Raw genomic sequence first — 57671 nt, 5'->3', positions numbered from 1 at the left:
TCGCCACCAGCGGCCGCGCGGTGGAAGCCGCCGGCGACGTGGACGTGCTGCTGCTGGATAAAACCGGCACCATCACGCTGGGCAACCGCCAGGCTTCGGAGTTCCTGCCGGCGCCGGGCGTGAAAGAGCAAGAGCTGGCGGACGCCGCGCAGCTGGCCTCGCTGGCGGACGAAACGCCGGAAGGCCGCAGCATCGTGGTGCTGGCCAAACAGCGCTTCAACCTGCGCGAACGCGATCTGCAGGCGCTGAACGCCACCTTCGTGCCCTTCTCCGCCCAGACCCGCATGAGCGGCGTCAACGTGCAGGAGCGCATGATCCGCAAAGGCGCGGTGGACGCCATTCGCCGCCACGTCGAAACCAATCAGGGCCACTTCCCGCGGGCGGTGGACGATCTGGTGGAAAGCGTGGCGCGCACCGGCGGCACGCCGCTGGTGGTGGCGGAAGGCGCCCGGGTGCTGGGCGTGGTGGCGCTGAAGGATATCGTCAAGGGCGGCATCAAGGAACGCTTCAATGAGCTGCGCAAGATGGGCATCAAAACGGTGATGATCACCGGCGATAACCCGCTGACCGCGGCGGCGATCGCCGCCGAAGCCGGGGTGGACGATTTCCTGTCGGAAGCCACGCCGGAAGCCAAGCTGGCGCTGATCCGCCAGTATCAGGGAGAAGGCCGTTTGGTGGCGATGACCGGCGACGGCACCAACGACGCCCCGGCGCTGGCGCAGGCCGATGTGGCGGTGGCGATGAACTCCGGCACCCAGGCTGCCAAAGAGGCGGGCAACATGGTCGATCTGGATTCCAACCCGACCAAGCTGATCGAAGTGGTGCATATCGGCAAACAGATGCTGATGACGCGCGGCTCGCTGACCACCTTCAGCATCGCCAACGACGTGGCCAAATACTTCGCCATCATTCCGGCGGCGTTCGCGGCCACCTACCCGCAGCTGAACGCGCTGAACGTGATGCACCTGCACTCCCCCGCCTCCGCCATCATGTCGGCGGTGATCTTCAACGCCCTGGTGATCGTGTTCCTGATCCCGCTGGCGCTGAAAGGGGTGAGCTATAAACCGATGAGCGCCGCGGCCCTGCTGCGCCGCAACCTGTGGCTGTACGGGGTCGGCGGTCTGCTGGTGCCGTTCGTCGGCATCAAATTGATCGACCTGATCCTGGTCGCGCTGCACGTCGCCGGTTAACCATTGAGGGAAATGAACATGACTTATTTACGACCTGCGCTGGTGATGCTGATTTTGCTGACGCTGATCACCGGCATCGCCTATCCGCTGCTGACCACCGGGCTGGCGCAGCTGCTGTTTCCGGCCGCGGCCAACGGCTCGCTGCTGTACCAAGGCGACAAGGCGGTGGGCTCAGCACTGATCGGCCAGAACTTTATGCGCGCCGACTATTTCTGGGGCCGCCCGTCGGCCACCGGCGATTCGGCCTATAATCCACAGGCCTCCGCCGGCAGCAACCTGGCGGCCACCAACCCGGCGCTGGATAAGGCTATCGCCGAACGCGCAGCGCAGCTGCGCCAGGCCAACCCGGCAATGAGCGGCCCGATCCCGGTCGATCTGCTGACCGCCTCCGGCAGCGGGTTGGATCCGCAGATCTCGATCGCCGCCGCGCAATATCAGCTGGCGCGGGTAGCGGCGGCGCGTCATCTGCCGCCGGAACAGATCGCCAAACTGATCGAAGACAATACCGATCGGGCCACGCCCAACTTCATGGGGGAATCGGTGGTCAACGTGCTGAAGCTGAACCTGGCGCTGGATGCGTTGAAGTAACGCGCCGTATTCAGCATAGTGATAGGGTTCGGCATGCCGAACCCCTTTTTGCTTGGTAACACAAGGAATTGTCATGGTCGAAGAAGAGCAGCAGCGCCCCGATCCCGATAGCCTGCTGGCGCTGGCCAATGAAAAGCCGCGCGGCCGGTTGAAGGTATTCTTCGGCGCCTGCGCCGGCGTGGGCAAAACCTACGCCATGCTGCAGGAGGCCCAGCGTTTGCGCGCTCAGGGGCTGGACGTGCTGGTCGGCGTGGTGGAAACCCACGGCCGCAGCGAGACCGCCGCCCTGCTCGACGGCCTGTCGCTGCTGCCGCAAAAACGCATCCAGCATCGCGGCCGGCTGGTGCATGAATTCGATCTCGACGCCGCGCTGGCGCGCCACCCGGCGCTGGTGCTGATGGACGAACTGGCGCACAGCAACGCCCAGGGTTCGCGCCACCCCAAACGCTGGCAGGATGTGGAAGAGCTGCTGGACGCCGGCATCGACGTGCTGACTACCGTCAACGTGCAGCATCTGGAAAGCCTGAACGACGTTGTGGGCGGCGTGACCGGCGTGCGGGTGCGCGAAACGGTGCCCGACCACGTGTTTGACGAAGCCGCCGAAGTGGTGCTGGTCGATCTGCCGCCGGACGATCTGCGCCGGCGGCTGCACGAAGGCAAAGTGTATATTCCCGGTCAGGCCGAGCGCGCCATCGAGCACTTCTTTCGCAAAGGCAACCTGATCGCCCTGCGCGAGCTGGCGCTGCGCCGCACCGCCGATCGGGTCGATGATCAGATGCGCGAGTTTCGCGATACCCAGGGGCGCGAGAAAGTGTGGCATACCCGCGACAGCATTCTGCTGTGCGTCGGCCACAACAGCGGCAACGAAAAGCTGGTGCGCATCGCCGCCCGGCTGGCGGCGCGGCTTGGCTGCCACTGGCATGCGGTCTATGTGGAAACCCCCAAGCTGCACCGGCTGCCGGAAAACCAGCGCCGCGCCATTCTGCGCGCGCTGCGGCTGGCGCAGGAGCTGGGGGCAGAAACCGCCACCCTGGCCGATCCGTCCGAAGAGCGCGCGGTGCTGCGCTACGCCCGCGAGCATAACCTCGGCAAAATCATCATCGGCCGCCGCAGCGAACAGCGCTGGAAGCTGCGCGGCAGCTTCGCCGATCGCCTCGGCCGGCTGGGCCCGGATCTCGATCTGGTGATCGTGGCGCTGGAGAACGACGCCGCGCAGCCGCCGCCGGGTAAGGAGCACGACGGCCGCAGCTTCAATGAGAAATGGCGCATGCAGCTGCGCGGCTGCGCGGTGGCGGTGGCGCTGTGCGCGCTGATCACCCTGCTCTCGCAGTGGCTGCTGCCGGGCTTCGATCAGGCCAACCTGGTGATGATCTATCTGCTCGGCGTGGCGATCGTCGCGCTGTTCTTCGGCCGCTGGCCGTCGGTGCTGGCGGCGGTGATCAACGTCGCCAGCTTCGATCTGTTCTTCGTCCAGCCCGAATGGTCGTTCGCCGTCAGCGATATGCAGTATCTGCTGACCTTCGGCGTAATGCTCGCCGTCGGCATCATCATCGGCAACCTGACCGCCGGGGTGCGTTATCAGGCCCGGGTGGCGCGCTACCGCGAGCAGCGGGCGCGTCACCTGTACGAAATGTCGCGCGGGCTGAGCCGCGCGCTGACCGTGGCCGACATCGCCAACACCAGCCGCCACTTCCTCTCCAGCAGTTTCCAGGCGAAAACCGTGCTGCTGCTGCCGCAGGAGGACGGCCGCCTGCAACAGATGGTCGGCGAGGAAGGCGGGCTGCTGTCGGTAGATGAAGCCATCGCGCGCTGGAGCTTCGACAAAGGCCTGCCGGCCGGCGCCGGCACCGACACCCTGCCCGGCGTGCCTTACCAGCTGCTGCCGCTCAATACCCCCAAGCAGACCTTCGGCCTGCTGGCGATCGAGCCCAACAACCTGCGCCAGCTGATGGTGCCGGAACAGCAGCGGCTGCTGCAGACCTTCGCGGTGCTTATCGCCAGCGCACTGGAGCGGCTGCACCTGGCGCGCAGCGCCGAAGAAGCCAAGCTGGACGCCGAGCGCGAACAGCTGCGCAACTCGCTGCTGGCGGCGCTGTCGCACGATCTGCGCACGCCGCTGACCGTGCTGTTCGGCCAGGCGGAAATCCTCACGCTGGACCTGGCGGCCGAAGGCTCCAATCACGCCACCCAGGCCAGCCAGATCCGCCAGCAGGTGCTGAGCACCACCCGGCTGGTGAACAACCTGCTGGATATGGCGCGCATCCAGTCCGGCGGTTTCAGCCTGCGCAAAGAGTGGCAGTCGCTGGAAGAGATCGTCGGCGCCTCGCTGCACATGCTGGAGCCGCTGCTCAGCCAGCATCCGATCGTGGTCGAGCTGCCGCCGGAACAGATCCTGGTCAACTGCGACGGCAGCCTGCTGGAACGGGTGTTCACCAACCTGTTGGAAAACGCCAATAAATACGCCGGCGCCGAGGCCACCATCGGCATTCGCGCCCGCACGCTGCCCGAGTGGCTGGAAGTCGAGGTCTGGGATAACGGCCCCGGCATCCCCGCCGATCAGCTGCAGCTGATTTTCGACAAGTTTTCACGCGGCAATAAAGAGTCGGCGATCCCCGGCGTCGGCTTGGGGTTAGCGATTTGCCGTGCCATTATTGAAGTGCATGATGGCCGCATCTGGGCGGAAAACGGCGCCAACGGCGGCGCCAGCTTCCGCTTCGTGCTGCCGCTGGAAAAACCGCCCGAGATCGACGGTGACGCCTTCGATCTGTAATCAACGCAGGGGAAACGTGAGCATAACGCCAACCAACATTCTGATTGTTGAAGATGAAAAAGAGATCCGCCGCTTCGTGCGCACCGCGCTGGAGAGCGAAGGCCTGCGGGTGTTTGAAAGTGAAACGCTGCAGCGCGGGCTGATTGAAGCCGGCACGCGCAAACCGGATCTGATCATCCTTGATTTGGGGTTGCCGGATGGCGACGGGCTGAGCTACATCCGCGATCTGCGGCAGTGGAGCGCCATTCCGGTGATCGTGCTGTCGGCACGCAACGCCGAGGAGGACAAGATCGCCGCGCTGGACGCCGGCGCCGACGACTACCTCAGCAAGCCATTCGGCATCGGCGAGCTGCTGGCGCGGGTGCGGGTCGCGCTGCGCCGCCACTCCGCCAGCCAGCAGGAAAGCCCGCTGGTGAGTTTTTCAGCGATCACCGTCGATCTGGTGAATCGCCGGGTGCTGCGCAACGACGAAGACCTGCACCTGACGCCGATCGAGTTTCGCCTGCTGGCGGAACTGCTGGCCAACGCCGGCAAGGTGATCACCCAACGTCAGCTGTTGAGCCACGTCTGGGGGCCGAACTACGTGGAGCACAGCCACTACCTGCGCATCTACATGGGCCATCTGCGGCAGAAGCTGGAAGCCGATCCGGCCCGGCCCAAACACCTGCTGACCGAAACCGGCGTCGGCTACCGCTTCATGCCTTAACCCCGGCGGGCGCGGTGTGCCGCGCCTTTACGCCGCCGGGCCTTTCTTCAATCCGACCATAAATTCCTTAAACGCATCGCGCAGCGGAGCGAACACCGGGTGTTTGCGGTTTTCGATCATCACTTCGGAGAACAGCTTCAAGCCTACGGCGAAGGCCGCGCTCTGCTCGGGGCCGAAGTTCAGATCGTCACGCGCCCGGATGCGCTCGACGATCTCGAGAATATCGTCGTGGTTGGTCACTTCAAAACTCAGCGGCGCTTTCTCGACGGGATTGCCCTGGCGATCGCTCAGGGCTTCAACGGTAATAGTAAAACGGTGGCCGGGCATCAGTTCTTCTCCTGCTGCGTGGGTTGAATATGCATTTCGCTTTCGATCGCCGCCACGGCGGTCAGCAACGCGGCGTTGATGCGCTCCACCTGCTGCGGCGTAAGATCGGCGCGCATCACGTTGCCGCGCAGCAGGCTGCGCAGGCGGTTCATGGCGTCGTAGATGCCTTCCGCCAGGTTGCCGTGCCGATGATGCTCGCGGCCGGCGCCCGCCAGGCGCGCCAGAATGACGTCAACCGCCTGTTGATGCTTTTGCAGCTCGCCCTCGCCCGCCGCGGTGATGCGGTAGCTTTTGCGGCCGTTGCCGGTGGTGAGCGGCTCAAGGAAATCCTGCTCTTCCAGCAGCGTCAGCGTGGGGTAAATCACCCCCGGGCTCGGCACGTACAGGCCGGAAGAGGCTTCCTCAATCGCCTTGATCAGCTCATAGCCGTGGCTGGGCTTGCGCGCCACCAGCGCCAGCAGCACCAGGCGCAGATCGCCGTGTTCGAACAGACGATGACGCCCGCCCCGGCCGCCGCGCCCACCCCGGCCGTGCTCTTCGCCGTCGCCGCCGAAATGATGGCGCCCGCCGCGATGACGGCGGCCCTCTTCACATTCATGATGGTGATGCCGGTGTAAACCTAATCGATGAAACATAGGGTGATACCTCGCTTTAACAGTGAACATCAATACGAGGTTGTTTAGATATATCTAAACAGCGTCGATAACGCTAATCTAGATCGATATATCTAAATGCGCAAGCGCGCACCGATAAAAAGATATATCTAAATTGCAGGCATAAAAAAAGCGCTGTAAAAACAGCGCTTTTTATCAATCAGGGAAAGTGATTACTTGGCGGAAGCCAGCACTTCGCTGACGATTTCGACCGCTTCATGCTCAATCTTCTCGCGGTGTTCCGCGCCGAGGAAGCTCTCGCAATAGATCTTGTAAGCCTCTTCGGTACCGGAAGGACGGGCCGCGAACCAGCCGTTGTCGGTCATCACTTTCAGCCCGCCGATCGAGGCGCCGTTACCCGGCGCCGCGGTCAAACGTGCGGTGATCGGATCCCCGCCCAGCGTACTGGCCTTGACCATCTCCGGCGACAGCTTGGACAGCGCCGCTTTCTGCGCATGGGTTGCCGGCGCCTGGATGCGGTTATAGCTCGGCGCACCGAAACGCTTGGCCAGATCGTCATAGTGATGCTGCGGGTTCTCACCGGTTACCGCGGTGATTTCAGCCGCCAGCAGGCACATGATGATGCCGTCTTTGTCCGTCGACCACGGCTGGCCGTTGAAGCGCAGGAACGAAGCCCCGGCGCTCTCTTCGCCGCCGAAGCCCAGGCTGCCGTCGAACAGGCCGTCCACAAACCATTTGAAACCGACCGGCACTTCCACCAGCTTGCGGCCCAGGTCGGCCACCACGCGGTCGATCATCGCGCTGGACACCAGCGTTTTACCGACTGCGACATCGGCGCCCCACTGCGGGCGATGTTGGAACAGGTAGTTGATGGCTACCGCCAGATAGTGGTTCGGGTTCATCAGGCCTTTCGGCGTGACAATGCCGTGGCGGTCGTAATCCGGATCGTTGGCGAACGCCAGATCGAATTTGTCGCGCAGCGCCAGCAGGCCGGCCATCGCCGACTCGGACGAGCAGTCCATGCGGATGATGCCGTCGTGATCCAGGTGCATGAAGCGGAAGGTCTGATCGATGGAATCGTTCACCAGCGTCAGATCCAGCTTGTAGTGTTCCGCCACGCGCTGCCAATAGGCGATGCCGGAGCCGCCGAGCGGATCCACGCCCAGCTTCAGGCCGGCGCGTTGAATGGCCGGCATGTCGACCACCTCAACCAGGCCTTCGACATAAGGCTGCACCAGGTCTTTGGCGTGCAGGTGGCCACTGTTCCAGGCCTTGTCCAGCGACTGGCGCTGAACGCCTTTCAGCTGCTGCGCCAGCAGTTCGTTGGCGCGCTTCTCGATCACCGACGTCAGGTTGGTGTCAGCCGGGCCGCCGTTCGGCGGATTGTATTTGATGCCGCCGTCTTCCGGCGGGTTGTGGGACGGCGTAATGACGATGCCGTCGGCCTGCGCGCCGCCGCGGCGGTTGTGGCACAGAATGGCGTGCGATACCGCCGGCGTTGGCGTGAAACCGTTATTTTCCTGCACGATCACATCGACGCCGTTGGCGGTCAGCACTTCCAGCACGGAAATGAAGGCCGGCTCAGACAGCGCATGGGTGTCTTTGCCCACGTAGCACGGGCCGGTGGTGCCCTGCTGATGACGAACTTCGGCGATCGCCTGAGCGATGGCGAGGATGTGCGCTTCGTTGAAGCTGTGGCGCTGCGCGCTGCCGCGGTGGCCGGAGGTGCCAAACTTCACCGCGTGTGCGGCATTGCCGGCTTCAGGTTGCAGCACATAGTACTGCGACGTCAGCTGGGCTACGTTGATCAGATCGCTTTGGCGGGCGGGCTGCCCGGCACGTGGATTATTCGCCATCGACATATCTCCCTCATCCCTGTCGGTGACCGGGCAATACGTCGCGCACGGCCAGCATGACGGGCTGTTCGCTAAATTAGACGGTACCGCAAACTTTCTCGATCAGTTCCGCCGGGAACTGCATCGCCTGCATGATGTGTTCGATCATGCTGCGTTTGCGGCCGGTATTGGTATTGGTGATCACCCAGTAAGGGGTGCCCGGTACATGCTTCGGCTTGGTATGCGTGCCGTTGGCCAGCAGGGTCTGCTGATCGCCGGCGAAATAGGTGCGGGTACGGCCGGTCAACGCCTCTGTGGCGGCGGCGAAACCGGCGGCATCGAGGGTGTACAGCGTGGACAGCACCAGCATGAAACGGTTGACCGCTTTGTTCTGCTCGGCGTATTCATCCGATAACAGCAGCTCACGCATGGCGCGCACGCGATCGCGCGGACGCTGCGCCGGCGCCGCTTTTTCCAGCTCGACGGACTGCGGGGCACTGGCGGCAGGCAACGCGCGCACCGGCTGCCCGGCGGTGAATTTCAACATGCGGCGTAAAATATCGGACGCGCTTTCACCGATGTGTTGCGTGTGGCTGGCAATATAACGGTAAAGCTCTTCGTCGACTTCAATAGTTTTCATCTTTATCCAATACTGTTTTTTCTACTTAGAACCTGAAGCCAGATCCTGCATTCAAGCCATGGGATTATAAGGTTAAAAGCGCTGGGGCGAACACAACAATGTGCCTCCGGACGGCAAATGCAGACTAATACCTATAGCCGGCACTGCCAAGCCCGCGCCGCGAAAATTCCGCATGATTCATCGTGCGATTCAATCATGATACCCTAATCTGAATCTCTCTCAGTATGAACTTCGCCATGAAATTACATTATCAACTGCTGGCCGCCGAGTCAGACGCGCTGCCTGTGCTGCTGATCCACGGGCTGTTCGGCAATCTGGACAACCTGGGCGTGCTGGCGCGCGATCTGCATAAACAGCACACGGTGATCAAGGTCGATCTGCGCAATCACGGCCTCTCCCCGCGCGCCGACGACATGAACTATCCCGCCATGGCACAGGATCTGCTGGCGCTGCTCGACGAACTGCAGCTGGAGAAAGCGATCGTCATCGGCCATTCGATGGGCGGCAAAGCGGCGATGGCGCTGACCGCCATCGCGCCCGAGCGCGTCGCCAAGCTGATCGTTATCGACGTCGCGCCGGTGGATTACCAGACCCGCCGCCACGACGAGATTTTCGCCGCGCTGAAGGCCGTCAGCGCCGCCGGCATCACCCAGCGCCAGGCGGCCGCCGAGCTGATGCGCGACTACCTGCAGGAAGAAGGCGTGATCCAGTTCCTGCTGAAGTCATTCCACAACGGCGAATGGCGCTTCAACCTGCCGGTGCTGATCGCACGCTACGAAGACATCACCGGCTGGCAGGAAGTCCCGGCCTGGCCGCACCCGACCCTGTTCATTCGCGGCGGCCTGTCGCCGTACGTGCAGGACAGTTACCGTGCGGACATCGCCCGCCAGTTCCCGCAGGCCCGCGCGCACGTCGTCGCCGGCACCGGCCATTGGGTGCACGCCGAAAAACCGGAAGCGGTGCTGCGCGCCATCCACCGTTTCCTCGACGAAGCCTGAAAAACACGCTTTTCTGGCGAAAAAACGCGCTAAAGATAACGGCTTAGCGCGTTTAGCCCGCAGTTAGGCATTGTCGCCGCTCCATCTGCTGGGGTAATATGGCGCGCTATAATTTTGCCGCCGCGCCAGCGCGTTCGCGAACGCCGGTTCGGGGGTGAATTTGGGTTAGGGTTTATTGGCCCGAAGTGTGTTAACCGATGCCTCCGGAAGCGTGCGAGCGCTTTTTGATGCAAACTCCCTTGCAGTACCGCTACCTATGGCAAAAGAACAAACGGATCGCACGACGCTGGATCTGTTCGCAGATGAACGCCGTCCGGGGCGCCCGAAAACCAACCCGCTCTCCCGCGATGAACAGCTTAGAATCAATAAGCGCAATCAGTTACGGCGCGATAAAGTGCGTGGATTGCGGCGCGTAGAGCTGAAAATCAACGCGGATGCGGTGGACGCCCTGAACAAACTGGCGGAACAGCGCAACATCAGCCGCAGCGAACTCATCGAGCAGATGCTGTTGGCGCAACTGGCGGAAGAACAGCCGGAACATTGATCTCTTCGGCCGCACGCGCGGCGCGGCGTTAAGGACAACGCCGGATCGACCACGCTTTTCTTCATTCTCCGGCATCGCATAAATGCGATAAAACCCCGGCGCCACTTTCTGGCATGATACGCATTTACCGGCTAGAGACTGCGCCTGTCGGCGCCCGCCCCGGAGGCGAAAGGCTCTTGCCATGGCATCATTTTAATCGGCGTCAGCGGCGGCAGTGCCGGCGTCGAGTAATGCAATTACTTGAATTTAAAGGTTATACGCGATATGGCTACTGTAGGCATTTTCTTTGGCAGCGACACTGGCAATACCGAAAACATTGCCAAAATGATCCAGAAAATTCTCCAGAAACAGTTTGGCGACGACGTCTCTGAAGTGCATGACATCGCTAAAAGCAGCAAAGAAGACCTGGAAGGGTTCGATATCCTGCTGCTGGGTATCCCGACCTGGTACTACGGTGAAGCACAGTGTGACTGGGATGATTTCTTCCCGACGCTGGAAGAAGTCGACTTCAACGGCAAACTGGTGGCGCTGTTCGGCTGCGGCGACCAGGAAGACTACGCGGAATACTTCTGTGACGCGATGGGCACCATCCGCGACATCATCGAACCGCGCGGCGCGGCCATCGTGGGCCACTGGCCGACCAAAGGCTACCACTTCGAGGCCTCCAAAGGCCTGGCGGACGACGATCACTTCATCGGTTTGGCGATCGACGAAGACCGCCAGCCGGAGCTGACCAACGAGCGCGTGGACGCCTGGGTCAAACAGATCGTCGAAGAGCTGAGCCTGGCCGATATCGTCGGCTAAGCCCCGGCACTGGCGAAAGGTTGAACAAAGGCCCTGTAAAGTGCATAGTGTGCCCACAGGGCCGTCATCGGCAGCAGGGATTGCTGCGATAGAAGCTACAGATTTGTAACTTCCCACCCCGTCACGGTAGACTGAGATATCGGTTTATCCCATCCATCAAGGCGTTGCATGCAAAACATGCAATAGTGCAATTATATCTTTGTTAACAACCGGCGGTTTCTATTTAGTACAACCGGTTCTATAATGAGACGCATTAACTCTTTGTGCCGACCGATGCCACAGGCGAGTACGCCTCAACTTGATTAGCATAGTAACAGGACTGAATTCGCATGACCGACAACAACATCGCACTGAAGAAGGCCGGCTTAAAAGTCACGCTTCCGCGACTCAAAATCCTGGAAGTACTGCAAAATCCGGAATGCCATCACGTCAGTGCGGAAGATTTGTACAAAAAACTGATTGATATGGGCGAAGAGATCGGGCTGGCAACGGTTTATCGCGTACTGAACCAGTTTGACGATGCGGGCATTGTGACACGTCACAATTTCGAAGGCGGCAAGTCCGTGTTCGAGCTGACCCAACAGCATCACCACGATCACCTGATTTGCCTGGACTGCGGCAAAGTGATTGAATTCAGCGACGAATCCATCGAAGTTCGCCAGCGTGATATCGCCAAGCAGCACGGCATCAAGCTCACCAACCACAGCCTGTACCTGTACGGCCACTGCGAAACCGGTGACTGTCGTGAAGACGAAACGCTGCACGACAAGAAATAAGCCTGACCGGCTATGAAAAACCGCCTCACACCGAGGCGGTTTTTTTATGCCCGCCGTGCAACGGGCAAAAAAATCCCCGGACAAGCCGGGGAAAATCATGTCATGAAATATCACAATTGCAGCGGCACTGCGACTCCACGTACTACTCTCACTTCAACGTCCGCCCCGCGCCGACACGCGCGAAGGCAGACGCATTCCCCCTTCGTTATACGGCCTGCCGCCGGGCAGCAGGCCGTTGCACCGGGCTTAAACCTTCTCGGCGCGGCTGTAGCGTTTACCGTCCGGGCTGACCGAACGCACCTGAACGTCACCGGAAACCGCCGGTTTGGCCTTGGCGTCATAGCGCTGCCACTGCTTGCCGCCGTCGGTGGAATACTCGATGCCCAATCCCGGCAGCGCGATATTCGCCTCCAGCTTGCCGCCCGCTACGCGCGCGCCCGGCACCGGCAGACGGTAAGCGACGCCGCCTTTGTCCAGCTTGGCCAGTTCACGCTGGCCCAGAATATTGGCGAAGCGCAGCCAGTCTTTCTCCAGCGCCTTGGTATCGACAAAGTGGGTTTCCCCGCCTTTGTATTCGCGGCCGGCGCGATAGTCCTGCTCCCAACCGGCGCGGTGCCAGGCGCGTTCCGCCACCGACAGCGCGCGTGGGAAGATCATGTATTCCATCTGCGGATCGGTGCGCTGAGTTTCGCTCCACAGCTGAGCGGACAGCCCGTAGGCACCCGGCCACGGCTTGTCGCTCTTGGCGCTGAAGGGGTTGCCGTCGCGGTCGACCGAGGTTTCCGCGTTCTGCGGCATGTTGTCCGGCGCAAAGCTGAACACCTTGCGCTCGTCGCTGAAGCGGGTGCCCCAGTAGTAACCGCGCTCGTCCGGGTTCACCTCGTAAGGGAAGTCCATATAGACATAGTCCGGGTTGGAAACCACCACTTCATACCCTTTGTTGGCCCAGTCGTTGACGCTATCGAAACCGCCCCAGTACAGGGTATCCCAGAAGTTGACGCCCACGCGCGAGGTGGCGAACGCCTTCGCGCTCTCGGCGTCTTTCAGGCCGTCCTGCCAGGCCTGCATTCTGTCGATGCCGTGCGCCTTCACCAGCTTGCTGACCTCTTGGCCGAAGTAGCTCGGCAGGTGCTCCATGTCGGCCACCTTGCCTTCTTTGATCATCGTCTGGCACACCTGCGACTTGGCCCACGGCTTGTCTTCGTTGCTCTGATCGATGATGCCTTTGCCCGGCTCCGGTTTCGCCTTGTCGGTATAGCCGGCGCCCAGGCGAATGTTTTTCGCTTCGTCGCCGCCGAAGTGCCAGGTCTTGATCGGCTGGCCGGCTTCTTTATGCATCTGGGCGATTTCGCCGATCACCTTGTCGACAAAGCGCTGGGAAGAGTCCAGGCACGGGTTCAGGTAGCTCTGGCGGTTAAAGAACTGCACGGAGGTGGTGTTGGAGGTATCGGTCGGATCCACCAGGCGGAATTCGTTGGCCTCCTGCTCTTTCCCGGCGGCATGCAGCTTTTTATAGCGCGCTTCCATCGAGACCACCGCGGCGCGGGCGTGCGCCGGCATGTCGATCTCCGGGATCACTTCAATCTGGCGCGCCTGGGCGTATTTGATGATGTCGATATAGTCCTGACGGCTGAAGAAGCCGCCGTAGACGTCCGGCCCCTGGCCGTACTGCGGCAGCAGGCAGGTGGTTTCGCTCAGATCGTGGCAGCGCTGGCCGCCGACTTCCGTCAGCTCAGGCAAACCGGGGATCTCGATGCGCCAGCCTTCGTCATCGCTCAGGTGGAAGTGGAATTTGTTGAGCTTGTAGGCCGCCATCTGATCCAGCAGGCGCAGCACCGCGTCCTTCTTATGGAAGTTGCGCGCCACGTCGAGGAAAATGCCGCGATACTCGAAGCGCGGTGCATCGCTGGCGTCCAGCGTGGCGATCTTGCCGCTGCCGTCGCTCGGCACTAACGACAGGATCGACTGCAGCCCGTAGAACACCCCGGCCTGATCGAAACCGATCACTCGCGCCTCTTTCTTGCCGATTTTCAACTCATAGGCGCCTGACACCGCCATCGCGCCTTTAAACTTGCCCGGCTGAATGTCGGTCTTGATCGGATAGCCGTTGGCCTGAACCGGCACGCCCAGCAGCGCAAAGCGCTGGTTGACGGCGTCCGCCGCCGGCTTGACCAGCGTGCTCAGATCCGGTGCCACGCCGTTACGCAGATCGGCATCCTGCGCGTGCACTTTCACCTGCATCGGCGTCGGCACGATCTGGCCGCGCAGCGCGCCGGCAGGCAGCGTCTGCAGATCGGCATTGCTGACAAAGCGCGAAGCCGGCGTCATCAGAATATTTTTGTCGTCCTTGGTGCGCTTCCACTGGTCGCCGGTGAACGGCGCCACGAACTGATCCAGGTTTTCGGTGTCGGTATTCGCCAGCATTTTCGGCTTGGCGTCGCCGGACGTGGCATACCAGCGCGGCAGGAAGTCGTTTCTGAACAGCTGCCAGTATTCGGCCACCACCGGGATTTCCACCGCCTTACCGGCCGGGAAACCGCTGAATTTGACGGTCGGCTCCAGCTTGTACAGATCGCCGGTGAGGTGAGCTATCTTGAACTGGTCGTTGTCCACCCGCAGGGTCTGGCGCGGGCTGTGGAAATAGATGATCCAGTCTTTGCCGTCGATCGCCTGGCCGTCGTTGCTGAGGGTGAACAACACCCGGTTGCAAGAGGCCCAGTCGGCGCCCAGCGCCGCGCAATCCACGCCGTTTTCGCCGGCGCGGTTATCCAGCATTTTCACGTTCAGCTTCAGCTGACTCAGTTGATCCACCAGCTGTTGATCGGCCATGGCGTTTCCCATGCCGCCCAGGAATCCCATCGTTGCCGTCAAAGCGGCTAATGCGCTCAGTTTGAATGCGTTCATATTCTTGTCCTTCTTAATTATTGTTATCGCGAATTTCTTGCCACAGCTTGCCGCACTTGGCGTCGTAAGCCTGACCGTTGCCGCTGTGAACCGCCATAATGCAGTTCTGATAATCCATCACCCGCACCGTTTCCTGCGCGGCGAACTGCTGGTGCTGCTTCTCTTGCTTCAGCACGTTCAGCACCGCCTTGCAGGGCTGCAGACGCTCCGGCGAACCTTCGGCGGTGTTGATGCAGGCGCTGTAAGCCTGCTTCAATTTGGCGTCTTCCGGCGGCGCGGCGGGTTGCGCGCAGGCGCTCAAGGCCGCGGCGGCCGCCAACATCAGCATGATTTTTTTCATCGTTGAATTCCCTTAACTGCCCCCGGCGGCGAGGCCGGGGAACGCATCAGAAGATGGTGAATGGCGCGATGACCATGAACTTGACGTCTTTCTCGTCCTGGAAGATGTTGCCGTAACCGCCGCCCCAGCTCGGGATGTTGGTGTGGTTGTCATACTGGGTGTAGTGCAGCTTGATCAGCGTGCCCTTGGCGCGCCCTTCCTGGATGGTGTACATCGCGTCCAGGCTCCAGGCGCTCTCTTTCAGGCGCTGGCTCTGATCGTAGATCGGGTTGGTGCTCGGCTTGGCGTCCCAGGCGTAAACGTAGGAGCCGCCGACCGCCATGCCCGGCAGGTTCCAGTTGCTGAGGTCATACATCACGCCGGCGTACACCGCTTTCTCGCCGTTGGCGTTAAAGTCGGAGCGGTTGTCCCACCACACGTCCAGGCGGCCGTTGGATGAGGCGTAGGTTGGGGTCATGCGCTGCAGGAAGAAGCCCTGGTTGCCTTCCGCCTTGACCATGGTGCCTTCCAGACGCCAGTTGAACTGCCCGGTGGTGTAACCGAAGGTCAGCGCCTGCAGCCAGGCCAGGCCGTCGTAGATGCTGTTTGGATCGTTCTTGTCGCTGATGCGGTCTTCCGCACCGTAGAACTGGTAACTGGTGGTCAGCGGGTTGCCCAGCAGATCGAATTTGTAAGACGCTTTAGTGAAGTATTGATTCACGTATCCCTGCGCCTGGCCGAAGGCGGCTTCCAGCACCAGATCGTTTTTGAAATCGTATTTGGCGCCCAGCGAGTGCAGGTAGGAGACGCGGGTTTTCCTGTCGTTCTGGCGGAAGTCGTCCACCTCGATATGCCACGGCGCCTTGTATTTGTCAGCCCACATGTAGGAGAAGCTCAACGCGCCGGCATCGCCGTAGTCGAACTTGGCGCCGGCTTCGGCCCCCTGATAGGTGCCCGGCATAAAGCTCCAGTGCGGCGCCAGCAGGGTTTGGCCGCTCGGCTGAATATAGCCGGCGCGCGCCCAGACCGGGCCGTATTTGAATTTGGCGGCGGCTTTGTACAGGCTGATGCCGCCCTTGTCACCGGAATAGTCTTCGTCGTAGGTCCGGTTTTTCGAGGAAAACGCGATCTCGTTCGGGTGGCCGCTGGCGCTGGATTCCGCCAGCTCGATGGCGGTGAAGGCACCGACGTCCAGACCGAACATATCCCAGGCGTAGCCCGAAGCGAAATCCAGGCTCAGGTTGGCGGTGGAGTGCGACAGGTTGGTGGTATATTGGTTGTAATCCTTGCTGTCCGGATTGAGATCTTTACGGTCGCGCTCACGTTGCCAGTAATAGATGCCGCCGGTCAGCGTGGAATCATCGATAAACCCTGCGGCTTTCGCCTCAGGCGCCATGGCAAACCCTGTTCCCAACAGCGCGCCCGCGACTGCGAGCGCCAGCGTTTTACGCTGAGCACCGTGCGTACCCATATTGAAATTCCTCTTTGACTTAACTTAAAAGTTGCAGCCGCCTGTGTTCACCACTGCCCTGCACGACTGCCAATAAAAAACCCGAACGGGTAAAAAATATTGCCGACGAGATGTTATTCCCACAGCACTAATTGCTACAGACAGACTATTTTTCGCGACGCGAATTATCAAATGAAAAATGCGGGAGATTTGTCAAAGTATGACAAGGAGCACATATCAGTGAGATTTTGTTACGTCGGTGATCATGGAAGGTGTCGAATAAAAAATTCAATTAAATCAGAATAAATTGAGATACCAGGTCAACCAGAGACGATTAATGGTTTCAGCCTGACTAAATCCGTCAGTCAGGCGATAAAAATTGAAAGCGCTCTCTAAATGAAATTAATTCGCATCACGAATATATAAGCAAATATTAAGACTAACAAGGCCAATATCAGAAAGCTTATGGGTTAATGCGCCGTGATTAATTAAACGCGCTCCGGTTAAAATCAGAGAGGAATAGATCGCAGGTGAAACCACAGGCAAAAAAAAGCGCGGCCTAAGCCGCGCTGATTCATTAATTTTCGAGGCGAATAAGATTAGCCCTCGATTTTCGCCCAGGTGTCGCGCAGGCCGACGGTGCGGTTAAACACCAGATGCTCGGCCGACGAATAGCGACTGTCGGCGCAGAAGTAACCTTCACGCTCGAACTGATAGGCTTTCTCCGGCTGTGCGGCCGCCAGGCTCGGCTCGACGAAGCCGTGCTTGATCACCAGCGATTCCGGGTTGATGGTGGAGAGGAAATCTTCCGCCGCGCCCGGGTTAGGCACGCTGAACAGGCGATCGTACAGGCGAATTTCCGCCGGCAGCGCGTGCGCCGCGGACACCCAATGGATCACGCCCTTCACCTTGCGGCCGTCGGCAGGATCTTTGCTCAACGTTTCCGCATCGTAGCTGCAGAAGATGGTGACGATCTCGCCCGCTTCGTCCTTCTCGACGCGCTCGGCCTTGATCACGTACGCATTGCGCAGACGCACTTCCTTGCCCAGCACCAAGCGCTTGTACTGCTTGTTGGCTTCTTCGCGGAAGTCGGCGCGATCGATATAGATCTCGCGGCTGAACGGCACATCGCGGCTGCCCATTTCCGGCTTGTTCGGATGGTTAGGCATGGTGACCATTTCCACCGCATCGCCCATGTTCTCGATGACGATTTTCACCGGATCCAGCACCGCCATGGCGCGCGGGGCGTTCTCGTTCAGATCGTCGCGGATGCAGGATTCCAGCGCCACCATCTCGACGTTGTTGTCTTGCTTGGTCACGCCGATGCGCAGGCAGAACTCGCGAATCGAGGCGGCGGTATAACCGCGGCGGCGCAGACCGGAGACGGTTGGCATCCGCGGGTCGTCCCAGCCTTCGACGATCTTCTCGGTCACCAACTGGTTCAGCTTGCGCTTCGACATGATGGCGTATTCGAGGTTGAGGCGCGAAAACTCGTACTGACGCGGGTGGCAAGGAATGGTGATGTTATCCAACACCCAGTCATACAGACGGCGGTTATCCTGGAATTCCAGGGTACACAGCGAATGGGTGATCCCTTCCAGCGCATCGGAAATGCAGTGGGTGAAATCGTACATCGGGTAGATGCACCATTTATTGCCGGTCTGGTGGTGTTCGGCGAACTTGATGCGGTACAGCACCGGATCGCGCATCACGATAAACGGCGAAGCCATATCGATCTTGGCGCGCAGGCAGGCGGCGCCTTCGGCGAACTCGCCGTTGCGCATCTTCTCGAACAGCGCCAAGTTCTCTTCCACGCTGCGGTCGCGGTACGGGCTGTCTTTGCCCGGCGCGGTCAGGGTGCCGCGATATTCACGGATCTGCTCCGGCGACAGCTCATCGACGTAGGCCAGCCCCTTGGTGATCAGCTCGACCGCATACTGGTGCAGCTGATCGAAATAGTCTGAGGAGTAACGAACGTTGCCGCTCCACTCAAAGCCCAGCCACTCCACGTCGTGCTTGATTGACTCCACGAACTCGATGTCTTCTTTCACCGGGTTGGTGTCATCGAAACGCAGGTTGCACTGGCCCTGATAGTCCTTGGCGATGCCGAAGTTCAGGCAGATGGACTTGGCGTGGCCGATATGCAGATAGCCGTTAGGCTCCGGCGGGAAGCGGGTATGTACCGACGTGTGTTTCCCCGACGCCAGATCTTCATCGACGATCTGACGGATAAAATTGGTTGGGCGGGCTTCAGCCTCACTCATTTCACTGTTCCTCAATGCAAAGCGCTACACATAACCGCCTATGATCCAACAAGCCACGTCTGGAAACAACCGTTTGTTGCACGAAAAATGCGGCGCGTTGCCCCCTCGGCGCGCAGCGCACCGCCGTGGGGCGAAACGGGATAAAAAAAGCGGGAAGAGATCGCTCTCTTCCCGCCAAATCGGGGCAAACTCCGCCATGATGCGTGGCCGGCCCCCGGTACTACTCAGGTAAAAACGGCCTTACTTTTGGATCTCGTACAGCTTGGTCTGACCGGCGACCACCGAGCCGCTGGCCAGCGCCGCCAGGCCGGCGTAGTCGTCAGAGTTGCTGACCACCACCGGGCTTATCATCGAACGCGCGTTGGCGTTGAGATAATCCAGATCCAGTTCCAGGATCGGTTGGCCGGCTTTCACTTCCGCGCCCTCTTCCACCAGGCGTTTGAAGCCCTGGCCTTCCAGCGCGACGGTGTCGATCCCCATGTGCACCACGATCTCGGCGCCCTTGTCGGTTTCCAGGCAGAACGCGTGGTTGGTATTGAAGATTTTCACCACGGTGCCGTCCGCCGGCGCCACGACGATGTTGTCGGTCGGGCGAATCGCCAGGCCGTCGCCTACCGCCTTGCTGGCGAAAGCTTCGTCCGGCACCTGATCGAGCGCCACGACTTCACCGGTCACCGGCGCTACCAGCGTTTCAAACGCGGCTTTCGGCGCGTTCGGCACCGCCTGCGGTTTGGCTTCCGCGGCAGGGGCCGCCGCCGGGGCCGCCGCTGCCGCTACCGGGCCGGCTGCAATCACGTTGCGCATTGCGCTGGCGATAAGTTCAGCACGGGTGCCGACGATCACTTGCACGCTCTGCTTGTTCAGGCGGATAACGCCGGATGCGCCGAGGCGTTTCGCCAAGGCGTCGTTCACCAGCGCGGAGTCTTTCACGTTCAGACGCAGGCGGGTGATGCAGGCATCGATGCCGGTCAGGTTGTCGGAACCGCCGATCGCGCCGACGTAGCGACGGGCCAGCGTGGTAGTTTCGTTCTCGTCTTTACCGCCGTTGCTGTTGACGTTGACGTCGTAACCGTCGGTTTCGTCACCGGCAACCGCCAGCTCGCGGCCCGGGGTCATCAGGTTGAACTTGTTGATGGTGAAGCGGAACACCACGTAGTAGATAACGAAGAACACCAGGCCCTGCGGGATCAGCATGTACCAGTGGGTCGCCAGCGGGTTGCGCACCCACAGCATCATATCCACCAGGCCGGCGCTGAAGCCGAAGCCTGAAATCCAATGCATGTTAGCGGCGATGAACACCGAGATACCGGTCAACACGGCGTGGATCACGTACAGCACCGGTGCCACGAACATGAAGGAGAATTCCAGCGGTTCAGTGATACCGGTAAAGAAGGCGGCGAATGCCCCCGCCATCATGATCCCCAGCACTTTCGCCTTATTCTCAGGGCGTGCGCAGTGATAGATAGCCAGCGCCGCGCCCGGCAGACCGAACATCATGATCGGGAAGAAGCCCGCCTGATAACGGCCGGTGATGCCGACGACCGCTTTACCCGCGTCGATCGACTGCTGGCCGCCGAGGAAGTTAGGGATATCGTTGATGCCGGCCACGTCGAACCAGAACACCGAGTTCAACGCGTGGTGCAGGCCGACCGGGATCAGCAGGCGGTTGAAGAAGGCATAGATGCCCGCGCCGACCGAGCCCAATTTCTGGATGTGTTCGCCGAAGCTCACCAGAGCGCCGAACACCACTGGCCAGACGAACATCAGGATGTAAGCGACCAGGATCATCAGGAAGGAAATGAGGATCGGCACCAGGCGGCGGCCGCTGAAGAACGACAGCGCCTTAGGCAGCTCGACGCCGCTGAAGCGGTTGTACACTTCGGCGGAGATGATACCCACCAGAATACCGACGAACTGGTTTTCAATCTTGCCGAACGCGGCAGGCACCTGATCGAGAGGGATCTTCTGAATCATCGACACGGCGGCCGGTGAACAGAGGGTGGTCAACACCAGAAAACCGACGAAGCCGGTCAGTGCGGCAGAGCCGTCCTTGTCTTTGGACATGCCGTAGGCGACACCTACGGCGAACAACACGGCCATATGATCGATAATCGCAGAGCCGGATTTAATCAATAAAGCGGCGAAAGCGTTGTCGCCGCCCCAACCAACAGGGTCAATCCAGTACCCGACGCCCATCAAGATGGCGGCGGCGGGCAGCGTGGCGACCGGCACCATCAGCGCCCGTCCCACCTTTTGCAAATAACTAAGAATGTTCACCTTTTCCCCCTATGTTGTCCGCGGACGGACCCTATTAGTAGTTTATTTGGAGCTCTCACTACCTTTTTAGAAACAACGCATGGCACGTATCACTCATGCCGAGTGTAAAAAATTTATTTTGTATCGCAAATTAAAACCTCCCTTTTTGTGATAAATATCACCAAAAAGTAGTCTTTCCCTCCCGGATTGCTGGCCATCACACAAAACTTATTTTATCATTCAAAAAATCAACCGGACGGACGATTCACGCGAGAATCATAAAGCTGGGTTACGCTTAGGACTCCCGCAGGCCCGTACAGTATAGCTTTAGTTTACTTATCCCAAGAGGTGTTAGATGAGACTTATCCCACTGAAAGATACCGCACAAGTCGGCAAATGGGCCGCGCGTCATATCGTTCAACGCATCAACGCATTCAAGCCAACCGCAGAGCGCCCGTTTGTCCTCGGCCTGCCTACCGGCGGCACGCCGCTGGAAGCCTACAAACATCTGATTGCGATGCACAAAGCAGGTGAAGTAAGCTTTAAGCATGTTGTGACTTTCAACATGGACGAGTACGTTGGCCTGCCGCAGGAACACCCGGAAAGCTACCACACCTTCATGTACCGCAACTTCTTTGATCACGTTGATATCCCTAGTGAAAATATCAACCTGCTGAACGGCAACGCCGCGGATGTCGACGCCGAGTGCCGCCAGTACGAAGAGAAGATCAAGTCTTACGGCAAAATTAACCTGTTCATGGGCGGCGTGGGCATCGACGGCCATATCGCGTTCAATGAGCCGGCTTCGTCCCTGGCTTCGCGCACCCGCATCAAAACGCTGACCGAAGACACCCGCATCGCCAACTCGCGCTTCTTCGGCGGCGACGTCAGCCTGGTGCCGAAATATGCGCTGACCGTCGGCGTGGGTACGCTGCTGGACGCGGAAGAAGTAATGATCCTGGTGACCGGCCACGCCAAGGCGCAGGCGCTGGAGGCCGCGGTGGAAGGCAACATCAACCACATGTGGACCATCAGCTGCCTGCAGCTACACGCCAAAGCGGTGGTGGTGTGCGACGAGCCGGCCACCATGGAACTGAAAGTCAAAACCGTCAAATATTTCCGCGAGTTAGAAGCGGAAAGCGTGAAAAGTCTTTAATCTTTGCAGGGGGCTACGATGTTCGCTTTAACCCACGGCCGAATCTATACCGGCCACGACGTACTTGATGACCATGCAGTCATTATCGCTGATGGGCTGATCGAGAGAGTCTGCCCGGCGGCTGAATTGCCCGCCGGCATCGAAACGCGCGACCTGGGTGGCGCCATCCTGGCCCCCGGGCTTATCGACGTGCAGCTGAACGGCTGCGGCGGCGTACAGTTCAACGATTCGCTGGAAGCGATTTCGGAAGAAACGCTGGAGATCATGCAGCGCGCCAACGAGAAATCCGGCTGCACCAGCTATCTGCCGACGCTGATCACCAGCAGCGACGAATTCATGAAGCACAGCGTCGAGGTGATGCGCGCCTATCTGACAAAGCACCAAAACCAGGCGCTGGGCCTGCACCTGGAAGGGCCGTACCTCAGCCCGGTGAAAAAAGGCACCCATAACCCGGCGTTCATTCGCAAGCCAACGCAGGACATGATCGATTACCTGTGCGCCAACGCCGACGTGATCACCAAGGTGACGCTGGCGCCGGAGATGGTTGAGCCGCACGTTATCAAGCAGCTGACCGAGGCCGGCATCGTGGTCTCCGCCGGCCACTCGAACGCCACCTACGATCAGGCTCGCACCGGCTTCGCCGCCGGCATCAGCTTCGCCACCCACCTGTACAACGCCATGCCGTATATCACCGGCCGCGAACCGGGGCTGATGGGAGCGATCTTCGACACGCCGGAGGTCTATACCGGCATCATCGCCGACGGCCATCACGTGGCCTGGTCGAGTATCCGTAACGCCAAACGCCTGAAAGGTGATAAATTGGTATTGGTCACCGACGCGACCGCACCGGCAGGTGCAGATATTGACCAATTTATTTTCGCCGGTAAAACAATATACTATCGGGATGGGCTGTGCGTGGATGAGAACGGCACCCTGAGCGGTTCCGCGCTGACCATGATCGAAGCGGTGCAAAACAGCGTCGAGCATATCGGCATCGCGCTGGACGAAGCGCTGCGCATGGCGACGCTGTACCCGGCGCGCGCCATCGGCGTCGAGCACCGTCTGGGCACCATCGAAGCCGGCAAGGTGGCTAACCTGACCGCCTTCACCCGTGATTTTAAAATCACCAAAACGCTCGTTAACGGTAACGAGGTTTAATTCAATGAACAGCGAGTAACATTATTGATGAGCACCGGCGGACAAGCACAAATAGGGAACGTTGACTTAGTCAAACAACTTAACGGCGCGGCAGTTTACCGCCTGATCGACCAGCAGGGCCCGATCTCGCGCATTCAAATTGCCGAACTCAGCCAGCTTGCCCCCGCCAGCGTCACCAAAATTACTCGCCAGCTGCTGGAGCGCGGGCTGATCAAAGAAGTCGATCAGCAAGCCTCCACCGGCGGCCGCCGCGCGATCTCCATCGTGTCGGAAACCCGTCATTTCCATACCGTCGCGGTGCGTCTCGGCCGCCACGACGCCACCATCACCCTGTATGACATGAGCGGCAAATCGCTCGGCGAAGAACACTATCCGCTGCCGGAACGCACCCAGGAAACGCTGGAGAATGCGCTGTTCGCCGCCATCGCCCAATTCATCGAAGCGAATCAGCGCCGCCTGCGCGAGCTGATCGCCATCGCGGTGATCTTGCCCGGCCTGGTGGATCCGGCGCTGGGCGTGGTGCGCTACATGCCGCACATCAGCGTCAGCAACTGGGCGCTGGTGGACAACCTGCAGCAACGTTTCAACGTCACCAGCTTCGTCGGCCACGACATCCGCAGCCTGGCGCTGGCGGAGCACTACTTCGGTGCCACCCGCGACTGCGAAGACTCGATTCTGGTGCGCCTGCACCGCGGCACCGGCGCCGGCATCATCGTCAACGGGCAGATTTTTCTCGGCAACAACGGCAACGTCGGTGAGATCGGCCATATCCAGATCGATCCGCTCGGCGAACGCTGCCACTGCGGCAACTTCGGCTGCCTGGAAACGGTGGCCGCCAACGCGGCGATCGAACAGCGCGTGCGCCAGCTGCTGAGCCAGGGCTACCCGAGCAAACTGACGCTGGAAGACTGCGGCATCAACGCCATCTGCAAGGCCGCCAACCGCGGCGATCTGCTGGCCAGCGAAGTGATCGAACACGTCGGCCGCTATCTGGGCAAGGCGGTGGCCATCGCCATCAACCTGTTCAATCCGCAGAAGGTGGTGATCGCCGGTGAGATCACCGAAGCGGACAAAGTGCTGCTGCCGGCGATCCAGAGCTGCATCAATACCCAGGTGCTGAAGGACTTCCGCAAGAATCTGCCGGTGGTGACCTCCGAACTCAATCATCGCTCGGCGATCGGCGCTTTCGCCCTGGCCAAACGCGCGATGCTCAACGGCGTGCTCTTGCAGCGATTGCTGGAAAGCTGATCCGCCGCTTCTGGCAGGTGTGTTATCGTCACCCCTTGCCTGCCGTAATCATGAGAAACAGCGACAAATGAAAATCAAAAACGTTATATGCGATATCGACGGCGTGCTGCTGCATGACAATACGCCGGTGCCCGGCGCCGATCTGTTCCTGGCGCGCATCCAGGAACAAGGCATGCCGCTGGTGGTGCTGACCAACTACCCGTCACAGACCGCGCAGGATCTGGCGAACCGCTTCGCCGCCGCCGGGCTGGAAGTGCCGGAGAGCGCGTTCTATACCTCGGCGATGGCCACCGCCGATTTCCTGCGCCGCCAGGAAGGCAAAAAAGCCTACGTGGTCGGCGAAGGCGCGCTGATCCATGAGCTGTACAAAGCCGGTTTCACCATCACCGACATCAACCCGGATTTCGTGATCGTCGGGGAAACCCGCTCTTACAACTGGGACATGATGCACAAGGCCGCCTACTTCGTCAGTAACGGCGCGCGCTTTATCGCCACCAACCCGGATAGCCACGGCCACGGCTTCTCGCCGGCCTGCGGCGCGCTGTGCGCCCCCATCGAGAAGATCACCGGCCGCAAGCCGTTTTACGTTGGCAAGCCCAGCCCGTGGATCATTCGCGCCGCATTGAACAAAATGCAGGCGCACTCGGAAGAGACGGTGATCGTCGGCGACAACCTGCGCACCGACATTCTGGCGGGCTTCCAGGCCGGCCTGGAAACCGTGCTGGTGCTGTCCGGCGTCTCCACGCTGAGCGACATCGAAACCATGCCGTTCCGCCCGAGCTACGTCTACCCTTCCGTTGCCGATATCACTATTTTCTGATGCATTTATGGCGGCTGCCCGGCCGCCATTATTTCCCTCTTCCTGACCCCAGTTTGAATTTAATTCGTTCATGGCCGCAAAAGGTTTCAGCCTGCCCGCGCTAAAAACCCTCATTATAACCTTACGCCCCGCCAATAGCTGATATTGCCGGCAGGCGAAAATCCCTTACCCTAATTAATGAGGCTACCATGAGCACAAATAACATTATTAATGCCGCCGATGACGCAGCCATTATGCCGACTATCGCCAATAAAAAAATCCTGATGGGGTTCTGGCACAACTGGGCCGCCGGCGCCAGTGACGGTTATCAACAAGGCCAGTTCGCCAATATGAACCTGACCGACATTCCCGCCGAATATAACGTGGTGGCCGTCGCCTTTATGAAAGGCCAGGGCATCCCGACCTTCAAGCCTTACAACCTGTCCGACGCCGAGTTCCGCCGCCAGGTGGGCGTGCTGAACAGCCAGGGCCGCGCGGTGCTGATCTCCCTCGGCGGCGCAGACGCGCACATCGAACTGAAAACCGGCGACGAAGACCGGCTGAAAGATGAGATTATTCGCCTGGTGGAAGTCTACGGCTTCGACGGCCTGGATATCGATCTGGAACAGGCGGCGATCGGCGCCGCCAATAATAAAACCGTCTTGCCTGCGGCGCTGAAAAAAGTAAAAGACCATTACGCCGCGCAGGGGAAAAACTTTATTATCAGCATGGCGCCGGAATTCCCTTATCTGCAGGCTAACGGCAGCTATGGCGATTATATTAATGCGTTAGATGGCTATTATGACTTTATCGCGCCGCAATATTATAACCAGGGTGGCGACGGCATCTGGGTTCCCGAGGCCAATAACGGTGCCGGTGCCTGGATTGCCCAAAACAACGACGCCATGAAAGAAGACTTCCTCTATTACCTGACGGAAAGTCTGGTCACCGGCACCCGCGGATTTATCCGAATTCCAGCCAGTAAATTCGTTATCGGCCTGCCGAGCAACAACGATGCCGCCGCCACCGGCTACGTGATCGACAAACAGGCGGTGTATAACGCCTTCTCGCGTCTCGACGCCAAAAACCTGTCGATCAAGGGCCTGATGACCTGGTCAATCAACTGGGACAACGGCAAGAGCAAAGCCGGCGTGGCCTACAGCTGGGAGTTCAAAACCCGCTACGCGCCGCTGATTCAGGGCGGAGTCACCCCGCCGCCGGGAAAGCCTAATGCGCCGACGGCGCTGACGGTCTCCGAGTTGGGCGCCACCTCGCTGAAGCTGAGCTGGGCCGCCGCCACCGGCGCCTTACCGATCGCCAGTTACACCGTTTACCGCAACGGCAACCCGATCGGCCAGACTGCCGGCCTGTCGTTGGCCGACAACGGCCTGGCTCCGGCCACTCAGTACAGCTACTTCGTTACCGCAACCGACAGCCAGGGCAATACCTCGCTGCCGAGCAGCGCGCTGGCGGTCAAAACCGCCAACGACGGCACGCCGCCCGATCCGAGCGCGCCCGAGTGGCAGAACAACCACAGCTACCAAGCCGGCGACGTGGTGAGTTATAAAGGCAAGAAATACACCTGTATTCAGGCGCACACCTCCAACGCCGCCTGGACGCCGGACGCCGCCTTCACCCTGTGGCAGCTCATCGCCTAATCGCTAATCGATTGCCGGTCAAACCGGCCGGCAATCCCGTCATTACGCTAAAAATTGCATAATCGCTAATTTTCCCCGCCGATAACTGAAAATCCGTCAAAAATCGCGCCCAGGCAAACAACTATTTCTCAGCGTATGGCTAAAACGCTTGCATCTCATGCAGCTTTAGGCGCATTTTCATAACCACAGCGCAGCAAAACCGCGTTATCGCTGATGAATCGGCAATGCTGCCCATAACAGTAAAAAACAACATCACAGTCATAAAAGCCCGTTAGGAGAGTTGTATGTGTTCTATTTTCGGTGTGCTCGATCTGAAGTCCGATCCCGTTGAACTGCGTAAGAAAGCGCTGGAGCTGTCGCGCCTGATGCGCCATCGCGGCCCGGATTGGTCCGGCGTTTACGCCAGCGACAAAGCCATTTTGGCCCACGAACGCCTGTCGATCGTCGACGTCAACAACGGCGCTCAACCGCTGTACAACGCTGCGCACACCCACGTTTTGGCGGTCAACGGCGAAATTTACAACCATCAGGCGCTGCGCCAACAGCTGAGCGACCGCTACGCGTTCCAGACCGGTTCCGACTGTGAAGTGATCCTGGCGCTGTATCAGGAGAAAGGCCCGGACTTCCTCGACGATCTGCAAGGCATGTTCGCCTTCGCCCTGTACGACACCGAAAAAGACGCCTACCTGATCGGCCGCGATCATCTGGGCATCATCCCGCTGTACATGGGCCACGACGAGCACGGCAACCTGTACGTCGCCTCGGAAATGAAAGCGCTGGTGCCGGTGTGCCGCACCATCAAGGAATTCCCGGCCGGCAGTTACCTGTGGAGCCAGGACGGCGAGATCCGCGAATACTATCGCCGCGACTGGTTCGATTACGACAGCGTCAAAGACAACGTGACCGACGCCACCGCCCTGCGCACCGCGCTGGAAGAGTCGGTGAAAAGCCACCTGATGTCCGACGTGCCTTACGGCGTGCTGCTGTCGGGCGGGCTGGATTCCTCGGTCATCTCGGCGATCACCAAGAAGTACGCCGCGCGCCGCGTGGAAGATCAGGAACGCAGCGAAGCCTGGTGGCCGCAGCTGCACTCCTTCGCCGTCGGCCTGGAAGGCTCGCCGGATCTGCGCGCCGCGCAGGAGGTGGCCAACCATCTGGGCACCGTACACCATGAAATCCACTTCACCGTGCAGGAAGGCCTGGACGCCATCCGCGACGTGATTTACCACATCGAAACCTACGACGTCACCACCATCCGCGCCTCGACGCCGATGTACCTGATGTCGCGCAAAATCAAGGCGATGGGCATCAAGATGGTGCTCTCCGGTGAAGGCGCGGACGAAGTGTTCGGCGGCTACCTCTACTTCCATAAGGCGCCGGACGCCCGCGAATTCCACGAAGAGACCGTGCGCAAGCTGCTGGCGCTGCATATGTTCGACTGCGCGCGCGCCAACAAGGCGATGTCCGCCTGGGGCGTCGAAGCCCGCGTGCCGTTCCTGGACAAGAAATTCCTCGACGTGGCGATGCGCATCAACCCGAAAGATAAAATGTGCGGCAACGGCAAAATGGAAAAACACATCGTCCGCGAATGTTTCGAGTCCTATTTGCCGGCCAGCGTGGCCTGGCGCCAGAAAGAGCAGTTCTCCGACGGCGTCGGCTACAGCTGGATCGACACGCTAAAAGAGGTCGCTGCGCAGCAAATCAGCGATCAACAGCTCGAAACCGCGCGTTTCCGCTTCCCGTACAACACGCCGACTTCGAAAGAAGGCTACCTGTACCGCGAAATCTTCGAGGAGCTGTTCCCGCTGCCGAGCGCCGCCGAATGCGTGCCGGGCGGCCCGTCTGTCGCCTGTTCGTCCGCCAAGGCCATCGAATGGGACGAATCGTTCAAGAAGATGGACGATCCTTCCGGCCGCGCCGTCGGCGTACACCAGGCCGCCTATAAATAATCGCGCGGCGCTTTCCCTCGGGGCGGGCCTTTTGGCCCGCCTTTTTGTTGCCTTTTCCCCCCGCCAACTGCCTGAATTGCCGATTTTATCGCCATAATGTTCACAACCCAGACAAACGGCGCTTCCGGGCACTTTTTCGGGAAAAAACTTGTTGACGCAAATCGGTCATATACGCATAATGCGCCCCGCAACGCCGATGAAGGCAAAGCAAAAAAAGAGGGCTACGTAGCTCAGCTGGTTAGAGCACATCACTCATAATGATGGGGTCACAGGTTCGAATCCCGTCGTAGCCACCATCTCTTTTTTGCATTTGCGGGAGTGGCGAAATTGGTAGACGCACCAGATTTAGGTTCTGGCGCCGCAAGGTGTGCGAGTTCAAGTCTCGCCTCCCGCACCATTTCTCTTCATCGTCGGCGCAGTATGTTGATGGGGTATCGCCAAGCGGTAAGGCACCGGTTTTTGATACCGGCATTCCCTGGTTCGAATCCAGGTACCCCAGCCATATTCTTTCGGGAATGGGGTTTCAACATAAGATTTGTTTGCAGGTGGGGTATCGCCAAGCGGTAAGGCACCGGTTTTTGATACCGGCATTCCCTGGTTCGAATCCAGGTACCCCAGCCATAACAAACTGCTTGCAAATCAAAGAAGTAAAAAGTACCATCGGCTACGTAGCTCAGCTGGTTAGAGCACATCACTCATAATGATGGGGTCACAGGTTCAAATCCCGTCGTAGCCACCATAATTGGGGTGTCGCCAAGCGGTAAGGCTCTGGTTTCTGATACCAGCATACCCAGGTTCGAATCCTGGCACCCCAGCCATATTTAGAAAAGCCCGCTTCGGCGGGCTTTTTGCTTTCCGGCGCTCGGCCAATCCTAACGAGCCCAGCCGCAGCCGAGCCCTGTCGGTTACAATCCCAACGCGTACTTCAACGCATGCTCTTTCAGCTTGCCCGCCCGCTGCGCGGCCATCAGCGCCAGATTGCGCGCCACGTTCAGCGGCGCCAGGTTATTGCTGAAAGCGGTATAGAACAGATCCATGCCGCTCTGCATCAGCAGATTGTCGGTACGGCGGCGGCGCTGATAGCGCAGCAGTACCGCCTCGCTGCTCCAGTCCTCTCCCTGCTCCCGCGCATCGCTTAATACGTTCAGCAAGGCATCCACGTCGCGATACCCCAGATTGACGCCCTGCCCGGCCAGCGGATTGATGGTATGCGCCGCATCACCCAATAGCGCCAGCCCCGGCAACACGTAGCGCTGCGCATGACGCCGCGTCAGCGGGAACGAACCGGCGGCGTGCACCTTAACCGGGCCCAGTCGCGCCGGGAAAGCGGCGGCGATCTCGCGCTCCAGTTGCGCCGGCGGCATCGCCTGCAGCTGGCGAATGCGCTGCGGGCTGTCATACCACACCAGCGACGCCCAACTGTCGTACAGCGGCAGGAAGGCACGCGGCCCGGATGGGAAGAAGCGCTGCCAGGTCACATCCTGCTGCGGCGCGCCGGTATCGACGGTGATCAACATGCACGCCTGACGATACTGCCAGCCGTTGGTGCCGATCGCCGCCAGCTTGCGCACCTGCGAGTTGGCGCCGTCGGCGCCGACAACCAAACGCGTCTGCAGCGTCTCACCGCCGTCCAGCGTCAGTTGCCAGGCATTGTCCGCCCGCTGCAGCGATTGCAGCCTGGCGGGGCACAGCAGCGTCAAATTGGCGCACTGCGCGAACTGCTGCCACAGCGCCAGCTGCAGAATGCGGTTTTCCACCATAAAGCCCAGCTCCGGCAGCCCCAGGGACACCGCGTCGAACGCCACGCGCGACGACGCCCACTCCCAGGTCTCCAGCCGGCGATACGGCGCCGTGCGCATCGCCGTCACGGCCTGCCAGGCGCCGAGCTGTTTCAGCAGCCCCACCGAGGTGCAGCCGATAGCGGAAATGCGCAGATCCGGCGGGCTTTGCGCCTCGAACGCCTGCGGCGCCTGATGTTCCAGCAACGCCACCGACCAGCCCGCCTGCGCCAGCCCCAGGGCCGCCGCCGCGCCGACCATGCCGCCGCCGACCACCACCGCGTCATACCGATTTTGAGATGTCTTCATATTGGCTATGTTTTCTGTGTGAATGCTCGCCATCCCACCCGGTATGGCGTTTTGCGCAGTGTACCGGATTTTCGCTCCGGCTTCAGGTTGCGTGCCATTTTCCCCCGCGCTGGTCACAACGGCGGCAAATGATTACAATACGCGCCCTGCATGTCGCGTAACGCAACTTTCGCTCCGCACTGAGTAATGGCAAGTCAATGACGAAAAAACTACATATCAAAACCTGGGGCTGCCAGATGAATGAGTACGATTCATCGAAAATGGCCGACCTGTTGAACAGCACGCACGGCTTCGAGTGGACCGATAACGCCGAAGAGGCGGACGTGCTGCTGCTGAACACCTGCTCGATCCGTGAAAAGGCGCAGGAGAAAGTTTTCGCCATGCTGGGGCGCTGGCGCTTGCTGAAAGAAAAGAACCCGTCGGTGATCATCGGCGTCGGCGGTTGCGTGGCCTCGCAAGAAGGTGAACTGATCCGCAGCCGCGCGCCCTGCGTTGACGTGGTATTCGGCCCGCAGACCCTGCACCGCCTGCCGGAAATGATCAATCACGTTCAGGGCACCCGCAGCCCGGTGGTCGACATCAGCTTCCCGGAGATCGAAAAGTTCGACCGTCTGCCGGAACCGCGCGCCGAAGGCCCGACCGCATTCGTGTCGATCATGGAAGGCTGCAACAAATACTGCACCTTCTGCGTGGTGCCTTACACCCGCGGCGAGGAAGTGAGCCGCCCGAGCGACGACGTGCTGTTCGAAATCGCCCAACTGGCGGCGCAGGGCGTACGCGAGGTCAACCTGCTCGGCCAAAACGTCAACGCTTACCGCGGCGCCACGCATGACGGCGATATCTGCTCGTTCGCCGAACTGCTGCGCCTGGTGGCGGCCATCGACGGCATCGATCGCATTCGCTTCACCACCAGCCACCCTATCGAGTTCACCGATGATATCATCGCGGTGTATGAAGACACGCCGGAGCTGGTCAGCTTCCTGCATCTGCCGGTGCAGAGCGGTTCGGATCGCATCCTGACCATGATGAAACGCGCGCACACCGCGCTGGAGTACAAGGCGATTATCCGCAAGCTGCGCAAGGCGCGCCCGAACATCCAGCTCAGCTCCGATTTCATCGTCGGTTTCCCGGGCGAAAGCCAGGCCGACTTCGAACAGACCATGAACCTGATCGCCGACGTCAATTTCGACGTCAGCTTCAGCTTCATCTATTCGTCGCGCCCGGGCACCCCGGCGGCGGACATGGTCGACGACGTCAGCGAAGAAGAGAAAAAACAGCGGCTGTATATTCTGCAGGACCGCATCAACCAGCAGGCGCTGCAGTTCAGCCGCCGCATGCTCGGCACCGTCCAGCGCATTCTGGTGGAGGGCACCTCGCGCAAAAGCGTGATGGAGCTGGCCGGGCGCACGGAGTGCAACCGTGTGGTAAACTTCGAGGGCACGCCCGACATGATCGGCCAGTTCGTCGACGTGGAAATTACCGAGGTGCTGACCAACACCCTGCGTGGCGCAGTGGTGCGCACCGAACAGCAGATGGATCTGCGCGTACATGAATCCCCGCAGTCGGTGATCGCCCGTACCCGCAAAGAAAACGCGCTGGGCGTCGGCATTTACCAGCCCTGACGCCGCGGCGGCCGCCTTATCGCCGCCCATTCGCGCTACTCCTTACCGTTTCTCCGCCGGGCGTCCGCGCCCGGTGATTTGCTTTTTTATTTTTTTATTGTTGAAGAGGCGACATAACATGCAACTCCCACACTGCCCGAAGTGCAACTCCGAATACACCTACCAGGACAATGCCCTGTTCATCTGCCCTGAGTGCGCCCACGAGTGGAGCGACAGCGCCCCGGCGGAAGATCAGGACGCGCTGATCGTCAAAGACGCCAACGGCAACCTGCTGGCGGACGGCGACGCGGTCACCGTGATCAAAGACCTGAAGGTCAAAGGCAGCTCCTCGATGCTCAAGATCGGCACCAAGGTGAAAAACATTCGCCTGGTCGAAGGCGATCACAACATCGACTGCAAAATCGATGGCTTCGGCCCGATGAAGCTGAAATCCGAGTTCGTGAAAAAGAATTGATTCCCAGCGGCCTTGTTCTGTGATGACGCGGCGGGCTTTACGCCCCGCCGCGTTTTTTCCTTTTCTTCCCTTGAATTTCGCCGACGGCGCACAGATAGATCAGCGGTAAACTTGCGCCGTTGCGGCGCACCATGAATAATTCAAGAAAGAGAGTATTCAGGCTCGCCCTGAACGCGCGCGTCCCGGACGCGCTATGTGACATCAACCAGGCCCGATGTGACCTAGAGGAATAGTTTGAACGTCGCAACACAAGAAATTTTGTTAGAGCCCGCAGACAACAAGCGTTTGCTCAGCCTGTGCGGCCCGTTTGATGACAACATCAAACAACTCGAGCGCCGATTGGGCATCGAAATCAATCGCCGCGACAACCGTTTCAAGCTGGTCGGCAAAAACCTGTGCGTGGCCGCCGCCGCCGATATCCTGCGCCATCTGTACGTGGATACCGCGCCGATTCGCGGCGTGATCCCGGATATCGATCCGGAGCAAATCCACCTGGCCATCAAAGAGAGCCGGGTGCTGGAACAGGTAGCCGACAGCGTGCCGGATTACGGCAAGGCGGTCACCATCAAAACCAAGCGCGGCATGGTGAAACCGCGCACGCCCAACCAGGCGCAGTACATCGCCAACATTCTCGATCACGACATCACCTTCGGCATCGGCCCGGCGGGCACCGGCAAGACCTACCTGGCGGTCGCCGCCGCGGTAGATGCGCTGGAGCGCCAGGAAATTCGCCGCATTCTGCTGACCCGCCCCGCGGTCGAAGCCGGCGAAAAGCTGGGCTTCCTGCCGGGCGATCTGAGCCAGAAGGTCGATCCCTATCTGCGCCCGCTGTACGACGCCCTGTTCGAAATGCTGGGCTTCGAGCGCGTGGAGAAGCTCATCGAGCGCAACGTGATCGAAGTCGCGCCGCTGGCCTATATGCGCGGCCGCACGCTGAACGACGCCTTTATCATTCTGGATGAGAGCCAGAACACCACCATCGAACAGATGAAGATGTTCCTGACGCGCATCGGCTTCAACTCGAAGGCGGTCATCACCGGCGACGTCACCCAGATCGACCTGCCGCGCAACCAGAAATCCGGCCTGCGCCACGCGGTGGAAGTGCTGTCGGACGTGGAAGAACTGAGCTTCAACTTCTTCCACAGCGAAGACGTGGTGCGCCACCCGGTGGTGGCCCGCGTGGTCATCGCCTATGAGGCCTGGGAAGCGGCCGAGCAGAAACGCAAAGACGCGATTGCCGAACAACGTAAGCGCGAGGCGCTCGCCGCCTCCGAGCAGGAGACACCATGAGCCAGGTGATTTTGGATCTGCAGATTGCCTGTGAAAGCGGCGACGGCCTGCCGGATGAGGCCACCTTCCAGCGCTGGCTGGAAGGCGTGCTGCCGCAATTTCAGGAAGAGGCCGAGGTGACCGTGCGTCTGGTTGACGAAGCGGAAAGCCACGAGCTGAACCTGACCTACCGCGGCAAAGACAAGCCGACCAACGTGCTCTCTTTCCCGTTCGAGGCCCCGCCGGGCATCGAGCTGCCGCTGCTCGGCGATCTGATCATCTGCCGCCAGGTGGTTGAACAGGAAGCGATTGAGCAAGGCAAGGCGCTGGAGGCCCACTGGGCGCATATGGTTGTCCACGGCAGTCTTCATCTGCTAGGGTATGACCACATCGAAGACGATGAAGCCGAAGAAATGGAGTCTTTGGAAACCGAAATCATGCACGGACTGGGCTATCCTGATCCGTACCTGGCGGAAAAAGACCCCGTCTGACGTCAGCCGTTTACCCTACAGCCCCCTGCGGGGCTGTCGCTGACGCCCCTTAACTCTGACATGAGTGACAGTAACGAAAACGCCATGAGCGACGACCATTCACAAAGCAATGACAGCCCCAGTCCCAAGAAGGGGTTCTTTACTCTTATCCTTAACCAGCTGTTCCACGGCGAGCCCAAAAATCGTGGCGATCTGGTCGAGCTGATCCGTGATTCCGAACAAAACGACCTGATCGATCCCGATACTCGCGACATGCTGGAAGGCGTGATGGATATCGCCGAGCAGCGCGTGCGCGACATCATGATCCCCCGCTCCCAGATGGTGACGCTCAAGCGCAACCAGACGCTGGAAGAGTGCCTGGACGTGATTATCGACTCCGCCCACTCGCGCTTCCCGGTGATCAGCGAAGACAAAGATCACATCGAAGGCATTCTGATGGCCAAGGATCTGCTGCCGTTCATGCGCGCAGACTCCGAGCCGTTCAGCATCGACAAGGTGCTGCGCACCGCGGTGGTGGTGCCGGAAAGCAAGCGCGTCGACCGGATGCTGAAAGAGTTCCGTTCCCAGCGCTATCACATGGCGATTGTCATTGACGAATTCGGCGGCGTGTCCGGCCTGGTCACCATCGAAGACATTCTGGAACTGATCGTCGGCGAGATCGAAGACGAATACGACGACGAAGACGATCTGGATATCCGCCAGCTCAGCCGCCACATGTACACCGTGCGCGCGCTGGCCCCGATCGAAGACTTCAACGAAGCCTTCGGCACCCATTTCAGCGACGACGAGGTCGATACCATCGGCGGTCTGGTGATGCAGGCCTTCGGCCACCTGCCGGCGCGCGGGGAAACCATTGAAATCGAAGGTTACCTATTTAAAGTTGCCATGGCCGACAGTCGACGTATTATCCAGGTTCATGTAAAAATTCCGGACGATTCTCCACCACCGAAACTGGAAGATTAAATCCAACATGGCTAAAGCCTCATTACTTGAACGCCAGCGGGTTCGCGCCCTGCTGGCGCTGTTGTCAGGTGCCGGCGGGACGCTGGCGTTCTCACCCTACGACTTCTGGCCCGCGGCCATCGTCTCCCTGTTCGGCCTGCTGGCCGTTACCCTCAATTGCACCGCCAAACAGTCCGCCCTGCTCGGCTTTGTCTGGGGCTTCGGGCTGTTCGGCAGCGGCATCAACTGGGTGTATGTCAGCATCGCCGATTTCGGCGGCATGCCTTTCGCCGTCAACGTCTTCCTGGTGGTGCTGCTCGCCGCTTACCTGTCGCTGTATACCGGGCTGTTCGCCGGGCTGTTGACGCGCCTGTGCCCGGCCACTCGCTGGTGGCGGCTGGCCATCGCCGCGCCGGCGCTGTGGCAGGTGACCGAATTCCTGCGCGGCTGGGTGCTGACCGGCTTCCCCTGGCTGCAGTTCGGCTACAGCCAGATCAACGGCCCGCTGAAGGGCATCGCGCCGCTGCTGGGCGTCGACGCCATCACCTTTGTGCTGATGGCCATCGCCGGTCTGCTGGTGTATGCCGTCAATCAGCGCCGCCTGTCGGCTGCGGTCATCGCCGCCGCGCTGCTGCTGTTGCCGTGGCCGCTGCGCCAACTGCAGTGGTTTACCCCGCAGCCGGAGAAAGCGGTGAACGTCGCCATGGTGCAAGGCAACATCGCCCAGTCGATGAAATGGGATCCGAAAGCGCTGGTCAGCACGCTGCAAACCTATCTGGACGAAACCCGTCCGTACGTGGGCAAGGCGCCGATCGTCATCTGGCCGGAGTCCGCCATCCCGGATTATGAAGCCAACCAGAACGGCTTCCTGACCATGATGGACGACCTGATGCGGGCGAAGAACAGCAGCCTGATCACCGGCATCGTCGACGTGCGCGCCACGCCACAGGGCCAGCAGATCTACAACAGCGCCATCGTGCTCGGCGAGCCGACGCCATACAGCTACCCGGACAAGAATCGCTACAACAAGCACCACCTGGTGCCGTTCGGCGAATTCGTGCCGCTGGAGACGCTGCTGCGGCCGCTGGCGCCGTTCTTCGATCTGCCGATGTCTTCCTTCAGCCGCGGCGACTATGTGCAGCCGCAGCTCAGCGTGCGCGGGTACAACCTGACGGCGGCCATCTGCTACGAAATCGTGCTGGGCCAGCAGGTGCGCGATAACTTCCGCCCGGACACCAACTTCCTGCTGACCATCTCCAACGATGCCTGGTTCGGCCACTCCATCGGCCCGTGGCAACACTTCCAGATGGCGCGCATGCGGGCGCTGGAGCTCGGCCGGCCGCTGCTGCGCAGCACCAATAACGGCGTCACCGCCGCGGTGGACGCGAACGGCGAGGTGATCGCCGAGATCCCGCAGTTCACCCGTCAGGTGCTCGAAGTGAAGGTCACGCCGACCACCGGCGTCACGCCTTATGCGCGCTTCGGCGCCACGCCGCTGTGGGTGATTACCCTGCTGCTGGGCGGCTGGGCGCTGATGTTGGGCCTGCGCCGCAAATAATCCTCTCCGTCGGGGCGCGCCCGCCGCGCCCCACTTTCCCGTCAATATCCCCACCTCAGTCAGAAAATGCCGTTAAATCAACGCGGCTGGCACACTCCTTGCTTTTATCTATGGCGACCTCGCGCGCCGGTTTACTTTTGCTGACGTTTTGTCGCACCTGCGCACATTTTGGGTGCGTCGAGCGCACCGCACGAGTGCGTCAGCGTTTTGTTGCATTGATTTGGTGCGCGCGGCGTCTCAAAAAATGAAACATTTTAGTTTCAAGATATTCACAATCGGTTATTTTTTAACGGCTATCCGTTCTAAGACTATCTTTATAACTTGAGCAATAAATAGTCGGTTTAACCTGACGCTCTTTAGTCAGAGCCACCACAACAGCAAAGGAGTTGGACCATGCAAATGCGTAAATTGGCGTTATCGTTACTGCTGCTCGGTATGGCAGGTAGCGTGGCGCATGCGGAAGACCTGACCGGTACGCTGAAGAAAATCAAAGACAATGGCGTGATCGTTGTCGGCCACCGCGAATCGTCAGTGCCGTTCTCCTACTACGACAACCAACAAAAAGTTGTGGGCTACTCTCAGGACTACTCCAACCAAATCGTTGAAGCCGTTAAGAAAAAGCTGAATGCACCGAATCTGCAGGTGAAAATGCTGCCGATTACCTCGCAGAACCGCATCCCGCTGCTGCAAAACGGCACCTATGATTTCGAGTGCGGCTCCACCACCAATAACCTCGAGCGCCAGAAACAGGCCGCCTTCTCCGACACCATTTTCGTGGTCGGCACCCGCTTGCTGGTGAAAAAAGGCTCCGACATCAAAGACTTTAAAGACCTGGCAGGCAAACCGGTGGTGGTCACCTCCGGCACCACCTCCGAAGTGCTGCTGAACAAGCTGAACGACAGCGGCAAGATGAACATGCGCATCATCAGCGCCAAAGATCACGGCGATTCCTTCCGCACTCTGGAAAGCGGCCGCGCCGTGGCCTTCATGATGGATGACGCCCTGCTGGCGGGCGAGCGCGCCAAGGCCAAGAAACCGGATCAGTGGGAAATCATCGGCACGCCGCAGTCGAAAGAGGCCTACGGCTGCATGCTGCGTAAAGACGACCCTGAGTTCAAAAAACTGGTCGATGACACCATCGCCCAGGCGCAAACTTCCGGTGAGGCGGCCAAGTGGTTTGACAAATGGTTCAAACAGCCTATCCCACCAAAACAGCTCAACATGAACTTCGAACTGTCGGACGACATGAAGCAACTGTTCAAAGAGCCTAACGACAAAGCGTTGAACTAAATAGAACAAAAGCCGGGGCGGCCGCCAGGCCAAACCGGCCCAGTTGATGACTGGGACAGACAGGAATGAGGGGGGCCGTTCCCCTCCCTCATTTTCCCCAAGGCGCGCCACCGACATCCGTACACAACAAGCCAGCCAGACTGGCCGCGCGGCGATCGGCGCTCATCAAGTCATCAATCTTCGGCGCCCTGCGCCCGTTTATCGGAGTTTGTTATGTCAATAGATTGGAACTGGGGTATCTTCCTGCAGCAGGCCCCGTTTGGGAACACCACTTACCTCGGCTGGATCTGGTCCGGCTTTCAGGTCACGGTGGCCCTCTCCGTCTGTGCATGGATTATCGCTTTCTTCGTCGGTTCGCTGTTCGGTATCTTGCGTACCGTGCCCAACCGCTTTCTTTCCACTCTCGGCACCTGTTACGTCGAGCTGTTCCGCAACGTGCCGCTGATCGTGCAATTCTTTACCTGGTATCTGGTGATCCCCGAGCTGCTGCCGGTCAATATCGGCACCTGGTTCAAAACCGAGCTGGATCCCAACGTGCAGTTCTTCGTCTCTTCCATGCTTTGTCTGGGGCTGTTTACCGCCGCCCGCGTTTGCGAGCAGGTGCGCGCCGCCATTCAATCCCTGCCGCGCGGCCAGAAAGCCGCCGGGCTGGCGATGGGCCTGACGCTGCCGCAAACCTACCGCTACGTGCTGTTGCCGAACGCCTACCGGGTGATCGTGCCGCCGATGACCTCGGAGATGCTCAACCTGGTCAAAAACTCCGCCATCGCCTCCACCATCGGGCTGGTGGACATGGCCGCGCAGGCCGGCAAGCTGTTGGATTACTCCGCACACGCCTATGAATCCTTTACCGCCATCACGCTGGCTTATATCGGCATCAACGCCGTTATCATGCTGTTTATGCGTCTGGTCGAAAAGAAAGTGCAGTTGCCTGGCAACCTGGGGAGTAAATAATGTACGAATTTGACTGGGCGTCGATCGTCCCAAGCTTCCCTTATCTGCTGCAGGGCATGGTGATCACGCTGAAGATCACCGTGACCGCCGTCGTGGTCGGCATCCTGTGGGGCACCGTGCTGGCGGTGATGCGCCTGTCGCCGTTCAAACCGATCAGCTGGTTCGCCACCCTGTACGTCAACCTGTTCCGTTCGGTGCCGCTGGTGATGGTGCTGCTGTGGTTCTATCTGGTGGTTCCAAGCTTATTACAACAGGTTCTAGGGCTGTCGCCGAAAACCGATATTCGCCTGATCTCGGCTATGGTAGCCTTTTCCCTGTTTGAAGCGGCTTATTATTCGGAAATCATCCGCGCCGGCATTATCAGCATCTCGCGCGGCCAATCTTCCGCCGCGCTGGCGCTGGGCATGACCCACTGGCAATCCATGCGGCTGGTGATCCTGCCGCAGGCGTTCCGCGCCATGGTGCCGCTGCTGCTGACCCAGGGCATCGTGCTGTTCCAGGATACCTCGCTGGTTTACGTACTGAGCCTGGCCGACTTCTTCCGCACCGCGTCGACCATCGGCGAACGCGACGGCACCCAGGTTGAAATGATCCTGTTCGCCGGCTTTGTCTATTTTGTTATCAGCCTCGCCGCCTCGGCGCTGGTAAGCTATTTGAAGAAAAGGACTGTTTGATGATATCCCTGAAAAATGTTTCCAAGTGGTACGGTCACTTTCAAGTGTTGACCGATTGCACCACCGAAGTGAAAAAAGGCGAAGTGGTCGTCGTCTGCGGTCCTTCAGGTTCCGGCAAGTCCACCCTGATCAAAACCGTCAACGGCCTGGAGCCGATCCAGCAGGGAAGCATCCTGGTGAACGGCACGCCGGTCAACGACAAGAAAACCAACCTGGCGCAGCTGCGCGCCAAGGTCGGCATGGTGTTCCAACACTTTGAACTGTTCCCGCACCTGTCCATCATCGACAACCTGACGCTGGCGCAGGTAAAAGTGCTCAAGCGCGATAAGATCGCCTCGCGCGAGAAGGGCCTGAAGCTGCTGGAGCGCGTCGGCCTCACCGCCCATGCCAACAAATTCCCCGGTCAGCTGTCCGGCGGCCAGCAGCAGCGCGTCGCCATCGCCCGCGCGCTGTGCATGGATCCGATCGCCATGCTGTTTGATGAGCCGACCTCGGCGCTCGATCCGGAAATGATCAACGAAGTGCTGGACGTGATGGTCGAACTGGCGAACGAAGGCATGACCATGATGGTGGTGACCCACGAAATGGGCTTCGCCCGCAAGGTGGCGAATCGCGTGATCTTTATGGACGAAGGCAAAATCGTCGAAGACCGCAACAAAGACGATTTCTTCAACAACCCTGAATCCGATCGCGCCAAGGACTTCCTGGCCAAGATCCTGCACTAAATACGCCATCCATGCGCCCCGCCAGGGGCGCATCTTTTCTCCCGGCACTAAAAGCGCTTGTTTCTCCCCGGTTTTGATCCGATGCTCGCTGGATAACAAACAGAGGAGAAAGAACATGCCCCGCCCTATTATCATCGATTGCGATCCCGGCCTCGACGACGCCATCGCGCTGGCCATGGCGCTGCATTCGCCGGAGCTGGACGTCAAAGCCATCACCACCTCCGCCGGCAACCAGACGCCGGAGAAAACCCTGCGTAACGCGCTGGGCCTGTTGACCCTGATGGGGCGCGAGGACATACCGGTCGCCGCCGGCGCCGGCAGCCCGCTGATGCGCGAGCTGGTGATCGCCGACTATGTCCACGGCAAAACCGGCATGGGCAACACCCACCTGCCGGCGCCGACCCTCAAACCCGATCCCCGCGGCGCCATCGAGCTGATCGCCGACCTGCTGCGCGCCAGCCCGCAGCCGATAACCCTGGTGGTGACCGGCCCGATGACCAACATCGCCCTGCTGTTGGCTCAGCATGCCGAGCTGAAAAGCCGCATCGAACGCATTGTATTCATGGGCGGCGGCATGAACGCCGGCAATACCACGCCGGTCGCGGAGTTCAACATCTTCGTCGATCCCGAAGCCGCCGAAATGGTGCTGAAATCCGGCGTGCCGCTGACCATGGCCGGGCTGAACGTCACCCATCAGGCGCTGGTGTTGCCGCAGGATATCGAACGCATTCGTCAGATAGCCAATCCGGTCGCGCAGGCGGTCGCGGAGATGCTCGATTTTTACCTGCCGCTGTATCTCAGCCACCCGCGCGGCCTGCCCGGCGCGGCGATGCACGATCCCTGCACCATCGCCTGGCTGCTGGCGCCGCAGCTGTTTACCGGCGTAGAGCGCTGGGTGGGGGTGGAAACCAAGGGGGAATACACCGCCGGCATGACGGTGGTGGACTATTTCCAGCAAACCGGCAACGCGGCCAACGTGGAAGTGCTGACCGGCATCAACCGCGAAGGCTTTATCGATCTGCTGGCCGAGCGCGTAGCGCGTTATTGATCCCATCGGGGCGCATTTGCGCCCCTAGTTCAATTTTTTTGATTTAACTCAGCGAATTTTTGCGCTATCACTGTTCCTGGCTTGCCTCTACCATGCGTTTACACCGACTGACATCGTCACCGATTAGACTTCGCCTGGAGATAAGCCAATGAGCCGCGTACTGGTCCTGAAATCAAGTATTCTGGGTGAATATTCCCAGTCTGGAAAATTAGTCGATTTTTTTGTTGAACAATGGCGTGAAACTCACCCTGAAGACAGGTTCACCGTGCGCGATTTGGCCAACCCGACGCTGCCGGAGCTGGATGGTGAAGTGATGGCCGGTTTTACCGCCGGCGATAAACCGCTGACGCCGCACCAGCAAAGCACCCTGGCACTGTCCGATGAGCTGATTGCCGAGCTGAAGTCGCACGACACGCTGATCATCAGCGCCCCGATGTACAACTTCAACATCCCGACGCAGCTGAAGATCTACTTTGATCTGATCGCCCGCGCCGGTCAGACGTTCCGCTATACTTCCGCCGGCGCCGAAGGGCTGGTGACAGGCAAGAAAGCGATCGTCATCTCCAGCCGCGGCGGCATCCACGCCGACACGCCGACGGATCTGATCACGCCGTACGTGAAGCTGTTCCTGGGCTTTATCGGCATCACCGACGTTGAATTCGTGCTGGCGGAAGGCTTCGCCTACGGCCCGGAAGCGGCGGAGAAAGCCGCCCAGGACAGCCGCATCGCGGTCGCGCAGAAAATCCCGGCCGGCGTCGCCGTACCGGCCAGCGCACCGGCGCAGGCGCAAGCCGCCCCGGCTACCGTCAGCGGCGGTTTCCTCAGCAACCTGCTGAAGAAACTGTTCCGCTAAACGCCGGCCTTAGCGTTCCCCGCCCTGCCGGGGAACGCCATCAAGGTTCAAACGGCCGCCGCTGGAACTGGTCGTGGCCGCATTTCGGGCACAGCGGCAGCACCTCCGGCGTGTAGAACGCCAGGTGGTAGTGACACTGCTCGCACACCAGATTGCCCAGCCCCACCACTTCACCGCTGTGGTAAACGCCGTGGTGGCTGACATCCTTGAACACCTCGCGCCACTCCAGCTGGGTTTTGTCGGTGATATCCGCCAGTTCCTGCCACAGGCTCTCTTTGATCACCCGCATAAACACGCTGTCGGTAAACTCGTCCCGGCTCTCCTGATAGCTGCGGGCGAACTCTTCCAGATCGCGCCGCACCGCCTGCGTCACCTGCCGCACCTCATCGCGGGTCAGATCCTCGGCCTCGTTCAACCGCCGCTCCGCGCTGGCCACCAGTTCGTCGATATCGCGTTCACCGTTTTTCAGGCGTTCGGTCAGCGATGCCACCAATTCGCGGTAATACTGAGCAACCTTGTTCATAGACTCTCCTCGATAAACGCTGCGCCGGACTTGGCTGCAGGGATACCCCTAAGCTACTTGTTCTTATTTTAGCCGTAAATGACTGATGTCACTTGGCAAGACGCGGGATCCGCAGGTTGTGAGCCGCGTCATGACGACGCTTTTTTTAAATGCGCCGAGTCAGGCGCTTGGAGTTGTTGCCGGGAGGTCTTATCAGCTATGCTATGCGGATCTACGAATACTAAATGTTCATTGCGTTGCCTCTGACCGGGGCAACGGTTTACACCTACAGGACCACCGGCCGCCATGCAAGAGCAATACCGTCCAGAAGACATAGAATCGAACGTACAGCTTCACTGGCAAGAGAAGCAGACTTTCAAAGTTACCGAAGACGACAGCAAGGAAAAGTACTACTGCCTATCCATGCTGCCTTACCCGTCCGGCCGACTGCACATGGGCCACGTTCGTAACTACACTATCGGCGACGTGATCTCGCGCTATCAGCGCATGCTGGGCAAAAACGTGCTGCAGCCGATCGGCTGGGATGCGTTCGGCCTGCCGGCGGAAGGCGCGGCGGTGAAAAACAACACCGCACCGGCCCCGTGGACCTACGACAACATCGAATACATGAAGAACCAGCTGAAACTGCTGGGCTTCGGCTACGACTGGGATCGCGAAATCGCCACCTGCCAGCCGGAATACTACCGCTGGGAACAGTGGTTCTTCACCAAGCTGTATGAAAAAGGCCTGGTCTACAAGAAGACCTCGGCGGTGAACTGGTGCCCGCACGATCTGACCGTGCTGGCCAACGAACAGGTTATCGACGGCTGCTGCTGGCGCTGCGACACCAAGGTCGAGCGTAAAGAGATCCCGCAGTGGTTCATCAAAATCACCGCCTACGCCGATCAGCTGCTGAACGATCTGGACACGCTTGAAAGCTGGCCGGAGCAGGTGAAAACCATGCAGCGTAACTGGATTGGCCGCTCCGAAGGCGTGGAAATCACCTTCGACGTGGCGGACAGCGAAGAGAAGCTGACGGTTTACACCACCCGTCCCGACACCTTCATGGGCGCCACCTACGTGGCGGTCGCCGCGGGCCACCCGCTGGCGCAACAGGGCGCGCGCAACAACCCGGCGCTGACCGACTTCATCGACGAATGCCGCAACACCAAAGTTGCCGAAGCCGAAATGGCGACGATGGAGAAGAAAGGCATGCCGACCGGCCTGTTCGTTGTCCACCCGCTGAGCGGCGAGAAGCTGCCGGTGTGGGTCGCCAACTTCGTGCTGATGGAATACGGCACCGGCGCCGTGATGGCGGTACCGGCGCACGACCAGCGCGACTGGGAATTCGCCACCAAATACGATTTGCCGATCAAACCGGTGATCCTGAACCTCGACGGCAGCCAGCCTGACGTGAGCGCCGAAGCGATGACCGACAAAGGCGCGCTGTTCAACTCCGGCGAGTTCGACGGCCTGGACAATGAAGCGGGCTTCAACGCCATCGCCGACAAACTGGTCGCCAAGGGCGTAGGCCAGCGCAAGGTCAACTACCGTCTGCGCGACTGGGGCGTTTCCCGTCAGCGTTACTGGGGCGCGCCAATCCCGATGGTGACGCTGGAAGACGGCACCGTGATGCCGACGCCGGAAGACCAGTTGCCGGTGATCCTGCCGGAAGACGTGGTCATGGACGGCATCACCAGCCCGATCAAGGCCGATCCTGAGTGGGCGAAGACCACCGTCGACGGCCAGCCGGCGCTGCGTGAAACCGATACTTTCGACACCTTTATGGAGTCTTCCTGGTACTACGCGCGCTACACCTGCCCGCAGTATGACCAAGGCATGCTGGATCCGGCCGCCGCCAACTACTGGCTGCCGGTCGATCAATATATCGGCGGCATCGAACACGCCATCATGCACCTGATGTACTTCCGCTTCTTCCACAAGCTGATGCGCGATGCAGGCCTGGTGGATTCCGACGAGCCGGCCAAGCGCCTGCTGTGTCAGGGCATGGTGTTGGCCGACGCCTTCTACTACACCGGCAACAGCGGCGAGCGCGTCTGGGTGTCCCCGGTTGACGCCACCGTCGAGCGCGACGACAAGGGCCGCATCATCAAGGCCACCGATCCGCAAGGCCGTGAACTGGTCTATGCTGGCATGAGCAAAATGTCGAAGTCGAAAAACAACGGCATCGACCCGCAGGAGATGGTGGAAAAATACGGCGCGGACACCGTGCGTCTGTTCATGATGTTCGCTTCACCGGCAGAAATGACGCTGGAGTGGCAGGAATCCGGCGTGGAAGGGGCTAACCGCTTCCTGAAACGCGTGTGGAAACTGGCCTACGATCACGTGGAAAAAGGCGCGGTGCAGCCGCTCGACGTAGCGGCGCTGAACGAAGATCAGAAAGCGCTGCGCCGCGATCTGCACAAAACCATCGCCAAGGTGACCGATGACATCGGCCGCCGTCAGACCTTCAACACCGCGATCGCCGCCGTGATGGAGCTGATGAACAAGCTGGCCCGCGCACCGCAGGAGAGCGAGCAGGATCGCGCGCTGCTGCAGGAAGCGCTGCTGGCCGTGGTTCGCATGCTGTATCCGTTCACCCCGCACGTATGCTTCACGCTGTGGCAGGCGCTGGGCGGCGAAGGCGACGTAGACACTGCGCCATGGCCGGTTGCCGACGAGCAGGCGATGGTCGAAGACTCCAAGCTGGTGGTGGTGCAGGTGAACGGCAAGGTTCGCGCTAAAATCACCGTATCCGCCGATGCGACCGAAGAGCAGGTGCGCGCGCGCGCTGCCGAAGAGCATCTGGTGGCTAAATATCTGGACGGCGTCACGATTCGCAAAGTGATCTACGTTCCGGGCAAACTGCTTAACCTGGTTGTGGGTTAACACAAGGAGGAATTGTGCGACAACGCATTCTGACGCTGTTGCTGGGGTTGGCGGTGCTGGTCACCGCCGGCTGCGGTTTTCACCTGCGCGGCACCACGCAGGTGCCTAATGAAATGAAAACGCTGATCCTGGACAGCGCTGACCCTTACGGCCCGTTGACGCGCTCGGTGCGCGAACAGCTGCGTCTGAACGACGTGACTATCGTCAGCGATCCGAAGCGTAAAGACGTGCCTTCCCTGCGCATCGTCGGCGCGACGGAAAGCCAGGATACCGCTTCGATCTTCCAGGACGGTAAAACCGCCGAGTACCAGATGGTGCTGACCGTGCAGGCGCAGGTGCTGATCCCGGGCCATGACCTGTATCCGCTGTCGGTGAAAGTGTTCCGTTCCTTCTTCGACAACCCGTTGACCGCGCTGGCCAAGGACTCCGAACAGGAGATCATTCGCCAGGAAATGCGTGAGCAGGCGGCGCAACAGCTGGTGCGCAAACTGCTGGCCGTGCATGCGGCGGAAGAAGATAACCGGCAGAAAGCCGCTGCCGCCGGTGAACGAGCGGCAAGCCAAACCGCACAATGATCCGCATTTATCCGGAACAACTTGCCGCGCAGCTCCGAGAGGGGCTGCGCGCTTGTTATTTATTGAGCGGCAATGAACCGCTGCTGCTGCAGGAGAGCCAGGATTTGCTCCGGCAGGCCGCGCAACAGCAGCAGTTCAGCGAGCACTACAGCATTTCCCTCGACGCCCATACCGACTGGGACGACATCTTCGGCATCTGCCAGGCGATGAGCCTGTTCGCCAGCCGCCAGACGCTGCTGCTGATCTTCCCCGAAAACGGCCCGACGGCGCCGATCGGCGAACAGCTGACCAAGCTCGCCACGCTGCTGCACGAGGATATCCTGCTGATCCTGCGCGGCCCGCGCCTCACCAAAGCGCAGGAAAACAGCGCCTGGTTCAAGGCGCTCAGCCCGCACGGCGCCCTCGTCAGTTGCCAGACGCCGGAACAGGCGCAGCTGCCGCGCTGGGTCGCCACGCGCGCCAAGGCGATGAAGCTGGAGTTGGACGACGCCGCCAATCAGCTGCTGTGCTACTGCTATGAAGGCAACCTGCTGGCGCTGTCGCAGGCGCTGGAGCGGCTATCGCTGCTGCACCCGGACGGCAAGCTCACGCTGCCGCGCGTCGAACAGGCGGTGAACGACGCCGCCCACTTCACGCCGTTCCACTGGCTGGACGCCCTGCTGGCCGGCAAGAGCAAGCGCGCCTGGCATATTTTGCAGCAGCTGCAGCAAGAAGACGTGGAGCCGGTGATCCTGCTGCGCACCCTGCAGCGCGAACTGCTGCTGTTGCTGACGCTGCAGCGCCGCATGGCTTCCGCGCCGCTGCGCACGCTGTTCGATCAGCACAAGGTCTGGCAGAACCGCCGCCCGCTGGTGACCCAGGCGCTGCAACGCCTGTCCGGCCCCCAGCTGCAGCAGGCAGTACAGCTGCTGACGCAAATCGAGCTGACCCTCAAGCAGGACTATGGCCAGTCGGTCTGGCCGGAACTGGAAACCCTGTCGATGCTGCTGTGCGGCAAACCCCTGGCCACGAGTTTTACCGATGCCCACTAACCCGGAACACCCCACCGTTTTGCACGCGCTGTTCGGCGGCACCTTTGACCCGATCCACTACGGCCACCTGCGGCCGGTGGAAGCGTTGGCCGCCGAAGTGGGCCTGAATCGCGTCACGCTGCTGCCTAACCACGTGCCGCCGCACCGCCCGCAGCCGGAGGCCAATGCGCAGCAGCGCCTGAAGATGGTCGAGCTGGCGATCGCCGGCAATCCGCTGTTTGCCGTCGACGATCGCGAACTGCACCGCACCACCCCCTCCTACACCATCGAGACGTTGGAAACGATTCGTAAAGAGCGTGGCGCCGCCCAGCCGCTGGCGTTTATCATTGGTCAGGACTCGCTGCTGACGCTGCATAAGTGGCACCGCTGGCAGGCGCTGCTGGACGTGTGTCATCTGCTGGTGCTGGCGCGCCCGGGCTATAACGACCGCATGGACACGCCGGAACTGCAGCAGTGGCTGGAACGCCATCGCACCGCCGACCCGGCGCTGCTCAGCCGTCGCCCGCACGGCCATATCTATTTGGCCGATACGCCGGAGCTGGAAATTTCCGCTACCGAGATCCGCCAGCGCCGCCATCAGGGCCTCAACTGCGACGATCTGCTGCCACGCCCGGTGCAGCGCTATATCGAGTTGCAGGGTTTATATCGCTAGCGAAAGGTGCGTGATATACTGCGCCGCTATTTTTCAGGTATCCGCTGAAAACCCCGGAAACCTTAGCTGGCCGGGCAGTCACCAGTTAGCTGGCTTTCAGCGGCAGCCTGCCGAAACCATTATCCGGTTACGCCGCGGCGCGCGCATTTTGCCCGCCGCAGCCGACTGAACAGAACACACCCGAGGGGGAACCTTTGCAAGGTAAAGCGCTCCAAGATTTCGTCATCGATAAAATCGATGATCTGAAAGGCCAAGACATTATCGCTCTGGACGTCCAGGGCAAATCCAGCATCACCGATTGCATGATCATCTGCACCGGCACCTCGACTCGCCACGTGATGTCGATCGCCAGCCACGTGGTGCAGGAATCCCGTGCCGCGGGCATGGAGCTGTACGGCATGAAAGGCCAGGAAGCCTCCGACTGGATCGTGGTCGATCTGGGCGAAGTGATCGTGCACGTGATGCAGGAAGAGAGCCGTCGCCTGTACGAGCTGGAAAAACTCTGGAGCTAAGCGGTGAAACTGCAATTGGTGGCGGTCGGCACCAAAATGCCAGACTGGGTGCAAACCGGCTTTATGGATTACCTGCACCGCTTTCCCAAAGATATGCCGTTTGAGCTGACCGAGATCCCGGCGGGCAAACGCGGCAAAAACGCCGACATCAAGCGCATTCTGGACAAGGAAGGCGAACAGATGCTGGCGGCGGTGGGCAAAGGCAACCGCATCGTTACGCTGGATATCCCAGGCACGCCGTGGGAAACGCCGCAGCTGGCGCAGCAGCTTGAACGCTGGAAGCAGGATGGCCGCAACGTCAGCTTGCTGATCGGCGGCCCGGAAGGGCTGGCGCCCGCCTGCAAAGCCGCTGCCGAGCAAAGCTGGTCACTGTCTCCGCTGACGCTGCCGCATCCTTTGGTGCGCGTCCTGGTGGCCGAAAGCCTCTACCGCGCCTGGAGTATTACTACAAATCATCCTTACCACCGGGAATAGCCGGTGGTGACCGTGACAGAGTGAAATAAAGCAGCGGGATGAAAATAGAACGTAACCCTTTTCGCGACTATACGGCTGAATCCGCCCTGTTTGTACGCCGCGCCCTGGTGGCGTTTCTGGGCATCCTGGTGCTGTCCGGCATCCTGATCGCCAACCTGTATAATCTGCAAGTGCTCCGCGTCGAGGATTACCGCACCCGCTCCAACGAAAACCGCATCAAGCTGGTGCCCATCGCGCCCAGCCGCGGCATTATCTACGATCGCAACGGCACCCCGCTGGCGCTCAACCGCACCATTTATCAGCTGGAGCTGATGCCGGAGAAGGTCGACGATCTCAAGGCCACGCTGCAGGCGCTGCGCACGGTGGTCGATCTGACCGACGACGACATCACCAATTTCGAAAAAGAGCGCAAGCGTTCGCGCCGCTTCGTCTCCATTCCGGTGAAAACCGCGCTGACCGAGGTGCAGGTCGCCCGCTTTGCGGTCAATCAGTTCCGCTTCCCCGGCGTGGAAGTGAAAGGTTACCAGCGCCGCTACTACCCTTACGGCTCCGCCCTCACCCACGTCACCGGCTACGTGTCGAAGATCAACGACCGCGACGTCGAACGCCTGGACAAAGACGGCAAACTGGCCAACTACGCCGCCACCCACGATATCGGCAAACTGGGCATCGAACGCTATTACGAAGACACGCTGCACGGCAAAACCGGCTACGAAGAGGTCGAGGTCAACAACCGCGGCCGGGTGATCCGCCAATTGCACGAGCAGCCGCCTTCCGCCGGTCAGGACGTCTACCTGACGCTCGATCTTGAGCTGCAGCGCTACATCGAGCAGTTGCTGGTGGGCAGCCGCGCCGCGGTGGTGGTGAGCGATCCGCGCACCGGCGCCATCCTGGCGATGGTGTCCAACCCGAGCTACGATCCGAACCTGTTCGTGGACGGCATTTCCAGCAAGGATTATCAGGGGTTGCTGAACGATCCGAATCGCCCGCTGATCAACCGCGCCACGCAGGGGGTTTACCCGCCCGCGTCGACGGTGAAACCTTATATCGCGGTGTCGGCGCTCAGCGCCGGCGTGATCACCAAGAACACCGTGGTGTTCGATCCCGGCTGGTGGCAACTGCCCGGCTCGGAAAAACGCTTCCGCGACTGGAAAAAATGGGGCCACGGCCGCCTGAACGTCACCAAGGCGCTGGAAGAGTCCGCGGATACCTACTTCTATCAGGTCGCCTATGACATGGGGATCGATCGGCTGTCGAGCTGGCTGACCAAATTCGGTTACGGCCAGTACACCGGCATCGATCTGGCCGAAGAGCGTTCCGGCCTGATGCCGACGCGCGAATGGAAGCTGAAACGCTATAAAAAACCGTGGTATCAGGGCGACACCATTCCGGTGGGCATCGGCCAGGGCTACTGGACCGCCACACCGATCCAGATGGCCAAGGCGCTGAACACCCTGATCAACGACGGCACCGTCAAAACGCCGCACCTGCTGCAGAGCACCCGCGTCAACGGCGCGCTTGTGCCGTTCAAACAGGAAGAGAGCACGCAGATCGGCGATATTCACTCCGGCTTCTGGGAAATCGCCAAAGACGGCATGTACGGGGTGGCCAACCGTCCGAACGGGACGGCGCGCAAGTACTTTGCGGACGCACCTTATAAAGCCGCGGCGAAATCGGGTACCGCACAGGTATTCGGCTACGAAACCTACAACGCCCACAAACTGGCGGAGCACCTGCGCGATCACAAGCTGATGACCGCCTTCGCGCCGTTCAACAACCCGACGGTGTCGGTCGCCATCATTCTGGAAAACGGCGGCTCCGGTCCGGCGGTGGGCACCATCACCCGCCAGATCCTCGACCATATCATGCTGGGCGACAACAATACGCAATTGCCAAGCGAGGCCCCGCTGCCGCCTGGCGTAGAAGGTGACTAAGGTAGAACATGACTGAAAGCCAACAAAAAGGCTCGATCTGGACCAAAATCCACATCGACCCGACGTTCCTGCTGCTGATCCTGGCCCTGCTGGTCTACAGCGCCTTCGTGATGTGGAGCGCCAGCGGCCAGGACATCGGCATGATGGAGCGCAAGATCGGGCAGATCGTCATGGGGCTGATCGTGATGGCCGTCATGGCGCAAATCCCGCCGCGCGTGTACGAAAGCTGGGCGCCCTATCTCTATATCTTCTGCGTGATTTTGCTGATCCTGGTAGACGCCTTCGGGCAGATCAGTAAAGGCGCGCAGCGCTGGCTGGATCTGGGCGTGGTGCGCTTCCAGCCGTCGGAAATCGCCAAGATCGCCGTGCCGCTGATGGTGGCGCGCTTTATGAACCGCGACGTCTGCCCGCCTTCGCTGAAAAACACCGCCATCGCGCTGGTGCTGATCTTCCTGCCGACGCTGCTGGTGGCCGCACAGCCGGATCTGGGCACCTCGATCCTGATCGCCGCCTCCGGGTTGTTCGTGCTGTTCCTGTCGGGCATGAGCTGGAAACTGATCGCCGTCGCCGCCGTCGCGCTGGCGGCCTTTATCCCGGTGCTGTGGTTCTTCCTGATGCACGGTTATCAACGCGACCGCGTAATGATGCTGCTCGATCCGGAAAGCGACCCGCTCGGCGCCGGCTACCACATCATTCAGTCGAAGATCGCCATCGGCTCCGGCGGCCTGTCCGGCAAGGGCTGGCTGCACGGCACCCAGTCGCAGCTGGAGTTCCTGCCGGAGCGCCATACCGACTTTATCTTCGCCGTGTTGGCCGAAGAGCTGGGGCTGATCGGGGTATTGGTGCTGCTGGCGCTCTACCTGCTGGTGATCATTCGCGGGCTGATGATCGCCGCCAAGGCGCAAACCACCTTCGGCCGCGTGATGGTTGGCGGCTTGATGCTGATTTTGTTCGTTTATGTCTTTGTTAACATCGGTATGGTCAGTGGCATTTTGCCGGTAGTTGGCGTACCTTTGCCTCTGGTCAGTTACGGGGGTTCGGCGCTGATAGTGTTGATGGCCGGTTTCGGCATCATCATGTCGATCCACACGCATCGGAAAATGCTGTCTAAAAGTTTATAAGAGGTGAGTAATGCGTAAGGAATGGCTTTGGATCGGCGTTGCGGCGGTGTTGCTCTCCGCCTGTACCGCCCCGACCACGGAACAGCAGGCGCCACAGCAGCCGTACAACGGCCCGGTGGTGGAAATCGGTGGCGTCGAGCCTCAATATGAACCCTATAACCCTAACAACATGCAGGATTATAAGGTTAATGGCGATACTTACCGCATCGTAAAAGATCCGCAGAACTTCTCGCAGACCGGCCTGGCGTCCTGGTATGGCGAAGAGGCCAACGGCAACACCACGGCGCTGGGTGAGCAGTTCGATCCCAACGGCCTGACCGCGGCGCACCCAACGCTGCCAATCCCAAGCTATGTGCGCGTCACCAACCTGGCCAACGGCCGTCAGCTGGTGGTGCGCGTCAACGATCGCGGGCCATACACCAAGGGCCGCATCATCGATCTGTCGAAAGCCGCCGCCGACCGCCTCAACCTGTCCAACAACACCAAGGTCAAAGTCGATTTCATCAACGTGGCGCCGGACGGCACGCTGAGCGGCCCGGGCACCATCGGCACCATCGTGGCGAAACAGAGTTACGCCCTGCCGGCACGCCCGGATCTCGGCGCCAGCGGCATGGGCACCCCGATCCAACAGGACGTGCCGGTCGCCGGCGGCGCGGCGGTGCGCCCGATCGATAACAGCACCCTGCGCACCGACGATGGCGCTCCGGCAAACGCCGGCAACGGCCGCAGCGGTTTCCTCGGCGCGCCAAGCGCAGTACCGGCCGGCGTGCTGGAAGGTTCCGAACCGGAAGCCGCCGCCGTGGCCGCTCCGGTTGCGGCCGGCGCTGCGGCGGCCGGTATGGCGGCCGCTTCTTCCTCCGGCGGTTACGTGGTGCAGGTCGGTGCGCTGAGCAGCGCCGAGCGCGCCCAGAGCTGGCAGCAAAGCCTGAGCCAACAGTTTGGCGTGCCGGGCAAAGTGGCAGCCAACGGCAACGTTTATCGCGTCCAGCTCGGCCCATTCAGCAGCCGTCAGCAGGCGGCCCAGCTGCAGCAACGCCTGGCCAGCGAAGCGCAACAACAGTCTTTCGTTACTGCTGCACCCTAAGCGTTATGCCCGGCGGGCATTCGCGGCTGATAAGCGGTTATTTAGCTGAAACATTTTCTTGCAGCTAAAAGGTCTTTAACCGCAATTAGTCAGATGAATGGATAATGCCTGCCGGGATCGCATCTGCTATAGTGTGGCTCGTTTTTTAACTTTACTTTCACGGATGTTGTAGTCCCGATCATGAAACAAGTAACTTCTTTTCGCTTAATCAAAAGCATCGCACTCGGCACCGTTATCGCAATGAGCGCAGCCTCCGTTGCACATGCCGATGACGTTAACATCAAAACCATGATCCCAGGTGTCCCGCAGATCGATGCGGAAGCGTACATCCTGATTGATTACAACTCCGGCAAGGTGCTGGCCGAGATGAACGCCGACGCGCGTCGCGATCCGGCCAGCCTGACCAAAATGATGACCAGCTACGTCATCGGCCAGGCGCTGAAAGCGGGTAAAATCGGCCAGGACGATCTGGTGACCGTCGGTCAGGACGCCTGGGCGACCGGCAACCCGGTGTTCAAAGGCTCCTCGCTGATGTTCCTGAAGCCGGGCGATCGCGTGCCGGTCTCCAAGCTGACCCGCGGCATCAACCTGCAATCCGGTAACGACGCCTGCGTGGCGATGGCCGACTACGTCGCCGGCAGCCAGGACGCGTTCGTTAACCTGATGAACACCTACGTCAGCAAGCTGGGCCTGCAGAACACCCACTTCCAGACGGTACACGGCCTGGATGCCCAGGGCCAGTACAGCTCGGCGCGCGACATGGCGCTGATCGGCCAGGCGCTGATCCGCGACGTGCCGGACGAGTACGCGATTTACAAAGAAAAAGAGTTCACCTTCAACAATATCCGCCAGATGAACCGCAACGGTCTGCTGTGGGATAACAGCCTGAACGTCGACGGCATCAAAACCGGCCACACCGACGCGGCGGGTTACAACCTGGTGGCTTCGGCGACCGAAGGCCAGATGCGCCTGATCTCCGCCGTGATGGGCGGCCGCACCTACAAAGGCCGCGAAGCCGAGAGCAAGAAACTGCTGACCTGGGGCTTCCGCTTCTTCGAAACCGTGGCGCCGCTGAAGGTCGGTAAAGAGTTCGCTTCCGAGCCGGTCTGGTTCGGCGATGCCGACCGCGTTGAGCTGGGCGTGGACAAAGATGTCTACCTGACCATCCCGCGCGGCCGCATGAAAGATCTGAAGGCCAGCTATGTGCTGAACACGCCGGAAATTCACGCGCCGCTGGCGAAAAACCAGGTGGTCGGCAGCATCAACTTCCAGCTGGACGGCAAAACCATCGACCAGCGTCCGCTGGTGGTGATGAACGAAGTGAAAGAAGGCGGTTTCTTCAGCCGCATCGTGGACTACATCAAACTGATGTTCCACCACTGGTTCGGTTAACGGTTGAAACGGGCGAAATTGGCCCCATATAGTGAATAACACTAACTCCCGCCCCGGCGGGAGTTATACTTTATAGATTAGCTAGCACTCTGGAGCGCACGCACATGCAAAAAACTAAACTGAACGAACTGCTCGAATTCCCTTGCCCGTTTACCTACAAGGTGATGGGCCTGGCGCAGCCTGAGCTGGTTGACCAGGTAGTTGAAGTGGTGCAGCGCCATGCGCCGGGCGACTACAACCCGCAGGTCAAGCCGAGCAGCAAAGGCAACTACCACTCGGTCTCCATCACCATCAACGCCACTCACATCGAGCAGGTCGAAACCCTGTACGAAGAGTTGGGCAACATTGAAATTGTTCGCATGGTGCTGTAATTCCAGCATAAACCCCTGCTTATCAACCCGGGACGGCGCAGCGTCTTCCCGGGTTGCGCATTTTTGGTCAGCGAAAGGCTGGCCGCAGGCCGGAGCGCCCGGTATAATGGCTTTACCACTTCTGTAACCTGACGATGACTCTTTTGCAACCAGACAAGATCATTTTGCGTCAGCTGGGGTTGCAGCCCTACGCGCCTGTATCCCAAGCCATGCATAACTTCACCGACAGTCGTACCGAGACCACGCCGGACGAGCTGTGGCTGGTGCAGCATCCCCCGGTGTTCACCCAGGGCCAGGCCGGCAAAGCCGAGCATGTGCTGATGCCCGGCGATATCCCGGTGATTCAGAGCGATCGCGGCGGCCAGGTGACCTACCACGGGCCGGGCCAGCAGGTGATGTACGTGATGGTCGATCTGAAACGCAACAAGGTCGGCGTACGCCAATTGGTCACGGCGATAGAAGATACGGTTATCAACACCCTCGCCCACTTCCGCCTCGAATCGCGCGCCCGTCCGGATGCGCCGGGCGTGTACGTGGGGGAGCAGAAAATCTGTTCGTTGGGTTTGCGGATCCGCAAAGGCAGCTCATTCCACGGCCTGGCCCTGAATGTGGCGATGGATCTCAGCCCCTTCCAACGCATCAACCCTTGCGGTTACGCCGGCATGCAAATGACGCAGGTCAGCGCGCTGGCGCCCGGCGTTGGCATTGAAGACATACACCCAATCCTGGTACAGGAATTTGTTCATTTACTCGGCTACCAGACGGTCGAGCTTCGTAACTGGAACCTGCACGATTATGAGTAAACCAATTCAGATGGAACGCGGCGTCAAATACCGCGATGCTGACAAAATGGCGCTGATCCCGGTCAAAACGGTGGTCACCGAACGGCAGGAGCTGTTGCGTAAACCCGAGTGGATGAAGATCAAACTGCCTGCCGACTCAACGCGCATTCAGGGCATCAAAGCCGCCATGCGTAAAAACGGCCTGCACTCCGTCTGTGAGGAAGCCTCGTGCCCTAACCTGTCCGAGTGCTTCAACCACGGCACCGCCACCTTCATGATCCTCGGCGCTATCTGCACCCGCCGCTGCCCGTTCTGCGACGTGGCCCACGGCCGCCCGATCGCGCCGGACGCCAACGAGCCGGAAAAGCTGGCGCAAACCATCGCCGACATGGCGCTGCGTTATGTGGTGATCACCTCGGTTGACCGCGACGATCTGCGCGACGGCGGCGCTCAACACTTTGCCGACTGCATCTCGGCCATCCGCGCCAAGAGCCCGAACATCAAAATTGAAACGCTGGTGCCGGACTTCCGCGGCCGTATGGATCGCGCGCTGGAAATCCTCACCGCCACGCCGCCGGACGTATTCAACCACAACCTGGAAAACGTGCCGCGCGTATATCGCCAGGTGCGCCCAGGCGCCAACTACGAGTGGTCGCTGAAGCTGCTGGAGCGCTTTAAAGAAGCGCACCCGGATATCCCGACCAAATCAGGCCTGATGGTCGGCCTGGGCGAAACCAACGCGGAAATCGTCGAAGTGATGCGCGATCTGCGCCGCCACGGCGTGACCATGCTGACGCTGGGGCAATACCTGCAGCCGAGCCGTCACCACCTGCCGGTGCAGCGCTACGTCAGCCCGGCCGAGTTCGACGAGATGAAAGAAGAAGCGATGGCGATGGGCTTCACCCACGCCGCCTGCGGCCCGTTCGTGCGTTCGTCTTACCACGCCGATCTGCAGGCCAAAGGGATGGAAGTGAAATAACGCGTAATAGTTTGTTACGCTAAAGACGGCGGAAACGCCAAAAAACGGATGTCCGCAAGGCATCCGTTTTTTATTGCGCGCCACCAGGCGGGGTTAAACGTCTTTCTTTTCGACGCTCTGCTGAGCGGACTGGCTTTCGGCGGCGTTGTTGCCGGCGGCCGGCGGCGTGCTGTCGTCGCCCACGGCTTTTTTAAAGCCTTTCAGCGCCGCGCCAAGATCGGCGCCGAGCGTGCGCAGTTTGCTGGTGCCGAACAGTAAAATCACCAACACCGCAATCACCAGAAGTTTGGTAATGCTGATACCTTCCATACTCACCTTCTTATCATAGAGCGCTGCGTGAACAGCGAGAAAAACTGACCTTGCCTGCGAATATTTAGCGACTTTCCTTCGGCTCGCACAACCGCAACATGTAACAGAGTGAGATCCGTCGCAGGAATGCCACACGGCCGCACG

At 60.1% G+C, this 57671-nt stretch carries 51 protein-coding genes and 6 tRNA genes (1 of these 57 cut by a window edge); 45 read left to right on the top strand and 12 right to left on the bottom strand.

The window, feature by feature from the left end; genetic code table 11:
• The 4 genes from kdpB to kdpE form a co-directional block, all read left to right on the top strand.
• Positions 1–1190: the 3' portion of a potassium-transporting ATPase subunit KdpB gene (gene kdpB, locus ACJ8IM_RS05450; RefSeq protein WP_033637460.1), read on the top strand. It extends 880 nt beyond the left edge of the window; only the last 1190 of its 2070 coding nucleotides appear in the window; the start codon falls outside the window, past its left edge; the stop codon is at positions 1188–1190.
• An 18-nt stretch (positions 1191–1208) separates the two neighbouring features.
• A complete protein-coding gene (kdpC, locus tag ACJ8IM_RS05445; RefSeq protein WP_033655177.1) occupies positions 1209–1778 on the top strand; it encodes a potassium-transporting ATPase subunit KdpC in 570 nt (189 codons plus the stop codon).
• 73 nt (positions 1779–1851) lie between these two features.
• Positions 1852–4548 (top strand): two-component system sensor histidine kinase KdpD, encoded by a 2697-nt coding sequence (gene kdpD, locus ACJ8IM_RS05440; RefSeq protein WP_033637459.1) that lies wholly within the window; start codon positions 1852–1854, stop codon positions 4546–4548.
• A gap of 16 nt (positions 4549–4564) precedes the next feature.
• Positions 4565–5254: a two-component system response regulator KdpE gene (gene kdpE / locus ACJ8IM_RS05435; protein WP_033637458.1), complete on the top strand. Its 690-nt coding sequence runs from the start codon at positions 4565–4567 to the stop codon at positions 5252–5254.
• A gap of 27 nt (positions 5255–5281) precedes the next feature.
• Here the strand turns inward: kdpE and ACJ8IM_RS05430 are convergent, their stop codons facing one another.
• The 4 genes from ACJ8IM_RS05430 to seqA all read right to left on the bottom strand — a co-directional run bounded on the left by ACJ8IM_RS05430 (position 5282) and on the right by seqA (position 8670).
• Positions 5282–5581 (bottom strand): DUF3861 domain-containing protein, encoded by a 300-nt coding sequence (locus tag ACJ8IM_RS05430; protein WP_033655173.1) that lies wholly within the window; start codon positions 5579–5581, stop codon positions 5282–5284.
• Positions 5581–6216, bottom strand: coding sequence for a PadR family transcriptional regulator (locus tag ACJ8IM_RS05425; protein WP_033637455.1), 636 nt, complete (start codon positions 6214–6216; stop codon positions 5581–5583). The genes ACJ8IM_RS05430 and ACJ8IM_RS05425 overlap by 1 nt, the downstream gene beginning before the upstream one ends.
• A gap of 191 nt (positions 6217–6407) precedes the next feature.
• Complete coding sequence (gene pgm, locus ACJ8IM_RS05420; protein WP_033638690.1) at positions 6408–8051, bottom strand: phosphoglucomutase (alpha-D-glucose-1,6-bisphosphate-dependent); 1644 nt, start codon at positions 8049–8051, stop codon at positions 6408–6410.
• A gap of 76 nt (positions 8052–8127) precedes the next feature.
• On the bottom strand, positions 8128–8670 hold the full coding sequence (seqA, locus tag ACJ8IM_RS05415; protein ID WP_033637454.1) for a replication initiation negative regulator SeqA: 543 nt from the start codon (positions 8668–8670) through the stop codon (positions 8128–8130).
• 224 nt (positions 8671–8894) lie between these two features.
• Here seqA and ybfF point away from each other — a divergent pair, with 224 nt between their 5' ends.
• The 4 genes from ybfF (at position 8895) to fur (ending at position 11792) form a co-directional block, all read left to right on the top strand.
• Positions 8895–9668 (top strand): esterase, encoded by a 774-nt coding sequence (ybfF, locus tag ACJ8IM_RS05410; protein ID WP_079656284.1) that lies wholly within the window; start codon positions 8895–8897, stop codon positions 9666–9668.
• 256 nt (positions 9669–9924) lie between these two features.
• Complete coding sequence (gene ybfE, locus ACJ8IM_RS05405) at positions 9925–10212, top strand: LexA regulated protein (protein ID WP_004939936.1); 288 nt, start codon at positions 9925–9927, stop codon at positions 10210–10212.
• A 264-nt stretch (positions 10213–10476) separates the two neighbouring features.
• On the top strand, positions 10477–11016 hold the full coding sequence (fldA, locus tag ACJ8IM_RS05400; RefSeq protein ID WP_025301862.1) for a flavodoxin FldA: 540 nt from the start codon (positions 10477–10479) through the stop codon (positions 11014–11016).
• Positions 11017–11345: 329 nt separating this feature from the next.
• A complete protein-coding gene (fur, locus tag ACJ8IM_RS05395) occupies positions 11346–11792 on the top strand; it encodes a ferric iron uptake transcriptional regulator (protein WP_019454058.1) in 447 nt (148 codons plus the stop codon).
• Positions 11793–12038: 246 nt separating this feature from the next.
• On the opposite strand, the gene ACJ8IM_RS05390 is transcribed toward fur, so the two are convergent.
• The 5 genes from ACJ8IM_RS05390 to nagE form a co-directional block, all read right to left on the bottom strand.
• Positions 12039–14696: a beta-N-acetylhexosaminidase gene (locus ACJ8IM_RS05390; RefSeq protein ID WP_033655305.1), complete on the bottom strand. Its 2658-nt coding sequence runs from the start codon at positions 14694–14696 to the stop codon at positions 12039–12041.
• A gap of 13 nt (positions 14697–14709) precedes the next feature.
• On the bottom strand, positions 14710–15036 hold the full coding sequence (gene chiQ, locus ACJ8IM_RS05385) for a ChiQ/YbfN family lipoprotein (RefSeq protein ID WP_004939944.1): 327 nt from the start codon (positions 15034–15036) through the stop codon (positions 14710–14712).
• A gap of 46 nt (positions 15037–15082) precedes the next feature.
• Positions 15083–16486, bottom strand: a complete 1404-nt coding sequence (chiP, locus tag ACJ8IM_RS05380) for a chitoporin ChiP (protein WP_033655304.1) — start codon at positions 16484–16486, stop codon at positions 15083–15085.
• Between the two features lie 578 nt (positions 16487–17064).
• On the bottom strand, positions 17065–18729 hold the full coding sequence (gene glnS / locus ACJ8IM_RS05375; RefSeq protein ID WP_033655303.1) for a glutamine--tRNA ligase: 1665 nt from the start codon (positions 18727–18729) through the stop codon (positions 17065–17067).
• Between the two features lie 240 nt (positions 18730–18969).
• Positions 18970–21006 (bottom strand): N-acetylglucosamine-specific PTS transporter subunit IIBC, encoded by a 2037-nt coding sequence (gene nagE / locus ACJ8IM_RS05370; RefSeq protein WP_033655302.1) that lies wholly within the window; start codon positions 21004–21006, stop codon positions 18970–18972.
• A gap of 334 nt (positions 21007–21340) precedes the next feature.
• Here nagE and nagB point away from each other — a divergent pair, with 334 nt between their 5' ends.
• The 12 genes from nagB to ACJ8IM_RS05310 all read left to right on the top strand — a co-directional run bounded on the left by nagB (position 21341) and on the right by ACJ8IM_RS05310 (position 29771).
• Positions 21341–22141, top strand: a complete 801-nt coding sequence (gene nagB / locus ACJ8IM_RS05365; protein ID WP_033655301.1) for a glucosamine-6-phosphate deaminase — start codon at positions 21341–21343, stop codon at positions 22139–22141.
• Positions 22142–22159: 18 nt separating this feature from the next.
• On the top strand, positions 22160–23299 hold the full coding sequence (gene nagA, locus ACJ8IM_RS05360; RefSeq protein WP_033655300.1) for an N-acetylglucosamine-6-phosphate deacetylase: 1140 nt from the start codon (positions 22160–22162) through the stop codon (positions 23297–23299).
• Positions 23300–23326: 27 nt separating this feature from the next.
• Entirely contained in the window at positions 23327–24547 is a 1221-nt protein-coding gene (gene nagC / locus ACJ8IM_RS05355) for a DNA-binding transcriptional regulator NagC (RefSeq protein ID WP_033637448.1), read from the top strand.
• A 67-nt stretch (positions 24548–24614) separates the two neighbouring features.
• Positions 24615–25367, top strand: a complete 753-nt coding sequence (locus ACJ8IM_RS05350) for an HAD-IIA family hydrolase (protein ID WP_004939957.1) — start codon at positions 24615–24617, stop codon at positions 25365–25367.
• A 188-nt stretch (positions 25368–25555) separates the two neighbouring features.
• Positions 25556–27004: a carbohydrate-binding protein gene (locus tag ACJ8IM_RS05345; protein WP_033655299.1), complete on the top strand. Its 1449-nt coding sequence runs from the start codon at positions 25556–25558 to the stop codon at positions 27002–27004.
• Between the two features lie 284 nt (positions 27005–27288).
• Positions 27289–28953, top strand: a complete 1665-nt coding sequence (gene asnB, locus ACJ8IM_RS05340; RefSeq protein WP_033637446.1) for an asparagine synthase B — start codon at positions 27289–27291, stop codon at positions 28951–28953.
• A 219-nt stretch (positions 28954–29172) separates the two neighbouring features.
• A tRNA-Met gene (locus tag ACJ8IM_RS05335) sits at positions 29173–29249 on the top strand.
• A 16-nt stretch (positions 29250–29265) separates the two neighbouring features.
• Positions 29266–29350 (top strand) — tRNA-Leu (locus ACJ8IM_RS05330).
• A gap of 30 nt (positions 29351–29380) precedes the next feature.
• Positions 29381–29455 (top strand) — tRNA-Gln (locus tag ACJ8IM_RS05325).
• A 44-nt stretch (positions 29456–29499) separates the two neighbouring features.
• Positions 29500–29574 (top strand) — tRNA-Gln (locus tag ACJ8IM_RS05320).
• Between the two features lie 41 nt (positions 29575–29615).
• A tRNA-Met gene (locus tag ACJ8IM_RS05315) sits at positions 29616–29692 on the top strand.
• Positions 29693–29696: 4 nt separating this feature from the next.
• Positions 29697–29771, top strand: a tRNA-Gln gene (locus ACJ8IM_RS05310).
• Positions 29772–29858: 87 nt separating this feature from the next.
• Here the strand turns inward: ACJ8IM_RS05310 and ubiF are convergent.
• On the bottom strand, positions 29859–31040 hold the full coding sequence (gene ubiF, locus ACJ8IM_RS05305) for a 3-demethoxyubiquinol 3-hydroxylase (RefSeq protein ID WP_033647192.1): 1182 nt from the start codon (positions 31038–31040) through the stop codon (positions 29859–29861).
• Between the two features lie 197 nt (positions 31041–31237).
• Here ubiF and miaB point away from each other — a divergent pair, with 197 nt between their 5' ends.
• The 12 genes from miaB to ACJ8IM_RS05245 all read left to right on the top strand — a co-directional run bounded on the left by miaB (position 31238) and on the right by ACJ8IM_RS05245 (position 42920).
• A complete protein-coding gene (gene miaB, locus ACJ8IM_RS05300; protein ID WP_004939964.1) occupies positions 31238–32662 on the top strand; it encodes a tRNA (N6-isopentenyl adenosine(37)-C2)-methylthiotransferase MiaB in 1425 nt (474 codons plus the stop codon).
• Positions 32663–32780: 118 nt separating this feature from the next.
• Positions 32781–33116: a zinc ribbon domain-containing protein YjdM gene (locus ACJ8IM_RS05295; RefSeq protein WP_004939967.1), complete on the top strand. Its 336-nt coding sequence runs from the start codon at positions 32781–32783 to the stop codon at positions 33114–33116.
• Between the two features lie 234 nt (positions 33117–33350).
• Positions 33351–34406, top strand: a complete 1056-nt coding sequence (locus tag ACJ8IM_RS05290; RefSeq protein WP_033637443.1) for a PhoH family protein — start codon at positions 33351–33353, stop codon at positions 34404–34406.
• Positions 34403–34876 (top strand): rRNA maturation RNase YbeY, encoded by a 474-nt coding sequence (gene ybeY, locus ACJ8IM_RS05285; RefSeq protein ID WP_033637441.1) that lies wholly within the window; start codon positions 34403–34405, stop codon positions 34874–34876. The genes ACJ8IM_RS05290 and ybeY overlap by 4 nt, the downstream gene beginning before the upstream one ends.
• A gap of 84 nt (positions 34877–34960) precedes the next feature.
• Positions 34961–35839 carry a CNNM family magnesium/cobalt transport protein CorC gene (corC, locus tag ACJ8IM_RS05280; RefSeq protein ID WP_004939973.1) on the top strand — a complete coding sequence of 293 codons (879 nt, stop codon included), beginning with the start codon at positions 34961–34963 and terminating at the stop codon, positions 35837–35839.
• Positions 35840–35846: 7 nt separating this feature from the next.
• Positions 35847–37376: an apolipoprotein N-acyltransferase gene (lnt, locus tag ACJ8IM_RS05275; protein ID WP_033653204.1), complete on the top strand. Its 1530-nt coding sequence runs from the start codon at positions 35847–35849 to the stop codon at positions 37374–37376.
• A gap of 393 nt (positions 37377–37769) precedes the next feature.
• Positions 37770–38666, top strand: a complete 897-nt coding sequence (locus tag ACJ8IM_RS05270; RefSeq protein ID WP_033637439.1) for an amino acid ABC transporter substrate-binding protein — start codon at positions 37770–37772, stop codon at positions 38664–38666.
• Between the two features lie 213 nt (positions 38667–38879).
• Positions 38880–39620, top strand: a complete 741-nt coding sequence (locus ACJ8IM_RS05265; RefSeq protein WP_033647195.1) for an amino acid ABC transporter permease — start codon at positions 38880–38882, stop codon at positions 39618–39620.
• A complete protein-coding gene (gene gltK, locus ACJ8IM_RS05260; protein ID WP_033637438.1) occupies positions 39620–40294 on the top strand; it encodes a glutamate/aspartate ABC transporter permease GltK in 675 nt (224 codons plus the stop codon). Before ACJ8IM_RS05265 ends, gltK begins: the two co-directional genes overlap by 1 nt.
• The gene (locus ACJ8IM_RS05255; RefSeq protein ID WP_033653205.1) at positions 40294–41019 is read left to right on the top strand and encodes an amino acid ABC transporter ATP-binding protein; all 726 of its coding nucleotides are present in this window, start codon (positions 40294–40296) and stop codon (positions 41017–41019) included. Before gltK ends, ACJ8IM_RS05255 begins: the two co-directional genes overlap by 1 nt.
• Before the next feature lie 115 nt (positions 41020–41134).
• Positions 41135–42067: a pyrimidine-specific ribonucleoside hydrolase RihA gene (rihA, locus tag ACJ8IM_RS05250; RefSeq protein ID WP_033653206.1), complete on the top strand. Its 933-nt coding sequence runs from the start codon at positions 41135–41137 to the stop codon at positions 42065–42067.
• Positions 42068–42215: 148 nt separating this feature from the next.
• The gene (locus ACJ8IM_RS05245; RefSeq protein WP_033647198.1) at positions 42216–42920 is read left to right on the top strand and encodes an FMN-dependent NADH-azoreductase; all 705 of its coding nucleotides are present in this window, start codon (positions 42216–42218) and stop codon (positions 42918–42920) included.
• A gap of 40 nt (positions 42921–42960) precedes the next feature.
• On the opposite strand, the gene ACJ8IM_RS05240 is transcribed toward ACJ8IM_RS05245, so the two are convergent.
• Positions 42961–43443, bottom strand: coding sequence for a zinc ribbon-containing protein (locus ACJ8IM_RS05240; protein WP_025301844.1), 483 nt, complete (start codon positions 43441–43443; stop codon positions 42961–42963).
• Between the two features lie 285 nt (positions 43444–43728).
• On the opposite strand from ACJ8IM_RS05240, the gene leuS reads away from it, so the two are divergent.
• The 13 genes from leuS to lipA all read left to right on the top strand — a co-directional run bounded on the left by leuS (position 43729) and on the right by lipA (position 57218).
• Positions 43729–46311: a leucine--tRNA ligase gene (gene leuS, locus ACJ8IM_RS05235; protein WP_033637432.1), complete on the top strand. Its 2583-nt coding sequence runs from the start codon at positions 43729–43731 to the stop codon at positions 46309–46311.
• A gap of 14 nt (positions 46312–46325) precedes the next feature.
• Positions 46326–46886 (top strand): LPS assembly lipoprotein LptE, encoded by a 561-nt coding sequence (gene lptE, locus ACJ8IM_RS05230; RefSeq protein WP_033637431.1) that lies wholly within the window; start codon positions 46326–46328, stop codon positions 46884–46886.
• Positions 46883–47917 carry a DNA polymerase III subunit delta gene (holA, locus tag ACJ8IM_RS05225; RefSeq protein ID WP_033653207.1) on the top strand — a complete coding sequence of 345 codons (1035 nt, stop codon included), beginning with the start codon at positions 46883–46885 and terminating at the stop codon, positions 47915–47917. The genes lptE and holA overlap by 4 nt, the downstream gene beginning before the upstream one ends.
• The gene (gene nadD, locus ACJ8IM_RS05220; protein ID WP_015376938.1) at positions 47907–48569 is read left to right on the top strand and encodes a nicotinate-nucleotide adenylyltransferase; all 663 of its coding nucleotides are present in this window, start codon (positions 47907–47909) and stop codon (positions 48567–48569) included. The genes holA and nadD overlap by 11 nt, the downstream gene beginning before the upstream one ends.
• 194 nt (positions 48570–48763) lie before the next feature.
• Positions 48764–49081 (top strand): ribosome silencing factor, encoded by a 318-nt coding sequence (gene rsfS, locus ACJ8IM_RS05215; RefSeq protein WP_016928774.1) that lies wholly within the window; start codon positions 48764–48766, stop codon positions 49079–49081.
• Positions 49082–49084: 3 nt separating this feature from the next.
• Positions 49085–49555, top strand: a complete 471-nt coding sequence (gene rlmH, locus ACJ8IM_RS05210; RefSeq protein ID WP_004940002.1) for a 23S rRNA (pseudouridine(1915)-N(3))-methyltransferase RlmH — start codon at positions 49085–49087, stop codon at positions 49553–49555.
• A gap of 38 nt (positions 49556–49593) precedes the next feature.
• Positions 49594–51489 (top strand): peptidoglycan DD-transpeptidase MrdA, encoded by a 1896-nt coding sequence (gene mrdA, locus ACJ8IM_RS05205; protein WP_033637428.1) that lies wholly within the window; start codon positions 49594–49596, stop codon positions 51487–51489.
• 8 nt (positions 51490–51497) lie between these two features.
• Complete coding sequence (gene mrdB / locus ACJ8IM_RS05200) at positions 51498–52610, top strand: peptidoglycan glycosyltransferase MrdB (protein ID WP_004940006.1); 1113 nt, start codon at positions 51498–51500, stop codon at positions 52608–52610.
• 10 nt (positions 52611–52620) lie between these two features.
• Positions 52621–53694 (top strand): endolytic peptidoglycan transglycosylase RlpA, encoded by a 1074-nt coding sequence (rlpA, locus tag ACJ8IM_RS05195; protein ID WP_041033851.1) that lies wholly within the window; start codon positions 52621–52623, stop codon positions 53692–53694.
• Between the two features lie 180 nt (positions 53695–53874).
• Positions 53875–55086 (top strand): D-alanyl-D-alanine carboxypeptidase DacA, encoded by a 1212-nt coding sequence (gene dacA, locus ACJ8IM_RS05190; RefSeq protein WP_033637426.1) that lies wholly within the window; start codon positions 53875–53877, stop codon positions 55084–55086.
• Positions 55087–55190: 104 nt separating this feature from the next.
• Positions 55191–55457, top strand: coding sequence for a DUF493 family protein YbeD (ybeD, locus tag ACJ8IM_RS05185; RefSeq protein WP_033637425.1), 267 nt, complete (start codon positions 55191–55193; stop codon positions 55455–55457).
• Between the two features lie 134 nt (positions 55458–55591).
• On the top strand, positions 55592–56260 hold the full coding sequence (gene lipB, locus ACJ8IM_RS05180; RefSeq protein ID WP_033653210.1) for a lipoyl(octanoyl) transferase LipB: 669 nt from the start codon (positions 55592–55594) through the stop codon (positions 56258–56260).
• Positions 56253–57218, top strand: coding sequence for a lipoyl synthase (gene lipA / locus ACJ8IM_RS05175; RefSeq protein ID WP_025301835.1), 966 nt, complete (start codon positions 56253–56255; stop codon positions 57216–57218). The genes lipB and lipA overlap by 8 nt, the downstream gene beginning before the upstream one ends.
• A gap of 93 nt (positions 57219–57311) precedes the next feature.
• Here the strand turns inward: lipA and tatA are convergent, their stop codons facing one another.
• On the bottom strand, positions 57312–57527 hold the full coding sequence (gene tatA / locus ACJ8IM_RS05170) for a Sec-independent protein translocase subunit TatA (protein ID WP_004940019.1): 216 nt from the start codon (positions 57525–57527) through the stop codon (positions 57312–57314).
• Positions 57528–57671 lie beyond the last annotated feature (144 nt).

Source organism: Serratia sp. CY33525 (genome assembly GCF_052169115.1).
Taxonomy (GTDB): domain Bacteria; phylum Pseudomonadota; class Gammaproteobacteria; order Enterobacterales; family Enterobacteriaceae; genus Serratia; species Serratia sarumanii.
This window is presented reverse-complemented; position numbering and strand designations above follow the sequence as displayed.

Coding starts and splice junctions, on each gene's coding strand:
- kdpC (WP_033655177.1), top strand. CDS start 1,209: ATGACTTATTTACGACCTGCGCTGGTGATGCTGATTTTGCTGACGCTG.
- kdpD (WP_033637459.1), top strand. CDS start 1,852: ATGGTCGAAGAAGAGCAGCAGCGCCCCGATCCCGATAGCCTGCTGGCG.
- ACJ8IM_RS05430 (WP_033655173.1), bottom strand. CDS start 5,581: ATGCCCGGCCACCGTTTTACTATTACCGTTGAAGCCCTGAGCGATCGC.
- ACJ8IM_RS05425 (WP_033637455.1), bottom strand. CDS start 6,216: ATGTTTCATCGATTAGGTTTACACCGGCATCACCATCATGAATGTGAA.
- pgm (WP_033638690.1), bottom strand. CDS start 8,051: ATGGCGAATAATCCACGTGCCGGGCAGCCCGCCCGCCAAAGCGATCTG.
- seqA (WP_033637454.1), bottom strand. CDS start 8,670: ATGAAAACTATTGAAGTCGACGAAGAGCTTTACCGTTATATTGCCAGC.
- ybfF (WP_079656284.1), top strand. CDS start 8,895: ATGAACTTCGCCATGAAATTACATTATCAACTGCTGGCCGCCGAGTCA.
- ybfE (WP_004939936.1), top strand. CDS start 9,925: ATGGCAAAAGAACAAACGGATCGCACGACGCTGGATCTGTTCGCAGAT.
- fldA (WP_025301862.1), top strand. CDS start 10,477: ATGGCTACTGTAGGCATTTTCTTTGGCAGCGACACTGGCAATACCGAA.
- fur (WP_019454058.1), top strand. CDS start 11,346: ATGACCGACAACAACATCGCACTGAAGAAGGCCGGCTTAAAAGTCACG.
- ACJ8IM_RS05390 (WP_033655305.1), bottom strand. CDS start 14,696: ATGAACGCATTCAAACTGAGCGCATTAGCCGCTTTGACGGCAACGATG.
- chiQ (WP_004939944.1), bottom strand. CDS start 15,036: ATGAAAAAAATCATGCTGATGTTGGCGGCCGCCGCGGCCTTGAGCGCC.
- chiP (WP_033655304.1), bottom strand. CDS start 16,486: ATGGGTACGCACGGTGCTCAGCGTAAAACGCTGGCGCTCGCAGTCGCG.
- glnS (WP_033655303.1), bottom strand. CDS start 18,729: ATGAGTGAGGCTGAAGCCCGCCCAACCAATTTTATCCGTCAGATCGTC.
- nagB (WP_033655301.1), top strand. CDS start 21,341: ATGAGACTTATCCCACTGAAAGATACCGCACAAGTCGGCAAATGGGCC.
- nagA (WP_033655300.1), top strand. CDS start 22,160: ATGTTCGCTTTAACCCACGGCCGAATCTATACCGGCCACGACGTACTT.
- nagC (WP_033637448.1), top strand. CDS start 23,327: ATGAGCACCGGCGGACAAGCACAAATAGGGAACGTTGACTTAGTCAAA.
- ACJ8IM_RS05350 (WP_004939957.1), top strand. CDS start 24,615: ATGAAAATCAAAAACGTTATATGCGATATCGACGGCGTGCTGCTGCAT.
- ACJ8IM_RS05345 (WP_033655299.1), top strand. CDS start 25,556: ATGAGCACAAATAACATTATTAATGCCGCCGATGACGCAGCCATTATG.
- asnB (WP_033637446.1), top strand. CDS start 27,289: ATGTGTTCTATTTTCGGTGTGCTCGATCTGAAGTCCGATCCCGTTGAA.
- ubiF (WP_033647192.1), bottom strand. CDS start 31,040: ATGAAGACATCTCAAAATCGGTATGACGCGGTGGTGGTCGGCGGCGGC.
- miaB (WP_004939964.1), top strand. CDS start 31,238: ATGACGAAAAAACTACATATCAAAACCTGGGGCTGCCAGATGAATGAG.
- ACJ8IM_RS05295 (WP_004939967.1), top strand. CDS start 32,781: ATGCAACTCCCACACTGCCCGAAGTGCAACTCCGAATACACCTACCAG.
- ybeY (WP_033637441.1), top strand. CDS start 34,403: ATGAGCCAGGTGATTTTGGATCTGCAGATTGCCTGTGAAAGCGGCGAC.
- corC (WP_004939973.1), top strand. CDS start 34,961: ATGAGCGACGACCATTCACAAAGCAATGACAGCCCCAGTCCCAAGAAG.
- lnt (WP_033653204.1), top strand. CDS start 35,847: ATGGCTAAAGCCTCATTACTTGAACGCCAGCGGGTTCGCGCCCTGCTG.
- ACJ8IM_RS05270 (WP_033637439.1), top strand. CDS start 37,770: ATGCAAATGCGTAAATTGGCGTTATCGTTACTGCTGCTCGGTATGGCA.
- ACJ8IM_RS05265 (WP_033647195.1), top strand. CDS start 38,880: ATGTCAATAGATTGGAACTGGGGTATCTTCCTGCAGCAGGCCCCGTTT.
- gltK (WP_033637438.1), top strand. CDS start 39,620: ATGTACGAATTTGACTGGGCGTCGATCGTCCCAAGCTTCCCTTATCTG.
- ACJ8IM_RS05255 (WP_033653205.1), top strand. CDS start 40,294: ATGATATCCCTGAAAAATGTTTCCAAGTGGTACGGTCACTTTCAAGTG.
- rihA (WP_033653206.1), top strand. CDS start 41,135: ATGCCCCGCCCTATTATCATCGATTGCGATCCCGGCCTCGACGACGCC.
- ACJ8IM_RS05245 (WP_033647198.1), top strand. CDS start 42,216: ATGAGCCGCGTACTGGTCCTGAAATCAAGTATTCTGGGTGAATATTCC.
- ACJ8IM_RS05240 (WP_025301844.1), bottom strand. CDS start 43,443: ATGAACAAGGTTGCTCAGTATTACCGCGAATTGGTGGCATCGCTGACC.
- leuS (WP_033637432.1), top strand. CDS start 43,729: ATGCAAGAGCAATACCGTCCAGAAGACATAGAATCGAACGTACAGCTT.
- holA (WP_033653207.1), top strand. CDS start 46,883: ATGATCCGCATTTATCCGGAACAACTTGCCGCGCAGCTCCGAGAGGGG.
- nadD (WP_015376938.1), top strand. CDS start 47,907: ATGCCCACTAACCCGGAACACCCCACCGTTTTGCACGCGCTGTTCGGC.
- mrdA (WP_033637428.1), top strand. CDS start 49,594: ATGAAAATAGAACGTAACCCTTTTCGCGACTATACGGCTGAATCCGCC.
- mrdB (WP_004940006.1), top strand. CDS start 51,498: ATGACTGAAAGCCAACAAAAAGGCTCGATCTGGACCAAAATCCACATC.
- rlpA (WP_041033851.1), top strand. CDS start 52,621: ATGCGTAAGGAATGGCTTTGGATCGGCGTTGCGGCGGTGTTGCTCTCC.
- dacA (WP_033637426.1), top strand. CDS start 53,875: ATGAAACAAGTAACTTCTTTTCGCTTAATCAAAAGCATCGCACTCGGC.
- ybeD (WP_033637425.1), top strand. CDS start 55,191: ATGCAAAAAACTAAACTGAACGAACTGCTCGAATTCCCTTGCCCGTTT.
- lipB (WP_033653210.1), top strand. CDS start 55,592: ATGACTCTTTTGCAACCAGACAAGATCATTTTGCGTCAGCTGGGGTTG.
- lipA (WP_025301835.1), top strand. CDS start 56,253: ATGAGTAAACCAATTCAGATGGAACGCGGCGTCAAATACCGCGATGCT.
- tatA (WP_004940019.1), bottom strand. CDS start 57,527: ATGGAAGGTATCAGCATTACCAAACTTCTGGTGATTGCGGTGTTGGTG.